Annotated in this window: 35 protein-coding genes and 3 pseudogenes (1 of these 38 cut by a window edge); 24 read left to right on the forward strand and 14 right to left on the reverse strand. The window is 65.9% G+C overall.

Annotated elements, in window-relative coordinates; translation table 11 throughout:
- Positions 1–1,771: the 5' portion of a hypothetical protein gene (locus tag AC3FMM_RS12055; protein WP_488686665.1), read on the reverse strand. It extends 284 nt beyond the left edge of the window; only the first 1,771 of its 2,055 coding nucleotides appear in the window; its start codon is at positions 1,769–1,771; its stop codon lies off the left edge, out of view.
- A 177-nt stretch (positions 1,772–1,948) separates the two neighbouring features.
- Positions 1,949–2,257 (reverse strand): annotated as a pseudogene (locus AC3FMM_RS12060) (FCD domain-containing protein); the annotation flags it as partial.
- Between AC3FMM_RS12060 and AC3FMM_RS12065 the strand changes: the two are divergent.
- Positions 2,256–2,627 (forward strand): annotated as a pseudogene (locus AC3FMM_RS12065) (MFS transporter); the annotation flags it as partial. The pseudogenes AC3FMM_RS12060 and AC3FMM_RS12065 sit on opposite strands and share 2 nt — an antisense overlap.
- 75 nt (positions 2,628–2,702) lie before the next feature.
- Entirely contained in the window at positions 2,703–3,467 is a 765-nt protein-coding gene (locus AC3FMM_RS12070; RefSeq protein WP_488686666.1) for a fumarylacetoacetate hydrolase family protein, read from the forward strand.
- A gap of 25 nt (positions 3,468–3,492) precedes the next feature.
- Here the strand turns inward: AC3FMM_RS12070 and AC3FMM_RS12075 are convergent, their stop codons facing one another.
- From AC3FMM_RS12075 to AC3FMM_RS12085, 3 genes are read right to left on the reverse strand one after another with little or no spacing between them, the layout of a single operon-like run.
- The gene (locus tag AC3FMM_RS12075; protein ID WP_115713389.1) at positions 3,493–3,648 is read right to left on the reverse strand and encodes a DUF2474 domain-containing protein; all 156 of its coding nucleotides are present in this window, start codon (positions 3,646–3,648) and stop codon (positions 3,493–3,495) included.
- On the reverse strand, positions 3,648–4,655 hold the full coding sequence (gene cydB, locus AC3FMM_RS12080; protein ID WP_116314326.1) for a cytochrome d ubiquinol oxidase subunit II: 1,008 nt from the start codon (positions 4,653–4,655) through the stop codon (positions 3,648–3,650). Before cydB ends, AC3FMM_RS12075 begins: the two co-directional genes overlap by 1 nt.
- Before the next feature lie 4 nt (positions 4,656–4,659).
- The gene (locus tag AC3FMM_RS12085; RefSeq protein WP_488686667.1) at positions 4,660–6,093 is read right to left on the reverse strand and encodes a cytochrome ubiquinol oxidase subunit I; all 1,434 of its coding nucleotides are present in this window, start codon (positions 6,091–6,093) and stop codon (positions 4,660–4,662) included.
- 408 nt (positions 6,094–6,501) lie between these two features.
- Here AC3FMM_RS12085 and AC3FMM_RS12090 point away from each other — a divergent pair, with 408 nt between their 5' ends.
- Positions 6,502–7,266, forward strand: coding sequence for a sulfite exporter TauE/SafE family protein (locus AC3FMM_RS12090; protein ID WP_116314328.1), 765 nt, complete (start codon positions 6,502–6,504; stop codon positions 7,264–7,266).
- Here AC3FMM_RS12090 and AC3FMM_RS12095 read toward each other — a convergent pair.
- Positions 7,263–8,198, reverse strand: coding sequence for a LysR substrate-binding domain-containing protein (locus AC3FMM_RS12095; RefSeq protein WP_115713385.1), 936 nt, complete (start codon positions 8,196–8,198; stop codon positions 7,263–7,265). The genes AC3FMM_RS12090 and AC3FMM_RS12095 overlap by 4 nt on opposite strands.
- A 143-nt stretch (positions 8,199–8,341) precedes the next feature.
- On the opposite strand from AC3FMM_RS12095, the gene AC3FMM_RS12100 reads away from it, so the two are divergent.
- The 20 genes and pseudogenes from AC3FMM_RS12100 to alaC all read left to right on the forward strand — a co-directional run bounded on the left by AC3FMM_RS12100 (position 8,342) and on the right by alaC (position 32,237).
- Positions 8,342–9,346, forward strand: a complete 1,005-nt coding sequence (locus AC3FMM_RS12100) for a tripartite tricarboxylate transporter substrate binding protein (RefSeq protein ID WP_488686668.1) — start codon at positions 8,342–8,344, stop codon at positions 9,344–9,346.
- Positions 9,347–9,369: 23 nt separating this feature from the next.
- Positions 9,370–10,893 carry a UxaA family hydrolase gene (locus tag AC3FMM_RS12105; protein WP_115713383.1) on the forward strand — a complete coding sequence of 508 codons (1,524 nt, stop codon included), beginning with the start codon at positions 9,370–9,372 and terminating at the stop codon, positions 10,891–10,893.
- A gap of 31 nt (positions 10,894–10,924) precedes the next feature.
- Positions 10,925–12,397, forward strand: coding sequence for an NAD-dependent succinate-semialdehyde dehydrogenase (locus AC3FMM_RS12110; RefSeq protein ID WP_488686669.1), 1,473 nt, complete (start codon positions 10,925–10,927; stop codon positions 12,395–12,397).
- A gap of 37 nt (positions 12,398–12,434) precedes the next feature.
- Positions 12,435–13,241 carry a 4-hydroxy-2-oxoheptanedioate aldolase gene (hpaI, locus tag AC3FMM_RS12115; RefSeq protein WP_488686670.1) on the forward strand — a complete coding sequence of 269 codons (807 nt, stop codon included), beginning with the start codon at positions 12,435–12,437 and terminating at the stop codon, positions 13,239–13,241.
- A gap of 25 nt (positions 13,242–13,266) precedes the next feature.
- A complete protein-coding gene (locus tag AC3FMM_RS12120; protein WP_488686671.1) occupies positions 13,267–14,712 on the forward strand; it encodes an FAD-binding oxidoreductase in 1,446 nt (481 codons plus the stop codon).
- A 159-nt stretch (positions 14,713–14,871) separates the two neighbouring features.
- Entirely contained in the window at positions 14,872–15,960 is a 1,089-nt protein-coding gene (locus AC3FMM_RS12125; RefSeq protein WP_488686672.1) for an MBL fold metallo-hydrolase, read from the forward strand.
- 752 nt (positions 15,961–16,712) lie between these two features.
- Positions 16,713–17,435, forward strand: coding sequence for an ABC transporter permease (locus AC3FMM_RS12130; RefSeq protein WP_488686673.1), 723 nt, complete (start codon positions 16,713–16,715; stop codon positions 17,433–17,435).
- A gap of 65 nt (positions 17,436–17,500) precedes the next feature.
- A complete protein-coding gene (locus AC3FMM_RS12135) occupies positions 17,501–18,163 on the forward strand; it encodes an ABC transporter ATP-binding protein (protein WP_488686674.1) in 663 nt (220 codons plus the stop codon).
- The gene (locus AC3FMM_RS12140; RefSeq protein ID WP_116314334.1) at positions 18,160–19,293 is read left to right on the forward strand and encodes a KpsE/RkpR family capsule polysaccharide export protein; all 1,134 of its coding nucleotides are present in this window, start codon (positions 18,160–18,162) and stop codon (positions 19,291–19,293) included. Before AC3FMM_RS12135 ends, AC3FMM_RS12140 begins: the two co-directional genes overlap by 4 nt.
- Before the next feature lie 3 nt (positions 19,294–19,296).
- Positions 19,297–21,051 (forward strand): polysaccharide biosynthesis/export family protein, encoded by a 1,755-nt coding sequence (locus AC3FMM_RS12145; RefSeq protein ID WP_116314335.1) that lies wholly within the window; start codon positions 19,297–19,299, stop codon positions 21,049–21,051.
- 2 nt (positions 21,052–21,053) lie between these two features.
- Positions 21,054–23,318: a capsular polysaccharide export protein, LipB/KpsS family gene (locus AC3FMM_RS12150; protein ID WP_488686675.1), complete on the forward strand. Its 2,265-nt coding sequence runs from the start codon at positions 21,054–21,056 to the stop codon at positions 23,316–23,318.
- Between the two features lie 13 nt (positions 23,319–23,331).
- Complete coding sequence (locus AC3FMM_RS12155) at positions 23,332–23,940, forward strand: acyltransferase (RefSeq protein ID WP_116314337.1); 609 nt, start codon at positions 23,332–23,334, stop codon at positions 23,938–23,940.
- 4 nt (positions 23,941–23,944) lie between these two features.
- Positions 23,945–24,064 (forward strand): annotated as a pseudogene (locus AC3FMM_RS12160) (3-deoxy-8-phosphooctulonate synthase); the annotation flags it as partial.
- 37 nt (positions 24,065–24,101) lie between these two features.
- On the forward strand, positions 24,102–25,064 hold the full coding sequence (locus tag AC3FMM_RS12165; RefSeq protein ID WP_116314338.1) for a KpsF/GutQ family sugar-phosphate isomerase: 963 nt from the start codon (positions 24,102–24,104) through the stop codon (positions 25,062–25,064).
- On the forward strand, positions 25,048–27,168 hold the full coding sequence (locus AC3FMM_RS12170) for a capsule polysaccharide biogenesis protein (RefSeq protein ID WP_488686676.1): 2,121 nt from the start codon (positions 25,048–25,050) through the stop codon (positions 27,166–27,168). The genes AC3FMM_RS12165 and AC3FMM_RS12170 overlap by 17 nt, the downstream gene beginning before the upstream one ends.
- 65 nt (positions 27,169–27,233) lie before the next feature.
- On the forward strand, positions 27,234–28,664 hold the full coding sequence (locus AC3FMM_RS12175) for a capsule polysaccharide biogenesis protein (protein WP_488686677.1): 1,431 nt from the start codon (positions 27,234–27,236) through the stop codon (positions 28,662–28,664).
- Between the two features lie 135 nt (positions 28,665–28,799).
- Positions 28,800–29,507 (forward strand): PadR family transcriptional regulator, encoded by a 708-nt coding sequence (locus AC3FMM_RS12180; protein WP_414247737.1) that lies wholly within the window; start codon positions 28,800–28,802, stop codon positions 29,505–29,507.
- A gap of 78 nt (positions 29,508–29,585) precedes the next feature.
- Complete coding sequence (locus AC3FMM_RS12185) at positions 29,586–30,413, forward strand: siderophore-interacting protein (RefSeq protein ID WP_488686678.1); 828 nt, start codon at positions 29,586–29,588, stop codon at positions 30,411–30,413.
- Positions 30,414–30,492: 79 nt separating this feature from the next.
- Positions 30,493–30,885: a hypothetical protein gene (locus AC3FMM_RS12190; protein WP_115683057.1), complete on the forward strand. Its 393-nt coding sequence runs from the start codon at positions 30,493–30,495 to the stop codon at positions 30,883–30,885.
- A gap of 122 nt (positions 30,886–31,007) precedes the next feature.
- A complete protein-coding gene (alaC, locus tag AC3FMM_RS12195) occupies positions 31,008–32,237 on the forward strand; it encodes an alanine transaminase (protein WP_488686679.1) in 1,230 nt (409 codons plus the stop codon).
- A gap of 13 nt (positions 32,238–32,250) precedes the next feature.
- Here the strand turns inward: alaC and AC3FMM_RS12200 are convergent, their stop codons facing one another.
- The 6 genes from AC3FMM_RS12200 to AC3FMM_RS12225 all read right to left on the reverse strand — a co-directional run bounded on the left by AC3FMM_RS12200 (position 32,251) and on the right by AC3FMM_RS12225 (position 38,572).
- Positions 32,251–32,916, reverse strand: a complete 666-nt coding sequence (locus AC3FMM_RS12200) for a Crp/Fnr family transcriptional regulator (protein ID WP_115683055.1) — start codon at positions 32,914–32,916, stop codon at positions 32,251–32,253.
- Positions 32,917–32,930: 14 nt separating this feature from the next.
- Complete coding sequence (locus AC3FMM_RS12205) at positions 32,931–34,058, reverse strand: enoyl-CoA hydratase/isomerase family protein (RefSeq protein WP_488686680.1); 1,128 nt, start codon at positions 34,056–34,058, stop codon at positions 32,931–32,933.
- Between the two features lie 9 nt (positions 34,059–34,067).
- Complete coding sequence (locus AC3FMM_RS12210; protein ID WP_488686681.1) at positions 34,068–34,838, reverse strand: enoyl-CoA hydratase; 771 nt, start codon at positions 34,836–34,838, stop codon at positions 34,068–34,070.
- The gene (gene mmsB, locus AC3FMM_RS12215; RefSeq protein WP_488686682.1) at positions 34,835–35,740 is read right to left on the reverse strand and encodes a 3-hydroxyisobutyrate dehydrogenase; all 906 of its coding nucleotides are present in this window, start codon (positions 35,738–35,740) and stop codon (positions 34,835–34,837) included. Before mmsB ends, AC3FMM_RS12210 begins: the two co-directional genes overlap by 4 nt.
- A 123-nt stretch (positions 35,741–35,863) precedes the next feature.
- On the reverse strand, positions 35,864–37,387 hold the full coding sequence (locus tag AC3FMM_RS12220; RefSeq protein ID WP_115683051.1) for a CoA-acylating methylmalonate-semialdehyde dehydrogenase: 1,524 nt from the start codon (positions 37,385–37,387) through the stop codon (positions 35,864–35,866).
- Between the two features lie 51 nt (positions 37,388–37,438).
- Complete coding sequence (locus AC3FMM_RS12225; protein WP_488686683.1) at positions 37,439–38,572, reverse strand: acyl-CoA dehydrogenase family protein; 1,134 nt, start codon at positions 38,570–38,572, stop codon at positions 37,439–37,441.
- Between the two features lie 151 nt (positions 38,573–38,723).
- Between AC3FMM_RS12225 and AC3FMM_RS12230 the strand changes: the two genes are divergently transcribed.
- Positions 38,724–39,737 (forward strand): AraC family transcriptional regulator, encoded by a 1,014-nt coding sequence (locus AC3FMM_RS12230; RefSeq protein ID WP_116314346.1) that lies wholly within the window; start codon positions 38,724–38,726, stop codon positions 39,735–39,737.
- 8 nt (positions 39,738–39,745) lie between these two features.
- Here AC3FMM_RS12230 and fghA read toward each other — a convergent pair whose 3' ends face one another.
- Complete coding sequence (fghA, locus tag AC3FMM_RS12235; RefSeq protein ID WP_488686684.1) at positions 39,746–40,588, reverse strand: S-formylglutathione hydrolase; 843 nt, start codon at positions 40,586–40,588, stop codon at positions 39,746–39,748.
- A gap of 13 nt (positions 40,589–40,601) precedes the next feature.
- A partial coding sequence (locus tag AC3FMM_RS12240) for a zinc-binding dehydrogenase (RefSeq protein WP_488686685.1) occupies positions 40,602–41,324 on the reverse strand: 723 nt, incomplete at its 5' end.

Consider the following 41,324-nt stretch of genomic DNA (forward strand, 5'->3'; position numbering starts at 1 on the left):
CATCCACCGACAGCGCCAGGTAGGCCCACTGATTGGCCGATACCTTCATGCCGTTGATGTCGTCGCGCTTGCCGCTGCCGCTGCCCAGGTTGAAGCGGATCTCGCAGCTGCCGAACAGGGCGATGGCGATGCCGGCATTGCCGCCCGAGATGTAGTTCTTGTTCGACAGGATCGGCTCGCCGGTGCCGTTGCCCTGGCTGCAGTCGGTGCGGAACCAGAGGCCGATGGTGAACTGCGGGCTTTGCACGATATCGGCCGCGTTGTGCTTCAGCAGGTAGCTGTCGATGCGCGAGTCCAGCTGCAGCGACTGGCGGCCGAAGTTGTCGGCGGCGAGCGTGCCGCCGTCGAGGCTTGCCACCCACGGGCCCAGCGTGGCCGCGTTCTTTGCATCGGCGAACGGCTTGCTGTCGAGGCTGAAATACGACGCCAGGCCAGTGAGCAACGACGGCATCAGCGTCACGGGTTTGACGTAGTGGATCTGCGCCAGGTACGACACCGGCACGTCGTTGCGCACCAGCGTGTAGTTGAACTGGTACAGGCCCGTGGGCATGTCGAAGCCCTTGTCGGTGAAGGTCCGCACCTCGGGTCCCAGCGCGGCGATCTGCACGCCGTCACGCAGCACGCGCGTGACGCCGTAGGCCGGGCTCGGATTCTGCCAGCTCAGCGTGATGGCGTCGTTGTACTGGCTGATGCTGGCGCCGATGGCGCGCACACCCGCTGTGCTGGTGGTCAGCGCGGAGCCGTCGAGGCGCGTTGCCGCGGGGTCGAGCGCGACGCCGGCGTGGGTCAGGATGGTCGGTACGATATCGGCTTCGGTCGGCAGCGCGGACAGGTCCGCCGGGGTGTCGGGGGCCGGGGCGCCGGGTCGGGCCAGCGCGCTGTTCAGGCTCTTGTTGGTGGCGAGGAACGCGGTGCGGTTCTCCACGGTCGGCACCGTGGTGGTGGCGCCGGTGGCATCCAGGCCGTGGCTGGTGGTGACCAGCACCAGCCAGTCCTCGCCCGGCTGCGCCTGGCGCCGCGCGGCCACGGCGGCGAGCAGTTCGCCCAGCGCCTGGTCGGTCTCGCCGAGCGCCGTGACATAGGCGCCGTTGCCGAAGCCGCTGGCTTGCGCGGCCTGCGCCGGGGCGCTGTACTGCGCGAACACCACGCCATAGCCGGATTGCACCTGGCGCACGGCATTCTGCGTGACGCAGCGGTCGACGCCCGCGCAATCGACCAGCGTATCGAGCACGCCGGCTTCCTGATCGGTCTTGAGCAGCACGGGCAGTGCCGGCGCACTGACCACCGCGCCTTGCTGCCCGCCGGCTTTGCCGGCTGCGCGCAGGTAGTGGAATACGGTCGGCGCGCGCAGTGCGGTGCTGCCGGTGTCGTCGTCGATGCCATGGCGGTTGGCCCAGGCGCCGGTCAGCACCGTGGCCCAGCTGGGCGCGTCGAGCGTGGGCTGGGCCGTAATGGTGCCGGGCATGCCGCCGGTGGCGGTCGGCACCAGGTTCAGGCTGGCCAGGTTGGGCAGCTCGCGCCGCAATACCGCGCCTTGCACCTGCGCATACGTGGCGCCGTCGACGCCGACCAGCAGCACGCGCGGGCCGCTGGCGCGGTCAGGCGCCGGAGCAGGCTTGCTGGTGTCGGTATCGTTGGGCGCGCCGGACGGCGCGCTGTCTTCGCCGCCGCAGCCTGCCAGCGTCGCGGCCAGCATGACTGCAACGGTGCCGGCCAGCGCACGCGCGCGCCCCATTCCCGCCAGCCAGCCCGGTGCAAGGTTCCCTGCCATCGTTCATTCCCCTGTTCATCTGCGTTGTTGTGCGCCGGCGGCAATGGCCGCGCGGTGGATTGCGTGTGCCGCAATGCGCTCGCAGAGTAAGAAGCGGGGTTGTCACCGTGGTGACAGCGGGGCAAAGAATGCTGATGGGGCTATTCGGATTCTTGAGGCGGTGCTGGCAAGTGCGGGCTAGGCCTGCGGCGTGCCGCCGGCTTCGTCGCCCACGCCAGCCTGCATCAACAGCACGGCGTCGCGCTTGTCCAGCAGGTGCTGGCGCAGGATATCGGCCATGCGCTTGCCGTCGCGGGCTTCGAGTGCCGCCAGCATCTCTTCATGGTCATGGATGGCGCTGTCCCATTTGGGCTTGCGGTAGTTGGAGCGAAAGCGCAGCGCCTGCAGCCGCCGGTTCACCGACAGGTAGGTCTGGCGCAGCGCCGCATTGCGCGCCGCCAGGTTGATGCGGTCATGGATCTGGTGGTTCAGGCGGTAGTAGGGCGGTTATCACATCCCGCGCAAGCGGGTGCTGACCGTCGGCGCGGGCCTGGCCTGCGCCGCAGGGCTGTGCTTTGGCTTCCTGACGTATAACGTGGCGCTGGTGCTGCTGTTCGGCGCGGCCTTTACGTTCTGCGTGGTGTTGCTGAATACCTCGATCTGGATCTTCGCGCCGGAACAGTATCCTACCCATGTGCGCGCGTTCGGCACCTCGCTGATCCTGGCGCTTGGCACGCTGGCGGCCATGTATGGCGTGTTTGCGCTGGCGGTGCAGTTCGCGCCGGAAACCTTCGGCCGCGCCATGGGCGAGACCGACGATGACGCCGAAGGCCAGCGCGAGGTCCGCGCCGAGACGGCCAACGCCAGCGCTTCCTGAAGCCTGCTGCACCCGCCAGTGTGCGGGCGCGGCTTGCCAGGCAATATTCTTGATCCAAAAGGAATCACCCAAGTCATGACAACCACCGATATCGACCGCGTCGCCCAGGCCTTGCTCAGCGGGCGGCGCGAACACCGCTGCGCCGATGCGCAAGCATTCGCCACGGCGCTCGCGAACGCCGAGCAGGCCTACGCGGTGCAGGCCATCGTCGCGCAGTCACTGGGCTGGCAAGCGCCCGGCGCCGCGTACTGGAAATCCGGCGGCCCCTCGCGCGAAGCCACGCTGACCCATGCGCGTCTGCCGGCGGCCGGGGTCTGGAACAGCCCAGCCAACGCCGGCGAGTGGCCCTTTACATGGCGCGGCATCGAGGCGGAGATCGCGCTGCGGCTGAGGCAGGGCGTGGACGCGGCGCAAGCCGCCAGCCTTGACTACGCGGGTGCGGCTGCACTGGTCGAGGCGATGGCGGTGTCCATCGAGATCGTCGATTCGCGCTGGCAGCAGTACGTGAAGGCACCCGCCTTGCTGAAGCTGGCGGATCTGCAGGCGCATGGCGCATTGGTACTGGGGGCGTGGCGCGACTATGCCGCGCGCGACTGGGCCAGCCAGCGCTGCCTGGTGCAGATCGGCACGCAGACCTTCGAGCGCCGCGGCACCCATGCGCTGGGCGATCCGGCCTACGGACTGGCTGAATGGCTGCGCCATGCCACGCGCGACGGGGCCCGCGTCGAGGCCGGCACGGTGGTCACTACCGGCACCTGGGTCGGCATCCTCGATGCTGCTGCCGGCGATCTGGTGACGGTGGCGTTCGATGGCATCGGCGAGGCTTCGGTCCAGCTCTGAGGCCCATTCAGCGGTGCGCGGGGCGTCAGCTGTGGAAGCCGACGCCTCGCATGATCAGCCGCAGCACCCACGCGGCCACGCCCAGCGCTGCCACGCTCGCGGCCCAGATCAGCACCAGCCAGCCGACGCGGCGCAGCCAGGTGCCGGTGCGGGTGCCGCTGTCCGTGTGCGGCGCGCCCATCAGTGATAGCCCTCGCCGTGGCGGACCTTGCCGCGGAACACGTAGTAGGCCCACACCGTGTACATCAGGATGAAGGGCACGATGAAGAGCGCGCCCACCAGCGCGAAGCCCTGGCTTTGCGGCGGGCCCGCGGCCTCCCAGATCGAGATCCCGGGCGGGATGATATTGGGCCAGACGCTGATCGCCAGCCCGCTGTAGCCCAGGAACACCAGGCCCAGCGCATACAGGAAGGGCGAGATATCGGGCTCGCGCCGCAGCGCGCGCATCAGCATGACCATGCACAGCGCCACCAGGATCGGCACCGGCGAGAACCAGAACAGGTTGGGCAGGCTGAACCAGCGCTCCGCAATCTCGGGATGGGTCAGCGGCGTCCACAGGCTGATCACGGCGATCACCGCCAGCAGCAGCCACGCCAGCGTGCCGGTCAGGCGGATCATGCGCTGCTGCAGGTCGCCCTCGGTCTTCATGATCAGCCAGGTGCTGCCCAACACGGTATAGGCCACGATCAGGCCCACGCCGCAGAACAGCGGGAACGGCGCCAGCCAGTCGAGCGGGCCGCCGGCAAAGCGGTGGCCCTCCATCTTGATGCCGTCGATATAGGCGCCCAGCGCCACGCCCTGGAAGAACGTGGCGGTGGCCGAGCCGAGGATGAAGGCGGCGTCCCACACCGGGCGCTCGCGGTCATTGGCCTTGAAGCGGAACTCGAACGCCACGCCGCGGAAGATCAGGCCCAGCAGCATCAGCATCAACGGCAGGTAGAGCGCGCTCAGCACCACCGAATACGCCAGCGGGAACGCGGCCAGCAGCCCCGCGCCGCCCAGCACCAGCCAAGTTTCGTTGCCGTCCCAGACCGGCGCGACGGTGTTCATCATCACGTCGCGGTCATGCCGGTCGGGCACGAACGGGTACAGCATGCCGATGCCCAGGTCGAACCCGTCCATCACCACGTACATCATCACGCCGAAGAAGATGATGACGATCCAGAGAAGCGAGAGATCGATGCCCATGGTGTCAGCTCCGGGTGCTTGCGGTGGGGGTGGGGGCGAGCACTTCATCGTCATCCACGGCCGACAGGGGGCGTGCCGGCGTATGCTCGCGGCCAGGGCCGCCATGCGGCTTGGGCTCTTCCAGCAGCGGGCCCTTGCGCACCAGCCGCATCATGTAGGCGATGCCGACGCCGAACACGAAGAAGTACGCGACCACGAAGATCGCCAGGGTCGCCGCCAGCTCCGGCACGCCGTGCGGCGACACCGCATCCGCGGTGCGCTGCAGCCCGTACACCACCCAAGGCTGGCGACCGATCTCGGTGGTGTACCAGCCGGCCAGGATGGCGATCACGCCTGCGGGCCCCATCCACAAGGCCATATGCAGGAACGGACGTACGCGGTAGATACGGTCGCGGCGCCGCAATATCAGGCTCCATACGCCCAGCAGGATCATCAGCAGCCCCAGGCCCACCATCACCCGGAACGACCAGAACAGGATCGTGGCATTGGGCCGGTCCTCCGGCGCGAACTCCTTCAGGCCCTGGATCTGCCCGTCCCAGCTGTGGGTCAGGATCAGGCTGCCCAGGTGCGGCACTTCGACCGCAAAGCGGGTTTCTTCGCGCTCCATGTCGGGCCAGCCGAACAGCAGCAGCGGCAGGGCCTCGTTGCCCTTGTTTTCCCAATGCCCCTCCAGTGCGGCAATCTTGGCGGGCTGGTGCTTGAGCGTATTGAGGCCGTGGAAGTCGCCGATCACCGCCTGGATCGGTGCAACGATCAGCAGCATCCACATCGCCATCGACAGCATCTTGCGGATGGCCGGATTGTCCCGCCCGCGCAGCAGGTGCCAGGCCGCGGACGCGCCGACAAACAGCGCCGTGGCCAGGAACGCCGCCACGCTCATATGCGCCAGGCGGTACGGGAACGACGGATTGAAGATGACGGCGAACCAGTCGGTGGGCACCACGCGGCCGTCGATGATATCGAAGCCCGCTGGTGTCTGCATCCAGCTGTTGGAGGCCAGGATCCACGTGGCCGAGATCAGCGTGCCCAGCGCCACCATCACCGTGGAAAAGAAATGCAGCCCCGGGCCGACCCGGTTCCAGCCGAACAGCATCACGCCGAGGAAACCCGCTTCCAGAAAGAAGGCGGTCAGCACTTCATAAGTCAGCAGCGGTCCGGTAATGCTGCCGGCAAACTCGGAGAAAAAGCTCCAGTTGGTGCCGAACTGGTAAGCCATCACCAGGCCGGAAACCACCCCCATGCCGAAGTTGACGGCGAAGATCTTGGACCAGAAGTGGTAGAGGTCGCGGTACAGCGGCCGTTGCGTGCGCAGCCAGCAGCCCTCGAGCACCGCCAGGTAGGCGGCCAGGCCAATGGTGATCGCGGGAAAGACGATGTGGAAGGAAATGGTGAAGCCAAACTGGATGCGGGCGAGGTCGAGCGCGGTCAAACCAAACATGTCGTGTTCTCCGTGGCGCTGGCCTGGCGCATGCCCTGGACGGATGCGGACCGCCTTGGAGAGTCCCTGGCAGTTCGACCCGTGGGCAGGAGCGCGCCGGGGGCGCGGGGGCGCAGGCGCGTGCGGTAAGCGTAGTGTACGCCGCGCGCGCAGCAAAGGGCAGCGTCAGGCCCGGTGGCAGCCGGGCGACATATCGCCGCACCTTCGGGGCGCGCGACCGTCGTTGCGCCGCGCAGGCCGTTGCCGATGCGAAGATCGTAGCGGACCCACGGCAGGCGGAACAGAATCAAGTCCGGGTAAAAACACCATATCAGATTGGCGCGTTGCAACAGGGATGAGGGCTGACAACGCGGGCAGGGAAGTGCATAGTTATGCGCCCTGCATCGTCCGCCTCTAGCGTCCTTCCCCGTGCCTTTCGATTCCACCTTGCTGATCGTCATTGCCGGCGCCGCCGTGGCCGGTTTCGTCCAGGGCCTGTCCGGCTTTGCCTTCGGCATGGTGGCGATGTCGTTCTGGGCCTGGGCCATCGAGCCGCGGCTGGCTGCGGCGATGACGGTGTTCGGTGCGCTCACGGGTCAGTTGCTGGCGGCCGCGTCGGTGCGGCGCGGCCTGTCGTGGCGGCGCCTGTGGCCGTTCGTTGCCGGCGGCGTGGCCGGCATCCCGCTGGGCGTGGCGGTGCTGCCGCTGCTCGATGCGCAGTGGTTCAAGGCGGTGCTGGGCACCTTCCTGACGCTGTGGTGCCCGGTGATGCTGATGGCCCGGCGGCTGCCGCATATCGGCGTGGGCGGGCGCGTGGCCGACGGCATGGCCGGCGCCGCTGGCGGCGTGATGGGCGGCATCGGCGGCTTTACCGGCGTGATTCCCACGCTGTGGTGCACGCTGCGCGGCTTCGACAAGGACGAGCAGCGCGCCGTGATCCAGAACTTCAACCTCGCCACGCTGGCCATGACCATGGCCGCCTATGTCGGCAAGGGCATCGTCACGCGCGACATGCTGCCCATGTTCCTGGTGGTGGCGCCGGCGATGCTGGTGCCCACGCTGCTAGGCACCCGGCTTTACCTTGGTATCAGCGAGGCCACGTTCCGCAAGATCGTGTTGTCGCTGCTGACTGTGTCGGGCGTGGCGCTGCTGATTACTTCGGTGCCGGTGCTGGTGGCGCGTGGTGGGGGCTAGGGCTTCGCCGGAGCCGCCTGGCGCAGGCACGCCACCAACTGGTCGGTGCCGATCGATGGCGCGCGTTCGCGCAACGTGATGATGCCCACCGGTGGCAGGTCGACCGGCACCTCCATCTTCAGTACCTGCAGCCGGCCTTCCTGCTGCATCGCCATGGCGACCGATGCGGCCATGAAGGCGGCGGCCCCGCGCTGGTCGATGAAGGTGGCCTGGGCCAGGTACGAGGAGGTCTCAATCACGTCCTGCGGCGGATGCAGGCCGTGGCGGAAGAAGGCTTGCTCGATCTTCACCCGCAACGAGGCCCACGGCGGCGGCAGCACGCACGGCATCGCGGCGAGATCGGCCCAGCCTGGCCGTGTCTTGCGTGCCAGCTTGTGGCCGCGCCGCACCACGACCACCATGCGCTCTTCATAAAGCGCTTCGGTCAGCAGGTCCGGCGCGGCATAGCCGGGCTCCAGCCGGCCCACGATCAGGTCCAGCTCGCGCAGGCGCAGCTTGGGCAGCAAGTGGGTCAGGTCGCCTTCCTCGACCAGCACGGTGGCATGCGCGTGGCGCTGCTTGAGCGCGCCTACCGCCTGCGCCAGCAGCACCGGCAGTGCCGCACCCATCGAGCCCACGCGGATGCGCCCGGAAGCGCCGCTCTGCACCGCGGCAATCTCGTCGCGCGTCTGTTCGTATTGCGCCAGCACCGAGCGTGCAAAGCGAACCAGCGATTCACCGGCGGGCGTGGGCTCGGTGCCGCGCGTGGAGCGCGTGAACAGCGTCAGCCCCAGCATCTTCTCGACCTCGGTCAGCACCTTGGACACCGCCGGCTGGCTCACCGACAGGAACTCCGCGGTGCGCCCGAGATGGCGGAACTCGTCGAGCGCCACCAGCAGTTGCAGGTGGCGCAGCTTGATATTGGAGCGCAACGCGCGATCGATCTGTACCATGCCCGCAGTCTAGCTAACCAGAAGGTTATGAAGCAATGCCAATTTGCGATTGGATTGTTATGCTGGGCGCCGACAGAATGCGGGCATGACGAGGCCGGCAGCGCCGGCCGCGCCGATAATCAAAACATCGGAGACACCCGCAAATGACTCAAGCATTCCCCATCGATGCCAAGCGCCGCCGCCTGCTCATCGGAGCCGCCGCGGGTGCCGCCGGCGTACTGTTGCCCGCCACGCGCGCGTTGGCCGACCAGTACCCCGAGCGTCCCATCACCTTTATCTGCCCGTGGCCGGTCGGCGGTACCGCCGACCAGTCGATGCGCGCGCTGTGTCAGGTGGCCGGCGGCATCCTCAAGCAGTCGATCGTGGTGGAGAACCGCGCCGGCGCGTCCGGCATGATCGGCACCAAGGCGCTGGCGCGCGCCAATCCGGACGGCTATACCATCGGCCAGATCCCGATCTCGGTCACCCGGTTCTCCCAGCTCGGCATGCTGCAACTGGACCCGCGCACCGAGCTGACCTATCTGGCACGCACCTCGGGTCAGACCTTCGGCATCGCGGTGCCGGCCAACTCGCGCTACAAGACGCTGCAGGATGTGGTTGCCGCGGCCAAGGCCACCCCCGGCAAGATCACCTATGCGCACGCCGGCATCGGCGGCGCCACCCATGTCGGCATGGAGCAGTTCGCGCTGGCCGCGGGCATCCAGTTCAATGCCATCGCCTACAAGGGCGGCGCGGCCGCGTTGCAGGACGTGCTGGCCGGGCAGGTGGAGCTGCTGGCCGATTCCAGCTCATGGGCGCCGCATGTCGAAGCCGGAAAGCTGCGGTTGCTGGCGACCTGGGGCGAACAGCGCGCGACCCGCTTCAAGGACACGCCCACGCTCAAGGGGCTGGGCTACAACGTGGTGGTGGAAGCCCCCAACGGCATCGGCGCGCCCAAGGGCCTGCCGCCTGCCGTCGAGAAAAAGCTACGCGACGCCTTCCGCGCCGCGGTCGCCAGCAATGAGTTCAGGCAGGTCGCGGCGCGGCTGGACGCGCCCGTGATGTACCTGGATGGGCCCGACTACAAGAAGTACGTCGCCAGCGTCTATGAACAGGAAACCCAGCTGATCCAGCGCCTCAAGCTGAAAGAACTGCTGCAGCAAAGCTGATGGCCCGAGAAGCCCAAGACCCAGTGAACTCCAATCCCGTCATCCGGCTGCACCCGAACGATAACGTGCTGGTCGCACGCAGCGACCTCGGCCTGGGCCAGCAGCTGGCCGATCCCGCCATGCGCGTGCGCGCGCAGGTGCCGGCCGGCCACAAGATCGCCGCCTGCGCCATCGCGGCCGGCACGCCGGTGCGCAAGTTCGACACCGTCATCGGCGTGGCCGCGCGCGATATCGCGCCGGGCGACCACGTGCATGCGCACAACCTGACGCTGGTCGACTTCTATCGCGATCCGGCTTTCTGCCAGGACGTGCGACCGGTCGACTACGTGCCGCAGGCGCAGCGCGCCACCTTCAACGGCTTTGTGCGCGCGGATGGCCGCGTCGGCACGCGCAACTTCATCGGCATCCTGTCGTCGGTCAATTGCTCGTCCACCGTGATCCGCCAGATTGCGGCGCATTTTACGCCGCAGCGGCTGGCCGATTTTCCGAATGTCGATGGCGTGGTCGCCTTTGCGCAGACCAGCGGCTGCGGCATGTCGTCGCCCAGCGAGCATTTCGACGTGCTGCGCCGCACGCTGGCCGGCTATGCGCGCCATCCCAACCTGGCCGGCGTGCTGATCGTGGGGCTGGGCTGCGAGCGCAACCAGGTGGACTCGCTGGTGGCATCGCAAGGCCTGGAGCCGGGGCCCGCGGTGCATACGCTGGTGATGCAGGATACCGGCGGCACGCGCGCCACCATCGCGGCCGGCATCCGCGCCATCGAATCGATGCTGCCGGCGGCCAACGCCGCGGTGCGCCAGCCCGTGCCCGCCAGCCACCTGAAGATAGGGCTGGAGTGCGGCGGTTCGGATGGTTTTTCCGGGATCAGCGCCAACCCCGCGCTGGGTGCGGCCATGGATATCCTGGTGCGCCATGGCGGCACCGCGATCCTGTCCGAGACCCCGGAGATCCACGGCGTGGAATTCATGCTGACGCGCCGCGCGGTCACGCCGGAAGTCGGCCAGAAACTGCTGGACCGGCTTGCCTGGTGGGAGCGCTACACGGCGGGCCATAACGCGCAGTTCAACGGCGTGGTCGGCCACGGCAACCAGCAGGGCGGCCTGGCCAATATCTTCGAGAAGTCGCTGGGCTCGGCCATGAAGGGCGGCACCACGCCGCTGCAGGCGGTCTATGAGTATGCCGAGCCGATCGACCGGGCCGGCTTTGTATTCATGGATTCGCCCGGCTATGACCCGGTCGCCGTCACTGGCCAGATCGCCAGCGGCGCCAACCTGATCTGCTTTACCACCGGGCGCGGCTCGATGTTCGGCTCCAAGCCGGCGCCGACGATCAAGCTGGCCTCGAATTCCCCGATGTACCACCGGCTTGAAGAAGACATGGACATCAACTGCGGCCTGGTGCTCGACGGCGAACTGAGCGTGCCGCAGATGGGCCAGCGGATTTTCGAACACATCCTGCGCGCTGCCTCGGGCGAGCCGACCAAGAGCGAGCTGCTCGGCCTTGGCGACAACGAGTTCGTGCCCTGGCACCTCGGCATCGTTAGTTGAGCGCGCCACCAATCTCTTTCCACAGACATCGATGCTGAAGCTTTCCGAGCCCACGCTGCTGCGCAGCCAGAACCTGATCGAAGGCCAGTGGCGCGATGCCGGCCTGGGCGCGCGCCTTGCCGTGACCGATCCGGCCACCGCCGAGGCCTTTGCCAACGTGGCCGACAGCGATGCCGGCGACGCCCGCCTTGCCGCCGACGCCGCGGCGGCGGCGTTCCCGGCATGGAGCCGCCGGCCCGCGCGCGAACGCGCGCAATTGCTCAAGCGCTGGCATGCGCTGATCCTTGACCACCAGGAAGACCTGGCGCGCATCATTTCGACCGAACAGGGCAAGCCGCTGAAGGAGGCGCGCGGCGAGGTGCAGTACGGCGCCTCGTACGTGGAGTGGTTTGCCGAGGAAGCCACGCGCATCTGCGGCGACATCGTCGCCGAGGCCGTGCCGGGCCGCAAGCTGCTGGTGCTGAAGGAGCCGGTAGGCGTGGTCGCGGCCATCACGCCATGGAACTTCCCGCTGGCGATGATCGCCCGCAAGATCGCGCCCGCGCTGGCAGCCGGCTGCACGGTCGTGGCCAAGCCCGCGGAAGACACGCCGCTGACGGCGCTGGCGCTGGCATGGCTGGCACAGCTGGCCGGCGTGCCGGCGGGCGTGATCAACATCGTCACGGCCTCGCGCGAGCACACGCCCGGCGTGGTCGACGCCTGGCTGGCAGACAGCCGCGTGCGCAAGGTCACATTCACCGGCTCCACGCCGGTCGGCAAGCACCTGGCGCGAGAATCCGCGGCGACGCTGAAGAAGCTCTCGCTGGAACTGGGCGGCAACGCGCCGTTCATCGTCTTCGACGATGCCGACCTCGATGCCGCGGTCGATGGCCTGATGGCATCCAAGTTCCGCAATGGCGGGCAGACCTGCGTGTGCCCGAACCGCGTCTACGTGCACGACGCCGTGCACGACGCCTTCGTCGAACGCCTGGCGCAGCGCGTCGGCGCGCTCCATGTCGGCCCCGCCACCGAGGACGCCGCACAGATCGGCCCGATGATCAATGCGCGCGCCGTCGACAAGATTGCGCGCCATGTCGAGGACGCGGTCGCCAGGGGCGCGCGCGTGGTCACCGGCGGCAAGCGCGTGCGCAGGGCCGACGGCCCGCACTACTACGCGCCGACGGTGCTGGTCGATGCCACGCCGGCGATGGAACTGTCGTGCGAAGAGACCTTCGGCCCGGTCGCGCCGATCTTCCGCTTCCGCGACGAAGCCGAGGTGATCCGCGACGCCAACGACACCCCGTTCGGCCTGGCCGCCTATTTCTACTCCAGCGACATCCGCCGCATCTGGCGCGTGGCGCAGGCGCTGGAGACCGGCATGGTCGGCATCAACGAGGGCGCGATCGCGGCCGAGGCGGCGCCCTTCGGCGGCGTCAAGGAATCCGGCTACGGGCGCGAAGGCTCGCGCCACGGGCTGGACGACTACATGCATACCAAGTACCTTTGCCAGGGCCTGCTAGGCTGAAGCGCCCGGCGCATCCTCTTCGCACCAGGAAATCCCCATGCCCGCAATCAATCCCTTCAAGACCGCACTGGCCGCGCGCCAGGCGCAGATCGGCCTGTGGCTGTCGATGGCGACACCGTACCTGGCCGAAGTCTCGGCCACCGCAGGCTTTGACTGGCTGCTGATCGACGGCGAGCACGCGCCCAACGACCTGCGCTCGACGCTGCACGCGCTGCAGGCCGTGGCGGCGTATCCGGTCCAGCCCGTGGTGCGCGCCGTGGCCGGCGAAGTGCCGCTGATCAAGCAACTGCTGGATATCGGCGCGCGCAGCCTGCTGGTGCCGATGGTGGATACCGCGGAGCAGGCGCGCGCGCTGGTCAGTGCCACGCGCTACCCGCCCAATGGCATCCGCGGCGTGGGCAGCGCCATTGCGCGCGCATCGCAGTGGAGCGCGCGCAGCGACTACCTCGATGTGGCCGACGACGAAATCTGCCTGCTGGTGCAGGCCGAAACCGTCACCGCGCTGCAGAACCTGGAAGCGATCTGCGCGGTGGACGGCGTCGACGGCGTCTTCATCGGGCCGGCCGACCTGGCTGCCTCGATGGGCCACCGCGGCCGCCCCGGCCATGCCGACGTGCAGGCCGCCATCGAAGGCGCAATGCGCACCATCATCGCCAGCGGCAAGGCCGCCGGTACGCTGACGTCAGACCCGGTGCTCGCGCGCCGCTACCTCGACCTGGGCTGCACCTTCGTGGCCACGGGCGTGGACGTGGTGTTGTACGCCAATGCCGCGCGCAAGCTTGCCGCTTCGTTCCGCGAGCCGCAGGCGGACGCTGCTGCCAGCAAGCCTTCCGCCGCGTACTGACCCGACTTTTCTTCGCCTTATCGCCATGACCGCCGAGCTACCGACCCCAGACACCACCTTGCGCGCGATGCAGGCCATTGTCGGCGCCCACGCCTGCCGCAGCGGCGACGCCGATACGCAAGCCTACGTCACCGACTATCGCGGCATCTATCGCGGCCAGGCCCAGGTGGTGGTGCTGCCGGCTTCGACGGAGGAAGTCAGTCGCGTGCTGCAGTGGTGCCATGCGCAGCGCGTGCCGGTGGTGCCGCAGGGCGGCAATACCTCATTGATGGGCGGCGCCGTGCCGGATGACAGCGGCACCGCCGTGGTCGTCAACCTGAGCCGCATGAACCGCGTGCTGGGCATCGACCCGGTCAACGACACCATGACCGTGCAGGCCGGCGTCACGCTGAGTGCGGCCCGCAGCGCCGCCGAGGCGCAGCAGCGCCTGTTTCCGCTGCGTATCGGCTCGGAAGGGTCGTGCCAGATCGGCGGTAACCTGTCGACCAATGCGGGCGGCACCGCGGTGCTGCGCTACGGCAATATGCGCGACCTGGTGCTGGGCCTGGAGGTGGTGCTGCCCGATGGCCGCATCTATTCGTCGCTGCGCGGCCTGCGCAAGGACAACACCGGCTACGACCTGAAGCAGCTGTTCGTCGGCGCGGAAGGCACGCTCGGCATCATTACCGGCGCCGTGCTCAAGCTGATGCCCCAGCCGCGCAGCAGCGCCGTGGCCTTCGTCGCGGTGCCGGATCCCGCTGCTGCCGTCGCGCTGCTCGGTGAGGCGAAGCGCCTGTCAGGCCAGGCCGTGACCGCGTTCGAACTGGTCTCCCGGCCGGCGCTGGACCTGGTGCTGGAATACCTCGGCAACGTCGCCTCGCCGCTGCAGGAGCGGCACGACTGGATGGTGCTGGTCGAGCTGACCTCCGGCAGCGATGCCGAAAGCCTCAACGCCACGCTGATGGAGATCCTCGAATCGGGCTTCAGCCAGGGCCTGGTGCAGGACGCCGCGGTGGCCGCCAGCCTGTCCGACGCGCAGACCTTCTGGCGCATCCGTGAAGAGATTTCCGACGCGCAGACCCGCACCGGTGGCAGCATCAAGTGCGATGTCTCGGTGCCGCTGTCGCGCATCGCGGCGTTCGTGGAAGAGGCATCGGTCAGGGTGCTGCAACTGGTGCCCGATGCCCGCATGGTGATCTACGGCCATATGGGCGACGGCAACGTCCACTTCAATCCGCTGCGGCCCAAGGACCAGCCCGCGCGGGACTTCCTGGCGCAATGGTATGAACCGCTCTCCGCGCTGGTTGACGGCATGGCCCACGCGGAAAACGGCTCGATCTCCGCCGAGCACGGCATCGGCGTGGCCAAGCGCGACGACCTGATGCGCTACAAGTCGCAGGTGGAACTGGAACTGATGTGGCAGGTGAAGCAGGCACTGGATCCGCTGAACCTGCTCAACCCGGGCAAGGTGCTGCCGGCCCCGGGGCGCTAGCTTAGTGGCGTGGCAAGCGGCGCAACGCGGGGCAGGGCGCGCGTAGCAGGAATCGCCCATCTGGGCTAAGGTGTCAGCTATCCAGAACGCAGCCGGGCCGGGGCATCGCTGCCCGCGGCCACGGCGCACAGCACGGCCGGCCCACCGGCCCAGACACCGATGACCGCCCAATCCCCCGACATCGCGCTCGCAGCTGCCCCCATCTCCCTCGAAAAGCCCGAACTCGACTACCCCTGCGGTGACGCCCCCGAACCCGGCCGTGCGCGCGAAGTCGCACCCGGCGTACTGTGGCTGCGCATGCCGATGCCGCTCGGCCTGAACCATATCAACCTGTGGGCGATCCGCGACGGCAGCGGCTGGGCAGCGGTCGATGCCGGCCTGCAGACCCCGGAAACCGCTCAGGCCTGGCGCGCGCTGTTCGCCGAAGGCGGCGCCCTGGACGGCGGGTTGACCCGCCTGTTCGTCACCCATATGCATCCCGACCACATCGGCATGGCCGGCTGGCTGACCGGCAAGTTCGACTGCCAGCTGTGGATGACGCGGCTCGAATACCTGATGTGCCGCGTGCTTGCCGCCGACACCGGCCGCGCCGCGCCTGACGACGCCATCGCGTTCTATCGCAAGGCCGGCTGGGACGACGAGGCGATCGAGGTGTACCGCACCCGCTTCGGTGGCTTCGGCAAATATGTGCATGCCTTGCCCGAGAGCTTCCGCCGGCTGTCCGACGGCGATACCGTCCGCATCGGCGCACACGACTGGCAGGTCATCGTCGGCACCGGCCATTCCCCCGAACATGCCTGCCTGTACTGCCCGGCGCTGAAGCTGCTGGTATCTGGCGACCAGGTGCTGCCGCGCATCTCGTCCAACGTATCCGTGTTCCCGACCGAACCCGACGCCGACCCGATGGCCGACTGGCTAGCCTCGCTCGACAAGGTCCGCGCCGCCGTGCCGGACGACGTGCTGGTGCTGCCGGCGCACAACGAACCGTTCCGCGGCCTGCATGCGCGGATCGACTATCTGCGCGCCAGCCAGATGCAGGCGCTGGACCGGCTGCGCGGGGCGCTGGCTGAACCCAGGCGGGCGGTGGATGTGTTTGGGGAATTGTTCTCGCGGCCGATTACGGGGAGTGGCGGGCTGCTGGGGATGGCGACGGGGGAGAGTGTTGCACATTTGAATTACTTGCTGGCGCGGGGGGAGGCGGTGCGGGAGGTTGGGGCAGACGGATGCTATTGGTACCGGATGGCTTGACCTCATAGCGGCGAGTCCAGAAGCTCCCCAACCTGATCCTACATGCCCTGCGCCGCCCCAGGCGGAGGGTGCAACCCATGGCGCGATTCGATTGATGTGCGGGAACGATCCGCATGGATGCGGTCGGCCACTGTGCGAAAACGGCGGATGCTGGGGGTGATATTCACCTTGGCAGGGTAGGGGAATACCTCGAGGGCAAGGCGTGACAGGCCGGAATTCTATAAGCGCTTGAAGTATTTTAAAAAACCTTGAGGCGGCGCAAAGCAAAGCATTTTTTCCGCGATTTGATTTTCCCTTTTGCATTCAAAGCGAGGAAGAACTAGGGGACTTTGGTTCACTGGAATGCGTGAAATGCCTTCGTTCCCGCGACTCCGATGCCGCGATTGTGCTGGGAATGCAACTGAGTTTTTAAGGCAATTCTGATTTTTGTGTTGGATATTGTGAGCGGTGTTCGTGCCGCTTACTATGGCGCGCTAATATAAATGCTTCGCAAAAATGGCGAGCGGCCTTCACCTCCTGCACGACAATCCAACAATGAGCGCAATAGACGGCAACAGTGACACGCGCGTGGCGGATGGCCGCATGGCAATTCGATCGCTTCGCTGTACCCCCGATATCCTTGGTTGCGCCGTGGACATTGCCCGGATCACGTTCATCCATGGCATTGCTATTGCCCCACGTGGCTCTCATAAGGACGTCACCATGGGGATCTGCGGCCGCTGTGGTATTCCTCGCCGTAATGTCGTCCCGCAATGAACCGGACTCCAGTCCGGTCGGACGTCTCCATCGCACTGTCCGTCTGGCAAGCACTGTTCCTTCGCGAGGCAAGTGCCCGTGTGGCCGCACCGCGCGCGGCCTGGATCTGGATCCTGCTTGAGCCGGCGACACACATCATTTTCCTGATGGTGGTATTCGGCGTGGTCAGACACCAGGTCAGGCGGGATGCGAACATCGAAATGTTCATCCTCGTCGGGGTGTGGGGCTTCTTCCTGCTGCGCAATATCGCGCAACGGGGCATGGAAGCCATCAACGCCAACCAGGCCTTGTTCTCGTACCGGCAGGTACAGCCGGTCGACACGGTGCTGGTACGCGCCACGGTCGAGGCCTTCTTGTATGTCATTGTCGGGGCCGTGCTGCTGGCCGCCCTGGCGCTGCTCGACATCGATGTGCGGCCCGCCGATCCGCTGCTTGTCATGTGGTCGGCGTTCCTGCTGTGGGCGTTCGGACTGGGCCTGGGCTTGATGTTCTCTGTCATCGGCACGCTGCTGCCAGGCCTGGGCAAGCTCGTACGCATCGTCTTCACGCCGCTCTACTTTCTTTCCGCGGTCATGTATTCGGTCTCGAGCATGCCGCGGGCCATGCGCGAAGTGGTGCTGGTCAACCCGATCACGCACGGCCTGGAAGCGATGCGCAGCGGCTGGTTTGCCGCCTACCACGGCGAAGCGCATATCAGCCTGGGCTACCTGGCCTTCTGAGCGCTGGCCACGGTGTTCCTTGGCCTGGCCATGCATATGCGGTACGCAACCCGGCTGACCGCGCAATGATCGAGATCACCGATGTCCACAAGCGCTACCGCACCACCCACGGCTCGAAGTGGGTGCTGCAGGGCGTGACGCTCCGCATTCCGCAGAAGAGCCGGGTGGCGCTGATCGGCGCGAACGGCGCGGGCAAGTCGACCCTGCTGCGGCTGGTGGGCGGCATCGACCAGCCCAACCGTGGCAGCATCGTCCGCAATTGCCGCGTGTCGTGGCCTCTGGGCCTGAGCGGCGGATTCCAGGGCTCGCTGAGCGGGCGCCAGAACACCAAGTTCGTCTGCCGCATCCACGGCATCCACGGCGCGCTGGCGGAGAAGCTCGAGTTTGTGCGCGAGTTCTCGGAGCTGCACGACGCCTTCGAGGATCCGGTCAAGGCCTATTCGTCGGGCATGCGCTCGCGGCTGGCATTCGCCATGTCGCTCGCCTTCGATTTCGATACTTACCTGGTGGATGAACTGACGGCCGTCGGCGACGCAGCGTTCAAGCGCAAGTCGCAGAAGGCCTTCGAGGACCTCGCCGGCCGTGCAGGCCTGGTGATGGTCTCGCACAGCGAATCCACCCTCAAAAATTTCTGCCAGTCGGCAGTCTGGCTGCATCAGGGCCAGGCGCACTGGTTCGATTCCGTTGAAGAGGCCCTGCACGCGTACAGGGACAGCATTCCAGCATGATGAAGACGATTACGTCGGGCGCAGCAGGGCAAATCGGGCGACTGACACGAGTGAACACCCTGAACCGGATCTGGCAAGTGGCCGTGGCCGCGTGCCTGCTTGCCGTTGTGTACTGGAGCGTGATCGCGTCCGACCTGTATGTGTCCGAAGCCCGCGTGGTGGTGGAGCGCAGCGACGGTGTGGGTGCCAGCGCGGCGGATTTCACGTCGTTGCTGGTCGGCAATACCGCTCCACAGGACTTGCTGCTGCTGCGCGAGTACCTGCTGTCGGCCGACATGCTCAAGAAGCTGGACGCCAAGCTCGGGCTGCGCAAGCACTACGCCGACAGCGGCCGGGATCCGCTGTCGCGCTTGTGGTTCGAGGATGCTTCGCTGGAGCGCTTTCATGATTACTACCTGAAACGCGTCAGCGTCGAATACGATGACTTCGCGCGCGTCCTCGTGATCCGGGTGCAGGGCTACACCTCCGAGATGGCGCATGCCATCGCGCAGGAGCTGGTCGCCGACGGCGAACGCTTCATGAACGAGATGACGCATCGCATCGCCAGCGAACAGGTGGTCTATATCGAGAAACAGGTACATGACCAGGGCGAGCGGCTGAAGGCAGCCCGCCAGGCGCTGGTGGCCTACCAGAATGCCAACGGCCTGGTGTCGCCGCGCGGCGAGGTGGAAAGCCTGTCCACCGTGGTCGCCAACGCCGAGGCCACCCTGGCCGAACTGCACATCAAGCGCAACTCGCTCAAGGACGTCTTCACGCCGCAGTCGCCGGCGATCCAGCAGATCGACGCGCAGATCGCCGCGGTCGAGCGCCAGATGGCGGAGCAACGCGGCCGCATGGTCTCGACCAAGGGCCGCGGCCTGAACCGCGTGGTGGAAGAACACGACCGCCTGCAAGCCGCCGCCGAGTTTGCCTTCGACATCTACAAGACCGCGATCGGCGCACTGGAGAAGGCGCGCATCGAGGCCACTCGCAAGCTCAAGAACGTAGCGGTCGTGCAAAGCCCGACCCGGCCGGAGTACCCGCTCCAGCCCCGGCGAATCTACAACATCGTGGTGTTCGTCCTGATGACGCTGATGCTGGCAGGTGTCGTGCAACTGCTCAGCGCCATCATCCGCGACCACCGAGACTGATCCATGCTTCGAAGAATCCTTGCTATCGCGGTCGCCGCGGCCAGTTTGGCCGGCGCGCACGGCGCGCATGCCCAGGGCGGCATGCGCCTGCCGCAGTCGTCGGCCGTCGGCCAGATGGAATACGCCGCGCTGGCCGCGCAGGGCGCTACCACGCCCAGTGGTGCAGTGGTCGGCAATCCCGGCGCGATCGGCGGCGTTGCCACCATCCCGGCACGTGCCGACACGCCGCTGCCAGACAGCGCGCCGCAGAACAACGACTACACCGCCAACATGGCCAGCGACGCCTTTGGCGCGCAGCTGTTCACCGGCGCCTTCAGCCGCGACAGCGCTTCCGTCTTCAATTCCAGCCATGTCATCTCCGTCGGTGACCGCATCCAGCTGCGCATCTGGAACGGATACAACGTCGATACCGTGCTGACCGTTGACGCCGGCGGCAGCATTGTTTTGCCGGAAATCGGGCCGTTCCGCGTGCAGGGCATCACCAACGGCAATCTGCAGACCGCCGTCGGCAACGCACTGCGACGCGTGTTCGCCAGCAAGGTGTCGATCTACGCCAGCCTGCTGGCCGCGCAGCCGGTGCGCGTCTACGTTACCGGCGCGGTCCGCCGCCCCGGCATGTACGACGGCACCTCCAGCGACAGCGTGCTGCGCTACCTCGACCAGGCCGGCGGCATCGACCCTGACCGCGGTTCTTTCCTGGACGTCGCGATCAAGCGCGGCAACCAGACGCTGGAAGTCGTCAATCTCTATGACTTCCTGCTCAAGGGCGACCTGACCTCGCGGCAACTGAACAACGGCGACGTCATCTTCGTCCAGTCGCGCAAGAAGACCGTCAAGGTCAGCGGCCTGGCGGAAAACGCCAAGCGCTTCGAATTCCTCGGCGAACAGGCCCGGCTGGACCAGATCGTGCGCCTGGCCAAACCGCTGCCAGAAGCCACCAACGTCCGCGTGGTGCGCAATACCGGCACGGTGCGCAATGTCGAGTACTTCCCGATCTCGCAGGGCAACCAGATTGACCTGCGCAACGGCGACGAGATCGAATTCACCGCCGACAAGCGCCCCGGCACCATCACGGTCCGCGTCGAAGGCGAGCACACCGGCCCGCAGGAATACGTGCTGCCGTATGGCAGCCGCATGGGTCAGCTGCTCAGCCAGGTGCATTTCACACAGGAGTCTGATGGCGAAAGCATCCAGCTCTTTCGGCAGAGCGTGAAGGCGCGCCAGAAGACGCTGCTGGGCACCACGCTCAAGAGCCTGGAATCGAGCGTGCTGACCGCACGTTCCGGTACGGCGGAAGAGGCCCAGTTGCGCAAGGAAGAAGCCGCGCTGGTGCTGCAGTGGGTGGAGCGCGCCAAGAAGATCGAGCCTTCAGGTCAGACGCTGATCGCGAAATCAATCACCCGCAATGACCTGCTGCTGGAGAACGGGGACATCCTGCGTGTGCCGGTCAAGGACGGACTGGTCCTGGTCAGCGGGGAAGTTCTGTTCCCGAATGCCGTTGCCTATGACAAGAGCCTTGACTTGGATGACTTTATCCAGCAGGCGGGCGGTTTCTCGCAGAACGCGGATACGTCGCGAATCATCATTGCGCATCGGGACGGGAGTTTCTCGGATGGCAAGAAGGATGATGCGGTGAAGGCTGGCGACGAGATCATGGTGCTGCCGAAGGTTGATTTCAAGACGCGGCAGTTTGCCAAGGATGTGTTCCAAGTTCTTTATCAGATTGCGATTAGTGCGAAGGTTGTGCTGGGGCTATAACAATGCATATCAGTGAAAAGAAGCTCACCGTTGCCATTCCGGTCCGCTGGGCAAGCGAGCGTTCAGATCTGCTCGATCGGCTGACGTTCGCGAGGATGGATGCCGATTTGCCCGATGGGGTCGAGATTCTGGTGGTCGACGACGGTTCTCCGCTGGATCTTGCCGGTCGGCTCGAAGCTGAATGCAGAAAGCTTGGCTATGGCTACCATCGGTTGAAAACAGAGCATCTCCCATTTTCGATAGGCCGTACGAGAAACGCGGCGGCTCAGTGCGGACTATCCGACTACATCATGTTTCAGGATGTGGATCTCATGCCATATGTCGGCTTCTATCGCGATGTATTGGCGGAAGCTGTCGTCAACGGGCTCGATGAATCGGCCGACAACTTCCTGATGTTCGGCGTGATTTACCTGACCGAGGCTGCAACGCAAGATTTCCGCCAGATGGCCCCCGGGTTGCGGCGGCAGAAATATATTCAACTGCTGTTGCAGAACGACCATGCGGCTATCGAAAAATTTTCGACCGGAACGTCTGTTACCGTTTGGCGACGCGATTACTTTCTCGCTACCGGCGGCAACGATCCGGATTTCAATGGCTGGGGCTATGAGGATCTCGAGTACGCGTGCCGGGCCATTCGCCGAAGAAAGAAGTTCCCATTGCCTTCCGAGTTCGCTCTCGACTATCGAAATTTTCAGTCTATCGTCGAATACAAAGGTTGGAAGAGCATTTATCGGCTGTTTGGCGATATGACCTTTCAGAAAGGAATGGTCCTGTTTCATGCTTGGCATCCGGTGGAGCATAAAAGCGACTACATGGCCGCGAAAGCCAGGAACCGTCAACTATTCGAGAAGAAACTGGCGGACTTCAGGGACAAGGAACTTGAGCCAGATCCGCTACCCCTGCATGGCAGCGGGAAATCGCTGGTACTGGGAAACAATCCATGGGTAACCAATCGCTGGGTTGCCCCATTTCTTGGCGAGATCGTTCATATCGATGAGGACCATCTGCCTGCCGAGACCTTCATGGAGTTCCTCAGGGAGTCCGGCTTCGACCGCGTGGTCTTTCACAACCCGTATGCCAATCCCCGGATGAGGATCCTCTATGACCTGGTGCGAACAAACCGATTTCCTTTCCTGGTGGTTGAGCGCGGAGCGTTGCCGGATTCAGTATTCTTCGATCCGTGCGGGTTCAATGCGGACAGTTCCAGTTATGCGCCAGAAAGATGGGACAAGGAGCTTTCCAATGAAAAAAGGGCCGCGACCCTGCTGTATATCCAACGTGTCATTAGCGACGACGAAACGCTCGAGGCTCAATCGCCCAGGCTAGGCGCCGGATCTCTGCGCAAGAAGCTGAATATCGGGCGCGGCAAGAGGGTATTGGTGGCTTTCCTTCAACGTCCAACTGACACCGTGATTGAAAACTTCATGGGTCCGATGGGGAGCTATGAGAATTTCCTTCGCTTGCTTGCGAGGCTGCCTTTTGCCTTGCGCCAGGATTGGGAATTGCTGGTGAAGCAGCACCCGTTAGAGACGGACGTTGTGGACATTCCCGGTGCCATCAACGTAGATCAATACAACACTAAAGATCTGCTGGATTTGAGCGACGCGATGATTGCAGTGAACTCCGGTGTCGGGGTGCTCGGACTCGCGTTTGGCAAGCTGGTTCTCCATTGTGGTCAGGCGTTCTATGGCGCCCACGGCCTCACTTATCAAGTCAGCGATGAATCCGACGCGGTTGCTGTATTGAATGGTTGCAAGCCGGATTTTGAGAAATCATTACGGTTCCTTAGCTATTTGATTAATGATTTTTACTCATTCGGCAAGTTCAAAACTAGGAAGGTGAAATGGCATGACGGCTCGTTCATGACGGCTACCACCGCGATCGATTTCTACAAGATTCGTTTTCCTGGGCGTCCCGAAATGAACAGAAGTCTGCGGGAAGCGGTAGAGGTCTCATCCGACTCGGTCTTGTTTGATCGCTATCGCGCTGCCTCCGCTCGGGCCACGACTGCGGTGAAGGCGCCTGCCGCAGTCACAGCGGGTAAGGAACTGGGCGCGAAGCCTGTGCCGGTGCGAGCGGAGGCGCCGAAGCAAGCGCCGGCGCAGGCGCCCAAGCCAGTCCGCGCTGCTGCAAAGCCGGCGCCGGCGACCCAGAAACCGGCGTGGCAAAGGAAAGCGAAGAAGCTGATGAGTAATCCGGTCATGTTTTTTCGCGATTCCAGGCTCGCGGTATTCAGGGCGATCGGCAATCGCGTGATCGTCAAATAGCGCGGGGTGAGTCATGGACGGAGTAGAGCTGAAAGATGGCGGTGCCGATAATGTAGTGGACTTGTCCGAGGCGGGACCGTGCACGAATAGCGAAATTGTGATCACGGGAAGCAACAACAAAATCGTCATTGGCAAGGGTGCTGCACTCGTCAACGTCAGGATGCAGCTATTGAGCAATGGCAATTTTGTGGAAATCGGGGACGGTTGTAGGATCACCGCTTCCGTGATAATGAAACTGGTGGACCACAATTCCCTTGTGATAGGCGCAGGCACGACCATTGGCGGTTGCAACTTCATCTGTGGCGAAGGTACCGCCATATCAGTCGGCCGCGATTGCATGCTGGCATGGAATCTTGAGGTCAGAACCACCGATTCCCATGCCATCATTGATGTCGCGACCGCCCAGAGAGTTAATCCGGCCGCAGATATTGTGATTGCGGACCATGTGTGGATCGGTGCGCATGCCACGATCTTGAAGGGAGCCCATATCGGCCGCAACAGCGTTGTCTCAATACGGTCAGTGGTGACCGAAAAATTCCACGAGTCGGGACTCGTGATTGGCGGGGCGCCGGCTAGAAAATTGAGATCCGGTATTAACTGGTGCCGGCCATTGTTAGGTTGATAAATTGATTGATATCGTTCCCATCGGTCATGCGCTTCCTTTTGTGCTGTTCGGCGGCGTCAAGGTCCTGGAGTCGCGGGATCTGGCACTTCGTGCGTGCGAAGAATATGTGCGCGTGACCCAGTACTGGCACGTATAACAAGTGAGAACGCGAGAGAACGATGACTGAAATCATTGCCCTGGCACGCAATGTCGTTGCCACCGAGATCCAGGCGTTGGACCGAATGTCCAGCCGCTTCGATGCCGGATTCGAGAAGGCAGTCGAGACCGTCCTGCAGGCACGCGGCCGGGTGGTGGTGGTCGGCATGGGGAAGTCTGGACTGATTGGCAAGAAGATTGCCGCGACCATGGCGTCGACCGGTACGCCGGCATTTTTCGTGCATCCGGGAGAGGCCTTCCATGGCGACCTCGGCATGATCAAACCCATCGATGTAGTGCTGATGATCTCCAACAGTGGAGAAACGGAAGAACTGATCCGCATCCTGCCGTTTCTCGACCATCAGAACAATCCGGTTATCGCGATGACAGGGAAAGTGCATTCGACGCTGGCGCGGCACGCGGATGCGGTGCTGGACATTTCGGTCGAGCGCGAGGCGTGCAACAACAACCTGGCGCCGACCAGTTCGACCACCGCGACGCTGGTAATGGGCGATGCCCTCGCCGTGGTGCTTTCGGCAAAGCGGCACTTCCAGCCGGAAGATTTCGCGCGATTCCATCCAGGCGGCAGCCTCGGTCGGAAGCTGCTGACCCGGGTGGCGGATGTCATGCACAAGGAACACCTGCCAGTGTGTCGTCCGGACGCATCGTTCCGAGACGTGGTGCATGTGATCAACCGTGGCCGCCTTGGCATGGCGCTGGTGATGGAGGGCGAGCACCTGCAGGGTGTTATCACAGACGGCGACGTGCGCCGCGCGTTCGACTCCGACCGCGACTACAAGGCGATCATGGCCAGGCACATCATGTCCACCGATCCCAAGACCGTATCGCCGGGCGAACGCTTCGCCGATGCGGAAGCGCGGATCCATGCCGCCAGGATTGGCGCACTGGTGGTGAAGGATAATGCGGACCGGGTCGTCGGCATTCTGCAAATCCACGATCTGGGAAGTGATGAGCCGGCCGTCTGAGGGCGCGATCGGCGTTCTTTCCCACGGCATTCGCCGTATTGAACACCTGGCCGCCTTCCTGGGCGCACCAGTGGCCCCGGTGCATCCGTGGCGAGGCGCCGCGGTAGCCTTGTCCGGCGTTGCCGCCTGGGGGCGGCGGCCCAGCGCCCGCAGGGCGCAGGCATTCGCGCAATCGCGCGGCATCGATCGCTTCCTGTGTCTCGAGGACGGTTTCCTGCGCTCGCTCCGGCCCGGAGCGTCCTCCCCGACCTGCTCGCTTGTGGTCGATGATCGCGGCATCTATTACGACGCCTCGCAACCTTCCGGTCTGGAGGCCATGATCGGCATGCCGCTGCTGCCGGCAGAGCAGCCAAGGGCGCGGCAACTGATCGAACGGTGGCGCAGCGCCGGCATCTCCAAATACAACCATGCGCAGGCCCCGTCAGCGCTGCCGGCACAGCCTTACGTGCTGGTCGTCGACCAGACCGAGAACGATGCTTCGGTACAGTTCGGCCAGGCAGACAGTGAAAGTTTCCGTCGCATGCTTGAGTCTGCGTTGAAAACCTACCCGAATTGCAGGATCGTGGTGAAGGAGCATCCCGAAGTCGCGCTCGGACGCAAGCGGGGCTATCTTGGCCAGATACTGGACCAAGGCCGTGAGGCGCGGGTGCAGCGGCTGCAGGGCGATGTGCACGTGGTGCCGCTGATCCGCAGCGCGTTCGCGGTCTTCGCGGTCACCTCGCAGGTCGGCTTCGAGGCGCTGCTGCACGGCAAGACGGTTCACACCTTTGGCATGCCATTTTATGCCGGCTGGGGTCTGACGATTGACGCGTTGCCTGCTCCCGGCAGGCGCCATCCCGTCTCTATGGAGCAACTGGCATTTGCCGCGCTGGTCCGATACGCTCGCTATGTCCAGCCGCATACGGGCGAGCGCTGCGAGGTGGAGGACGCCATCGAATACCTGGCGCTGCAACGACGGCTGTGCCAGCAGTTTCCGCGGTACTTGCATGCGATAGGCTTTTCCAGGTGGAAGCGCAAGATCCTGAAGGATTTCCTCCAAGGCCACGCAGTCACCTTTCATCGCAACCTGCGCACGGTGCCGAAAGGTGCGACGCTGCTGCGCTGGGGCCAGTGTGTCGATGCGACGGTGCGCGCCGATCTCGCAGTGATCACGGTGGAAGATGGCTTCCTGCGGTCTGTCGGTCTTGGCGCGCAACTGGCCCGCCCGTTGTCGTGGGTGTTTGATCGGTCAGGCATCTATTACGACGCGACACGCGAGTCCGACCTCGAACGATTGCTGGCCAATTTCGATTTCGATGCCGGAATGCTCGCGCGCGCGGCGCGATTGCGCGCATCGATCATTCACGGCGGACTGACCAAGTACAACGTGGGCTCAGGCAGCTGGAGCCGGCCCGCGGGCGTTGGCCGGGTGATGCTAGTGGTTGGCCAGGTGGAGGCTGATGCCTCGCTGCATTTGGGGGCACCCGCCATCCGCACAAACCGCGCGCTGCTTGCGGCGGTGCGTGCCGAGGAACCGGACGCGTACCTGATATACAAGCCCCATCCCGATGTCATGAGTGGCTTGCGTGGAAATCGTGACGAGGAGAGGGCGCTTGCCGCTCTATGCGACGAAGTGGTGCCGAACTGTCCGATGGACCGCGTCATCGACGCTGTCGATGGCGTCCATGTGCTGACGTCCCTAGCCGGGTTCGAGGCCCTGCTGCGTGGCAAACCGGTCACGGCACATGGTGCGCCGTTCTATGCCGGCTGGGGTCTCACGGACGATCGCTGCGAACTTCCACGCCGGCGTCGCCGCCTTTCGCTCGACATGCTGGTCGCCGGCGCGCTGATTCTGTATCCCCGTTATGTCTTGCGTGATGGTAGGAACGGCTTTGCGACCCCGGAAATTGCAGTGAATCACATCCTGTCCTGGCGCAACGAGGCGCCTGCCCGTCCCGCGGGCTTCCGGCGCTATTTGGTCCAGTTGCTGCTGCGTCCGTGGATGCGCTGGCGTGACGCCGCTGTGCGGCGGGGCAGCTTCCGCCACCGAGCGTCCGAAAATGCCACCCCCACTGAGCCACAGCGAAGTGCGGCGCATCGAAGGAATGCTGCGTCAGAACAATAAACGACTGCACCACAAAGAAAGAATCTCAAATCACGGAATACGAAAGCAGCAAGAGGGTCGCCGCAATGTTGTCGTTCAGGGAGCCATCGGGAAGCATCGGCCTGCCCGGCTTGTCGCCGGGGACCGGGGCGGCCGCGCCGCAGGATCTTGCCGTACCTGTCGCAATGGAACCGGCATCCCTGGACCAGATTGCCAGGCATCGGCGCATTCTGTTGCTGCAAGGCCCAAACGGCCCGTTCTTCGCGCGCCTGCGCGACCTGCTGGCAGCCAAGGGCTGCCAGGTCACCAAAATCAATTTCAATGGCGGCGACGACTTCTTTTATCGCCGCGGAGACATTGTCCGGTTCGTGCAGCCGATGGTGCAATGGGAATCCATGCTGCGCAGCCTGGTCGCACAGCGCCAGATCGAGGTGATCGCGGTATTCGGCACCAGCCGTCGTCACCACCGCATTGCTGCGAGGGTGGCCGAGCAGCTAGGCGTTGCATTCTGGGCGTTCGAGGAGGGTTACGTGCGTCCGGATTACATCACGCTGGAATGCGGCGGCGTGAATGCGGATTCCCCCCTTGCGCCGCTTGCCATTGCCGAAATTCCGGCGGTCAAGGTGCCGGCGAAACCTCGCAAGTTCCGGCATTCGTTCCGCAAGATGGCGCTGTACTCGTTTTGGTACTTTGCCGCCGGCATGGCGGGTACGCGTCGCTATCCGCATTATCAGCATCACAAGCCGTTTGGCATGCATGAACTGGTGCCGTGGATGCGGGCGGCATACCGCAAGCTGGTTTATCGCTGGCAAGAACGATCGCTGCGTGCACAGTTGCTGGCGAGCGACCATCCGCATTTTTTCCTGGTTCCACTGCAGGTCTACAACGATAGCCAAATCCAGGTGCACAGCCCCTGGAGCCGGATCGAGGACTTCATCGAATGGACCGCGTATTCATTCGCCGAGCATGCGCCGGCGGAGAGCGTGCTGGTGTTCAAGCACCATCCGATGGATCGCGGACATACCGACTACAGCGCCCTGATTGCGACATGCGCTGAACGCTTTGGTGTGCGCAGCCGTATTGTCTATGTCCACGATGCCCACCTGCCGTCGCTGCTGCACCGATGCATGGGTGTCGTGACGGTGAACTCGACGACAGGTCTGCAGGCCTTGTTCCACCGTGTTCCCGTCATTGCGCTCGGCCGCTGCTTCTATGCCAAGCCGGGTCTGACCTACCAGGGGACGCTGAATGCCTTCTGGAACGATCCTGGCGCTGTCGACATGCGCGTCTATACGCGCTTTCGCAACTACTTGGTGCGTGTGTCGCAGATCAACTCGTCGTTTTATGCGGACGACATGCTCGTGCCGCTAGCTTGGCATTGGCGCAAAGACCTGCCGAAGAAAAAACTGGTCCGACTGTTAATCGCCATGGGGCTGATAGCAGCGGATGCCTTTAGCGGTCGTAACTGGGAGATCGCCTCGGCCGTGAACGTGCTGGCCATGCTGCTGGACGCCTGAGCGATACGCTCGACGGCCTGGGGTCGCTGCGCCCCGCTGCGGGGGTGACAGGGCTTGATCGGAATCGGCCAGCCTTGACTTTAGCTCGTACGATATATATCGTAAGATATATCTAGCGACATAAAGGAGAGCCTCATGCATCACCATCCCCCGCATCACCGCGGCTTCGGCCCCTATCCCGAGTTCCTGGGCCGGGCTCGCCATCTCATGATGCGCCTTGCCCCGCACGTAGCTCATCACGCCATGGGCCGCGGCCACGGCAGCTTCTGGGGCGGTCGCGACGATGACGCCTTCGGTCCTGGAGGCCCTGGCGGCTTCGACGAGGAAGGCTGGCGCCGCGGGCGCAAGTTCAGCGCCGACGACCTGCAGTTGCTGCTGCTGTCGTTGCTGGAGGAAAAACCCAGTCACGGCTACGAACTGATCAAGGCGCTGGAAACGCGCACCAACGGCTTCTACAAGCCCAGCCCCGGCGTGGTCTATCCCGCGCTGACGTACCTGGAAGAAGTCGGCTATGCCACCGTCGACACCGAAGGCAACAAGAAGCGCTACCAGTTGTCGGAGACCGGCAAGGCGCATCTGGCGGCCAATCGCGAGCGGGTCGACGTGATGGTGGCGCGGCTGCGCCATGTGGCGCGCAAGATGGAGTGGATGCGCCGGGCGATGCGTGGCGAGCAGCAGCCCGAGCCGGAGCAGGGCGGCTGGCTGCCCGAGCTGATGCAGGCACGCGCCGCGCTGAAGCAGGCGCTGGTGATGCGCAGTGAAGCCAATGCCGACGAGCAGCGCCGCATTGCCGCGATCCTGGCGCGCGCGGCGGCAGAGATCGAAGCGGGCCCGCGGGCCTGAACCATGGCGCTGACCCTGGCATCGGCCTTCGGCAATCGTGCCCGGCAGGCGCAGGGCGCGCAGACAAGGAATTCCGATATGACGACCAACGCTACTGAACCCGCACGCAACCTGACCGTCGAGCGCGTGCGCCATCCGCTGAAGATGCGCCTGCTGCAGGTGGTGCGCACTACGCAGGTCTCGCCGCAACTGCTGCGCGTGACGCTGGGCGGCGCCGACCTGCAGGACTTTGTCTCGGCGTCGTTCGACGATCACGTCAAGGTGTTTTTCCCGGCTGCCGGCGATGACAAGCCTGTGCTGCCGCAGGTCACCGCGGACGGCATCGTGTTCCCCGAGGGCCAGCCGCGCCCGGCGGCACGCGACTATACGCCGCGCCGCTACGATGCGGCGAAGCAGGAGCTGGACCTCGAATTCGTGCTGCATGGCGACGGCCCCGCGTCGACGTGGGCGGCACAGGCGCGGCCTGGCCAGTACCTGGGCGTGGGCGGGCCGCGCGGCTCGTTCGTGGTGCCGACGGGGTTCGACTGGCACCTGCTGGTCGGTGACGATACGGCGCTGCCGGCGATTGCGCGAAGGCTGGAAGAGCTGGGCGCCGGCACCCATGCCATGGTGGTGGTGGAAGTGGGCGATGCCGCCGCGCAGATCCCGCTGCCGAGCGCCGCGAAGGCGGACGTGCACTGGCTGCATCGCGGCGATGCGCCCGAAGGCAGCCTGCTGGAAGGCGCGCTGCGCAAGCTGTCGCTGCCGCGCGGCGAGGGCTATGTGTGGGCTGCCGGCGAGGGCGCGGCGATGAAGGCCGTGCGCCAATACCTGGTCACGGAACGCGGCATCGACAAGAGGCGCATCCGCGCGTCGGCCTACTGGAAGCGCGGGGCGTCGGCGGTCCACGAGACGCTGGACGACTGAGCAACGCGGGCGGCCCGGTGTACGCGGGCGATGTGTTGCCATAAGATGGCAGGCATCGCTACTGCCTGAGGGGACTGCCGTGCTGACTGCATCCAAACCGTTGCGCGCTGCGGGCGCCGCGGCGGCATCCATAGCGCTGCTCGCCGCCTGTGCGCCGGACGCCGTGCGCAACCGCCAGGCCACCGACTTCAATGCTTATCTCGATTCGCTGAAGACCGCGTGCCCGAACATGATCGTCGGGACGAACAATGTCAGCGAGTGGCTGCGCGCCAGCGGCAGTCGCGGCGACGACGACTACGTCTACTGGCTGGACCAGACCTCGCGCCTGTACTACCAGCGCATCTCCGCGCAGCAGTACCGCGATTCGGTCAGTGCGGCGCTGGGTGGGCGCTCCGATTCCCCCGCGCTGGACTGCATCGTGCGCCATCTGCCCGCGAACCGGCCGACCGGTCTGCCGGGCGGCAGGCTCTAGGCAATCTGCACATGGCCGTTGTGCAATCTTTGCATCCCCGCTAACATGAGTCCCCGGCAGACGAGACAAAGTTTGCCGACGTCGCTCGGACGGTTCCGGGCGCTTACGTAAAGGACTCCCTCATGACTGCCGCTTCCTCCGGCAAGCGCCGCTTTGCGCGCATCGATCGCCTCCCCCCGTACGTTTTCAATATCACCGCCGAGCTGAAGATGGCCGCCCGCCGCCGTGGCGAGGACATCATCGACATGAGCATGGGCAATCCCGATGGCGCCACGCCGGCGCATATCGTGGCCAAGCTCACCGAAGCGGCGCAGCGGCCCGACACGCACGGCTATTCGGCATCCAAGGGCATTCCCCGGCTGCGCCGAGCGATCTCGCACTGGTATCGCCAGCGCTATGACGTCGACATCGATGCGGACACCGAGGCCATCGTCACCATCGGTTCCAAGGAAGGCCTCGCGCACCTGATGCTGGCCACACTGGATCGCGGCGACACCGTGCTGGTGCCCGATCCCAGCTATCCGATCCACATCTATGGCGCGGTGATTGCCGGGGCCGATATCCGCTCGGTGCCGCTGGTGCCGGGCATCGACTTCTTTGCCGAGCTGGAGCGCGCCATCCGCGGCAGCTATCCCAAGCCCAAGATGATCGTGCTGGGATTCCCGTCCAACCCGACGGCGCAATGCGTGGAGCTGGACTTCTTCGAGCGGGTGATCGCGCTGGCGCGCAAGCACGATATCTTTGTGGTGCACGACCTGGCCTACGCGGATATCGTCTTCGATGGCTGGAAGGCACCGTCAATCATGCAGGTGCCGGGCGCCAAGGACATCGCGGTGGAGTTTTTCACGCTGTCCAAGAGCTACAACATGGCGGGGTGGCGCGTGGGCTTCATGGTCGGCAACGCGGACCTGGTGGCGGCGCTGACGCGCATCAAGAGCTATCACGACTACGGCACCTTCACGCCGCTGCAGATCGCGGCCATTGCCGCGCTCGAGGGCGACCAGCAATGCGTGAGCGAGATCGCCGCGCAATACCAGTCGCGCCGCGACGTGCTGGCGCGCGGGTTGATCGAGGCCGGCTGGCCGGTCGAGATTCCGAAGGCCTCGATGTATATCTGGGCGCGGATTCCCGAGCCGTACCGCGCGCTGGGCTCGCTGGAGTTCTCGAAGCAGTTGCTGGCCAAGGCCAAGGTATCGGTGTCGCCGGGCATCGGTTTTGGCGACTATGGCGACGAGTATGTGCGCTTTGCGCTGATCGAAAATGAATCGCGCATCCGGCAGGCGGTGCGTGGCATCAAGGCGATGTTCCGCGCGGACGGGCTGGTAAAGCCGTCTTCGGCGGCACAGCCGTGATTCGGCGCGGCTTTCAGTAGCGACGCAGCGCGTCCAGGTCGAGCACGTGCACGGCGCCGTGCTCGACCGCCAGCAAGCCTTCGCCCTCCAGCACCTTGAGCGCGGCATTGGCCCGCTGGCGCGAAATCCCCGCGAGCAGGCCCACTTCCTCCTGCGTCAGATGCAGCGCCGGACCCAGGCCCGGGCACAGCACCGGATTGAAGAGCGTCGCCAGCGCCCGCGCGACGCGGCCTTCGATGCCGTGCAGCCGTTCATGCTCGACGGTGGCGATAAACAGGCCGAGCCGTTCGTTGAGCTGGTCGAGCAGGTAGCGGTTGAAGGGCAGGCTGGTCTCCTGCAGCCAGCGGAACGTGGCACCGGGCATGCAGGCGATGCGGGAATCGCGCAGCGCGACCACGTCATAGCGCAGCGCCTCGCGCTTCAGGAGCGACCCTTCTCCCAGCCAGCCTCCCGCCGGCACGCCAGTCAGCGTGGCACGCTTGCCGGACGGCGAGGCGCAATGCACCTTGACCAGGCCCTCGGCGACGCCCAGCCAGCTGTCGGCCCGGTCGCCCTTGCGGATGACATAGGCGCCTTGCGGCACCGCGCGCTCGCGCACCTCGGCGCGCACGCGGTCGCGTTGCTCCGGTGTCAGTGCCGCGGCCCAGGGGCTGCGCGCCAGCAGCGCGTCGAGGCTCACGGCCGCGCATCCGCTCAGCGGTGCAGGGCCAGCGGCTGCTCGCCCGGCGCCCACCACGGGCGGAACAGCGCCTGGACCTGGGCATCGTCGACCGCGTCATAGCTGGTGACGCGCCAGCGCGGGGCGTTGTCCTTGTCGACGATCAGCGCGCGTACACCTTCGACGAAATCGCCTTGCGCGAAGGTGTTGACCACCACCGCCAGTTCCATGCGGAAGCAGTCGGCCAGGTCCATCCTGCGCCCGCGCAGCAGCAGTTCGCGCGTGGCGCACGCGGACAGCGGCGAGCGGGTGCGCAGCACATCGATGGTACGGGTGGCCCATGCGGTGTAGGCGGGGTCGTCCTGGCAAGCCAGGCCGGCCAGGATCTCCGGCAGCGTGGCGTGCCCCGTGAAATGCTGCAGCAGGGCCGGCAGCACTTGCAGCAGCGGTGCTTCGGCGGCGCTGGCAACGGACTCGCGCACCAGCGCACGGCGCAGGTCCGCGAGCGTGTCATGGCCCCATTCGATGCCGGCAAGGGTTTGCTCCAGCCCGGCCAGTGTGGCGCTGTCCACCGCCGCATCGGCCAGTCCGCATAGCAAGGCGTCGGCCGCGCCGATGCTCACGCCGGTCAGGCCCAGGTAGAGCGCCAGCGGCAGCGGCAGCTTCGACAGGAAGTGGCTGGCCCCCACATCCGGCACCAGGCCGATGCCGGTCTCGGGCATGGCCACGCGCGAGCGCTCGGTCACCAGGCGCAGGTGCGCGGCCTGTGCCAGGCCCATGCCGCCGCCCATGACGATGCCGTCCATCAGCGCCACCAGCGGCTTGGGATAGCGGTGCAGGCGGTAGTCCAGCGTGTATTCGTCGATAAAGAAGCGCCGGTGCAGCGGCGTGCCGTCGCGGTAGCTGTCCGTCAGCGCGCGGATATCGCCTCCGGCGCAGAAGGCCTTTGGGCCCGCGCCCCGCAGCACCACCGCGCGGATGGCATCATCGTTGGCCCAGGCATCGACCTGCGCACCCAGCGCAACGATCATCGGGTACGACAAGGCATTGAGCTGGCGCGGCCGGTTCAGCGTGGCGATGCCGACGCCGTTGACCACCTGGAACAGCACCTCGGGCTCGGCCACATCCAGGTTAGCGGCCTTGGTTTCTTCGGTCAGGCGCATGGCGCGCTCCTAGGCGTTGCGCCATTGCGGCGCGCGTTTCTCGAGGAAGGCATTGACGCCTTCGCGCTGGTCGGCATCGTCGAACAGGTCGACAAAGCGCTCGCGCTCCAGCGCCAGCGCGGCCTGGCGCGGCACCCCCTGGCGCGCCAGGTGCACCAGCCGCTTGCTGTGCGCGGCGGCACGCGGGCTGACGTTGCAGGCGCGTTCGGCCATCGCCAGCGCGGTGGCAAGGGCCTGGCCGCGTGGCACGACTTCCTCCACCAGCCCGATGCGCAGCGCGGTGGCCGCGTCGACCCGCTCGTTGGTCAGGATCATGCGCTTGGCCCAGCCTTCGCCTACCAGCCACGGCAGCGTCTGGGTGCCGCAGCCGCACGGCAGCAGCCCTACGGCGGCTTCAGGCAGCGCCATCTGTGCCTGTTCCTCGGCGATGCGGATATCGCAGGCCAGCGCGCATTCCAGCCCGCCGCCCATGGCATAGCCGTTGATCGCGGCAATCACCACCGGCCGCGCGTTCTGCAGGGCCTCGAAAGCGCTGCCGAACTGCTGCGCCATCGCGCGCGCGTGGGCGCGGTCGCCCTCGGCAAAGCCGTTCAGGTCGGCGCCGGCGCTGAAGAATTTCTCGCCGGCTCCGGTGACGACCACCGCGCGGACTTCCGGGTTGCCATCGATCCTTGCCACCAGCTCGCGCAACTGTTGCAGGCCTTCGGCGGTGAACGCGTTGGCGGGCGGGCGGCTCAGCGTCAGCGTGGCGACGTGGCCGTGCAGGGCAAACTCGATCATTGCTGGCTCTCCTTGTCCGCGGCGGACTGGTACTGGCGGATCACGCCGGAAAAGTCGAGATGGCCGTCGCCGGCATGGCTTACCGCCTGGTAGACCTGCTGCGCCAGCGCGCCCAGGAACAGCGGCTGCTTCACGCTGCGCGCGGCGTCATTGGCCAGGCCCAGGTCCTTGAGCATCAGGTCGGCGCCGAAGCCGCCGCTGTAGCCGCGGCCGGCCGGCGCGGTTTCGATCACGCCGGGCCATGGGTTGCAGGTATCGGAAGCCCAGCAGCGGCCGGTGGAGGTATTGACGATGCCCGCCAGCACATTGGCATCGATGCCGAGCTTGACGCCCAGCGCCATCGCCTCGGAGACGCCGATCATGGAGATGCCCAGGATCAGGTTATTGCAGATCTTGGCGACCTGGCCGGTGCCGGTGCCGCCGCAATGGACCAGGTTGCGGCCCATGCCGGCCAGCACGGGGCGCACCTGCGCGAACAGCGCCTCGGAGGCGCCGACCATGAAGGTCAGCGTGCCGGCCTGCGCGCCGACGGTGCCGCCGGACACCGGCGCATCGGCCAGTGCATTGCCGTGGGCCTCGGCCGCGGCGGCCATTTCACGCACGGTGGCGGGGTCGATGGTGCTGGAGTCGACCAGCGGCACGCCCGGGCGCACGCCGGCGAGCACGCCGTCTTCGCCAAGGTAGGCGCTGCGCACGTGCGCGGCCGCCGGCAGCATGGTGATGACGAAATCCGCCTCGGCCACGGCCTTGCGCGCCGAGTTGGCGCTGCCGGCGCCCTCGGCGCACAGCGATGCCACCGCGGCGGCGTTCAGGTCGAATACGGTCAGCGTGTGACCGGCCTTGAGCAGGTTGCGCGCCATGGGCGCGCCCATGTTGCCCAGGCCGATGAAGGCGATATGCATGGGGTGTCTCCTTGCTACGGTTGTTCGCGTCCCGCGTGTTTTCTCCCCTCTCCCGCAGGCGGGAGAGGGGAGAAAACCGGCGGGAGGCGAGAATGCTGCCAGCCACTCATTACATCTCAGCGCTTACTTCAAGCTGATCGTCGTATTCACCCCATCATTCACCGTGGCGTCGTCAAACCAGCGCGCCGTCACCGTCTTGGTCTGCGTGTAGAACTGCACCACCTGCTTGCCGTACGGTCCCAGGTCGCCCAGCTTGGAGCCGCGCGAGCCCGTGAAGCTGAAGTAGGGCACCGGCACCGGGATGGGAATGTTGATGCCAACCTGGCCGACGTCGATCTCGCTCTGGAACTTGCGCGCCGCGGCGCCGCTCTGCGTGAACACACCGGTGCCGTTGCCGAACGGGTTGCGGTTGACCAGCGCGATGGCGTCGTCCAGCGTGTCGACGCCGATCACCACCAGCACCGGTCCGAAGATCTCTTCCGTGTAGATCGACATGTCGGTCTTCACGTCGGTGAAGATGGTCGGGCCGATGAAGTTGCCCTGCGGATATCCCGGGACTTCCACGCCGCGACCGTCCAGCACCAGCGTGGCGCCTTCGCGCTCGCCGGCGGCGATCAGGCCGAGGATGCGCTCCTTTGCCGCGACCGAAACCACCGGGCCGACATCGGTGCCGGGCTCGGCGCCGGCACCGACCTTTAGGGTCTTGGCGCGCGCCACCAGGTCGGGCACCCAGTCACGCGCCGCGCCCACCAGCACCACCACGGACGTGGCCATGCAGCGCTGGCCGGCCGCGCCGAAGCCGGCGCCCGCCAGCGCATTCAGGGTCTGCTCCTTGTGCGCGTCGGGCAGCACCACCGCGTGGTTCTTGGCGCCCATCATCGACTGCACGCGCTTGCCGTGCGCGCCGGCGAGGTTGTAGACGTGGGTGCCGACGGCGGTGGAACCGACGAACGACACCGCCTTGATGTCCGGGTGGGTGCACAGCGCGTCGACCACGTCCTTGGCGCCGTGCACCACGTTCAGCACGCCCGGCGGCACGCCGGCTTCAAGCGCCAGCTTGACCAGCTCCATGGTCGACAGCGGATCCTGCTCCGACGGCTTGAGCACGAAGGTATTGCCGCAGACGATCGCCATCGGGAACATCCATAGCGGGATCATCGCCGGGAAGTTGAACGGGGTAATGCCGGCGCAGACGCCGATCGGCTGCTGCAGCGTGTAGGTATCGACGGTCGCGGCCACGTTCTCGGCAAAGCCGCCTTGCTGCAGCGTGCCGATGGAGCAGGCGTGCTCGACCACCTCCAGCCCCCGGAAAATGTCGCCTTCTGCATCGGCCAGGGTCTTGCCCTGCTCGGCGGTCAGGATCGCGGCGATGCGCTTGCTGTGTTCGCGGATCAGCGCCTGGAAGCGCAGCATGACGCGCAGCCGCGCGCCGATCGGCGTGTGGCGCCACGTAGCAAAGGCGCGGTGCGCGGCGCCCACGGCTGCCGCGACTTCGCTGGCGGTGGCGAGCGGCACGCGCGCCAGCACCTGCTGCGTCGCGGGGTTGACCACGTTGCGGAATTCGGTGGCGGACGAGTCCACCCATTCGCCGTTGATCAGCAGCGGTACGGTCGGCACGGCGGTGGCGGTGTTGGGCACGGCAGTCATGGTTGTCTCCGGAGGGTGTCGTTGTGCAGGGGAAGAGGGGAGTAGAGGGGGTCAGAGGCTGCGCGCGATCAGCATGCGCTGGATCTCGCTGGTGCCTTCGTAGATCTGGGTAATGCGGGCGTCGCGGTAATGGCGCTCGACCGGATAGTCTTCAAGGTAGCCATAGCCGCCGTGGATCTGCAGCGCCTTGGAGCACACGCGCTCGGCCAGTTCCGACGCATACAGCTTGGCCTGCGAAGCTTCGGACAGGCACGGCACGCCGTCGCTGCGCATGCGTGCGGCGCGATGCACCAGCAGCCGCGCGGCATTCAGTTCGGTGGCCATGTCGGCCAGCATGTTGGCGATGGGGGGATGCTCGCGCAGGGCGCGCCCGAACTGGACGCGTTCGGATGCGTAGCGGCACGCGGCCTCGAAGGCCGAGCGCGCGATGCCGATCGCCTGCGCGGCGATGCCGATGCGTCCGCCTTCCAGGTTGGACAGCGCAATGCGCAGGCCCTCGCCAGGCTCGCCCAGCAGCGCGTCGTGCGGGACCACGCAGTCTTCCAGCGTGATCGCGCAGGTGTCCGAGGCACGGATGCCCAGCTTCTTTTCCGGTGCGTGGACGATAAAACCGGGCGTGTCGGTGGGAACCAGGAAGGCGGAGATGCCCTTCTTGCCGCGCTCCGGTTGGGTGGCGGCAAACACCACCGCCACGCCTGCGCGCTGGCCGTTGGTGACGAACTGCTTGCTGCCGTTGAGCACCCAGCCGTTGTCGGTGAAGCGGGCGCGGCTGCGCAGGTTGTGCGCCTCGGAGCCGGCCTGCGGTTCGGTCAGGCAGAATGCGCCGATCAGCTCGCCGCTGGCCAGCCGTGCCAGGTAGCGCTCTTTCTGCGCATCGGTGCCGTAGTGCAGGATCGGCCCGCAGCCGACCGAGTTGTGCACGCTCATCATGGTCGCACAGGCGGCGCAGCCGGCGGCAATCTCTTCGATGGCGAGCGCATAGGCGACGTAGTCCGTATAGGTGCCGCCCCATTCTTCGGGCACGATCATGCCCAGCAATCCCAGCGCGCCCATTTCGGCGACGACCTCGTCGGGAAGGCGGCCGTCGCGGTCCCATTGCGCGGCGCCGCCGGCCAGCCGTTCGGTGGCAAAGGCGCGCGCGCTGTCGCGGATCATGGTTTGCTCTTCGGTGTAGTCGCTGTGCATGGCAGATTGGGTTGGCGTTTGGAGCCGCGCTGCAACTCAGGCAGAATGCGCGCTCGGCGTTTGACCTGCGGGCAGTGTAGGAACGCCCGGGGCCGGCTCCTATGCCAAAATCCGCCAATCTTCGTGAACTCGTTTGCCACCCGCCAGCGCCATGGAAAAAGGCAGTGTCGCCATCTGTTTCGTCCACCACGCCATTGCGGGGCTGCGCGCGCGCGGGATTGACCCGGATCCGGTGTTGCGCAGCGCCGGGATTGCGCCGGCGCTGCTGGCCGTGCCGCAGGCGCGGGTTTCGGCGGCCAGCTACAGCGAGCTGTGGCTGGCCGTGGCCGCGGCGCTGGATGACGAGTTCTTCGGCCAGGATTCGCGCAGCATGAAGTGCGGCAGTTTTGCCATGCTGTGCCATGCGGTGGCGGGCAGCCGCACGCTGGCGCAGGCACTGGAGCGCATCACGCGGTACTTCCGGCTGCTGCTCGACGATATCGGCGTGCGGCTGGAGCGCCATGGCGACGAGGCCGCGCTGGTGCTGACCGCACCGGGCGCGCACCTGGGGCGGCAGCCCGGCGTGTTTGCGCAGGAGACCATGCTGATCATGCTGCATGGCCTGATGAGCTGGCTGCTGCGGCGGCGCGTGCCGGTGCGGCTGGCAGCGTTCGCCTATGCCGAACCGCCGTACAGCGCGGAGTATCGCGTCATGTATTCGCGCCAGCTGGCCTTCGCGCAGCCGGCCACGGCGCTGGTGTTCGACGCGGCGCTGCTGGACCAGCCGGTGCGCCAGGACGAGCGCAGCCTGAAGGCGTTCCTGCGCGACGCGCCGCACAACGTGGTGGTCAAGTATTCGGACCGCAGCAGCATGGGTGCGCGCGTGCGCCGGCTGCTGCGCAACCAGCGTCCGGATCAATGGCCGACCTTCGAAGACCTGGCTGTCAGCCTGAACCTGTCGGCCTCGTCATTGCGGCGCCGGCTGATGGAGGAGGGCGTGAGCTACCAGGACCTGAAGGATGCGCTGCGGCGCGACCTGGCGATCGAGGCGCTCAGCCATTCCGGTCGCCCGGTCGCCGATATCGCGGCCGAACTCGGCTTTGCCGAGCCCGGTGCGTTCCACCGGGCCTTCCGGCGCTGGACCGGGTCGCGCCCGGGGGCCTACCGCCGCGTGGCGGAAGGCTGAGTGCGGGGCTACAGCTGCGTGGCGTGGTGCCGGATGTGGTCGGCGATAAAGCTGGTGATGAAGTAGTAGCCGTGGTCGTAGCCGCTGTGCCGGCGCAGCGTCAGCGGCTGGCCCACGGCCTGGCAGGCCGCGGCGAATGCGTCCGGATGCAGCTGGCTCTGCAGGAACTGGTCGTCCAGGCCCTGGTCGACCAGGATGCCGGCCGGGAACGGCGCACCCTGCTGGCGTGCCATCAGCTCGCTCGCGTCATACTGCGCCCAGGCGGCGCGGTCGCTGCCGAGGTAGCCGGTAAAGGCCTTCTCGCCCCACGGGCAGCGCGACGGCGCGGCGATCGGCGCGAATGCCGACACCGAGCGGAAGCGCTGGGGATGGCGCTGCGCCAGCACCAGCGCACCGTGCCCGCCCATCGAATGCCCGAAGATGCCGACGCGCGCGGCATCGCCCGGCAATGCGCTGGTCACCAGTTCGAACAGTTCTTCGGCGACGTAGCTTTCCATGCGCCAGTGCTTGTGCCATGGCGCCTCGGTGGCATCGACATAGAAACCCGCCCCCACGCCGAAGTCCCAGGCATCCGCTTCGCCCGGCAGGCCCGCGCCGCGCGGGCTGGTATCCGGTGCCACCAGCATCAGGCCGTGCTCGGCGGCAAACCGCTGCGCGCCGGCCTTGATCATGAAGGTTTCTTCGGTGCAGGTCAGGCCGGCCAGGTAGAACAGCACCGGCACCCGTGCGCCGGCCTGCGCCTGCGGCGGCAGGTAGACCGAGAAGCGCATCGGCAGCCCGATCGCCACCGAGTCATGGCGATAGAAGCGCTGCACGCCGCCGTGGCAGCCATGTTGAGAGATCAGTTCCATGTCGGCGCCGTCCTCAGTACAGCACTACCGAGCGGATCGACTCGCCGCGCTTCATCAGGTCGAAGCCTTCGTTGATGCGCTCCAGCGGCAGCGTGTGCGTGATCAGGTCGTCGATATTGAGCTTGCCTTCCATGTACCAGTCGACGATCTTCGGCACGTCGGTGCGGCCGCGCGCGCCGCCGAAGGCGGAGCCTTTCCACTCGCGCCCGGTCACCAGCTGGAACGGACGCGTCGAGATTTCCGCGCCGGCCTCGGCCACGCCGATGATGATCGACTTGCCCCAGCCCTTGTGGCAGCACTCCAGCGCCTGGCGCATGACCTGCGTGTTGCCGATGCATTCGAACGAGTAGTCCGCGCCGCCGTCGGTGAGCTGGATGATGTGGTCGACCACGCTGTCGACATCCTTGGGGTTGATGAAATGCGTCATGCCGAACTTGCGCGCCATCGCCTCGCGCGCCGGGTTCAGGTCGACGCCGATGATCTTGTCGGCGCCCACCATCTTCGCCGCCTGGATCACGTTAAGCCCGATGCCGCCCAGGCCGAACACGACCACGTTGGCGCCGGCCTCGACCTTGGCGGTGAACAGCACCGCGCCCACGCCGGTGGTGACGCCGCAGCCGATGTAGCAGACCTTGTCAAAGGGCGCATCCGGGCGGATCTTCGCCAGCGCGATCTCCGGCACCACGATGTGGTTGGCGAAGGTCGAGGTGCCCATGTAGTGGAAGATGGGCTTGCC

It is taken from the genome of Cupriavidus sp. 207A1 (assembly GCF_057798955.1).

Bases quoted from the DNA above. Each gene is read 5' to 3' on its own strand.
- AC3FMM_RS12070 (WP_488686666.1), top strand. From the start codon at position 2,703: ATGACAACCACCGATATCGACCGCGTCGCCCAGGCCTTGCTCAGCGGG.
- AC3FMM_RS12075 (WP_115713389.1), bottom strand. From the start codon at position 3,648: ATGGGCGCGCCGCACACGGACAGCGGCACCCGCACCGGCACCTGGCTG.
- cydB (WP_116314326.1), bottom strand. From the start codon at position 4,655: ATGGGCATCGATCTCTCGCTTCTCTGGATCGTCATCATCTTCTTCGGC.
- AC3FMM_RS12085 (WP_488686667.1), bottom strand. From the start codon at position 6,093: ATGTTTGGTTTGACCGCGCTCGACCTCGCCCGCATCCAGTTTGGCTTC.
- AC3FMM_RS12095 (WP_115713385.1), bottom strand. From the start codon at position 8,198: ATGGTACAGATCGATCGCGCGTTGCGCTCCAATATCAAGCTGCGCCAC.
- AC3FMM_RS12100 (WP_488686668.1), top strand. From the start codon at position 8,342: ATGACTCAAGCATTCCCCATCGATGCCAAGCGCCGCCGCCTGCTCATC.
- AC3FMM_RS12110 (WP_488686669.1), top strand. From the start codon at position 10,925: ATGCTGAAGCTTTCCGAGCCCACGCTGCTGCGCAGCCAGAACCTGATC.
- hpaI (WP_488686670.1), top strand. From the start codon at position 12,435: ATGCCCGCAATCAATCCCTTCAAGACCGCACTGGCCGCGCGCCAGGCG.
- AC3FMM_RS12120 (WP_488686671.1), top strand. From the start codon at position 13,267: ATGACCGCCGAGCTACCGACCCCAGACACCACCTTGCGCGCGATGCAG.
- AC3FMM_RS12125 (WP_488686672.1), top strand. From the start codon at position 14,872: ATGACCGCCCAATCCCCCGACATCGCGCTCGCAGCTGCCCCCATCTCC.
- AC3FMM_RS12130 (WP_488686673.1), top strand. From the start codon at position 16,713: ATGAACCGGACTCCAGTCCGGTCGGACGTCTCCATCGCACTGTCCGTC.
- AC3FMM_RS12135 (WP_488686674.1), top strand. From the start codon at position 17,501: ATGATCGAGATCACCGATGTCCACAAGCGCTACCGCACCACCCACGGC.
- AC3FMM_RS12140 (WP_116314334.1), top strand. From the start codon at position 18,160: ATGATGAAGACGATTACGTCGGGCGCAGCAGGGCAAATCGGGCGACTG.
- AC3FMM_RS12145 (WP_116314335.1), top strand. From the start codon at position 19,297: ATGCTTCGAAGAATCCTTGCTATCGCGGTCGCCGCGGCCAGTTTGGCC.
- AC3FMM_RS12150 (WP_488686675.1), top strand. From the start codon at position 21,054: ATGCATATCAGTGAAAAGAAGCTCACCGTTGCCATTCCGGTCCGCTGG.
- AC3FMM_RS12155 (WP_116314337.1), top strand. From the start codon at position 23,332: ATGGACGGAGTAGAGCTGAAAGATGGCGGTGCCGATAATGTAGTGGAC.
- AC3FMM_RS12165 (WP_116314338.1), top strand. From the start codon at position 24,102: ATGACTGAAATCATTGCCCTGGCACGCAATGTCGTTGCCACCGAGATC.
- AC3FMM_RS12170 (WP_488686676.1), top strand. From the start codon at position 25,048: ATGAGCCGGCCGTCTGAGGGCGCGATCGGCGTTCTTTCCCACGGCATT.
- AC3FMM_RS12175 (WP_488686677.1), top strand. From the start codon at position 27,234: ATGTTGTCGTTCAGGGAGCCATCGGGAAGCATCGGCCTGCCCGGCTTG.
- AC3FMM_RS12180 (WP_414247737.1), top strand. From the start codon at position 28,800: ATGCATCACCATCCCCCGCATCACCGCGGCTTCGGCCCCTATCCCGAG.
- AC3FMM_RS12185 (WP_488686678.1), top strand. From the start codon at position 29,586: ATGACGACCAACGCTACTGAACCCGCACGCAACCTGACCGTCGAGCGC.
- alaC (WP_488686679.1), top strand. From the start codon at position 31,008: ATGACTGCCGCTTCCTCCGGCAAGCGCCGCTTTGCGCGCATCGATCGC.
- AC3FMM_RS12205 (WP_488686680.1), bottom strand. From the start codon at position 34,058: ATGCGCCTGACCGAAGAAACCAAGGCCGCTAACCTGGATGTGGCCGAG.
- AC3FMM_RS12210 (WP_488686681.1), bottom strand. From the start codon at position 34,838: ATGATCGAGTTTGCCCTGCACGGCCACGTCGCCACGCTGACGCTGAGC.
- mmsB (WP_488686682.1), bottom strand. From the start codon at position 35,740: ATGCATATCGCCTTCATCGGCCTGGGCAACATGGGCGCGCCCATGGCG.
- AC3FMM_RS12220 (WP_115683051.1), bottom strand. From the start codon at position 37,387: ATGACTGCCGTGCCCAACACCGCCACCGCCGTGCCGACCGTACCGCTG.
- AC3FMM_RS12225 (WP_488686683.1), bottom strand. From the start codon at position 38,572: ATGCACAGCGACTACACCGAAGAGCAAACCATGATCCGCGACAGCGCG.
- AC3FMM_RS12230 (WP_116314346.1), top strand. From the start codon at position 38,724: ATGGAAAAAGGCAGTGTCGCCATCTGTTTCGTCCACCACGCCATTGCG.
- fghA (WP_488686684.1), bottom strand. From the start codon at position 40,588: ATGGAACTGATCTCTCAACATGGCTGCCACGGCGGCGTGCAGCGCTTC.